Origin of the sequence: Sphingopyxis sp. NFH-91, from assembly GCF_021401285.1 — a bacterium.
In the GTDB taxonomy this organism is placed as follows: domain Bacteria; phylum Pseudomonadota; class Alphaproteobacteria; order Sphingomonadales; family Sphingomonadaceae; genus Sphingopyxis; species Sphingopyxis terrae_A.
This window is the reverse complement of record NZ_JACBGA010000011.1, coordinates 1-57,671: the sequence shown is the minus strand read 5'-3', so window position 1 is coordinate 57,671 and position 57,671 is coordinate 1. Positions and strand designations below refer to the sequence as shown.

46 protein-coding genes and 3 pseudogenes (1 of these 49 running past the window's edge) are annotated in these 57,671 nt (G+C 63.8%); 29 read left to right on the top strand and 20 right to left on the bottom strand.

All coding sequences use genetic code 11. From position 1 onward, the window contains the following. The 4 genes in view from L0963_RS17880 to L0963_RS17865 are tightly spaced (each overlapping or abutting the next) and all read left to right on the top strand, a layout consistent with a single transcriptional unit that may run on beyond the window. On the top strand, positions 1 to 582 hold the 3' portion of the coding sequence (locus tag L0963_RS17880) for an NAD(P)-dependent oxidoreductase (protein ID WP_040589033.1). 297 nt of this gene lie to the left of the window's left edge; the window shows 582 of its 879 coding nt (coding positions 298–879); its start codon lies off the left edge, out of view; its stop codon occupies positions 580 to 582. After that, positions 579 to 2,225, top strand: a complete 1,647-nt coding sequence (locus L0963_RS17875; protein WP_234180996.1) for an amidohydrolase — start codon at positions 579 to 581, stop codon at positions 2,223 to 2,225. Before L0963_RS17880 ends, L0963_RS17875 begins: the two co-directional genes overlap by 4 nt. Then, a complete protein-coding gene (locus tag L0963_RS17870; protein ID WP_234180994.1) occupies positions 2,225 to 3,463 on the top strand; it encodes an NAD(P)/FAD-dependent oxidoreductase in 1,239 nt (412 codons plus the stop codon). The genes L0963_RS17875 and L0963_RS17870 overlap by 1 nt, the downstream gene beginning before the upstream one ends. Continuing rightward, positions 3,460 to 4,614: an alpha-hydroxy acid oxidase gene (locus L0963_RS17865; protein ID WP_234180992.1), complete on the top strand. Its 1,155-nt coding sequence runs from the start codon at positions 3,460 to 3,462 to the stop codon at positions 4,612 to 4,614. The genes L0963_RS17870 and L0963_RS17865 overlap by 4 nt, the downstream gene beginning before the upstream one ends. Positions 4,615 to 4,663: 49 nt before the next feature. On the opposite strand, the gene L0963_RS17860 is transcribed toward L0963_RS17865, so the two are convergent. Both L0963_RS17860 and L0963_RS17855 read right to left on the bottom strand, forming a co-directional pair. Continuing rightward, positions 4,664 to 5,428, bottom strand: coding sequence for a TorF family putative porin (locus L0963_RS17860; protein ID WP_234180990.1), 765 nt, complete (start codon positions 5,426 to 5,428; stop codon positions 4,664 to 4,666). A gap of 277 nt (positions 5,429 to 5,705) precedes the next feature. Next, entirely contained in the window at positions 5,706 to 6,461 is a 756-nt protein-coding gene (locus L0963_RS17855) for a TorF family putative porin (RefSeq protein ID WP_234180988.1), read from the bottom strand. Between the two features lie 280 nt (positions 6,462 to 6,741). On the opposite strand from L0963_RS17855, the gene ispG reads away from it, so the two are divergent. The 3 genes from ispG to L0963_RS17840 all read left to right on the top strand — a co-directional run bounded on the left by ispG (position 6,742) and on the right by L0963_RS17840 (position 8,963). Beyond that, complete coding sequence (gene ispG / locus L0963_RS17850; protein WP_186401048.1) at positions 6,742 to 7,893, top strand: flavodoxin-dependent (E)-4-hydroxy-3-methylbut-2-enyl-diphosphate synthase; 1,152 nt, start codon at positions 6,742 to 6,744, stop codon at positions 7,891 to 7,893. A gap of 190 nt (positions 7,894 to 8,083) precedes the next feature. After that, entirely contained in the window at positions 8,084 to 8,350 is a 267-nt protein-coding gene (locus L0963_RS17845; protein ID WP_234180986.1) for a hypothetical protein, read from the top strand. 166 nt (positions 8,351 to 8,516) lie between these two features. Next, on the top strand, positions 8,517 to 8,963 hold the full coding sequence (locus tag L0963_RS17840; protein WP_186401049.1) for a hypothetical protein: 447 nt from the start codon (positions 8,517 to 8,519) through the stop codon (positions 8,961 to 8,963). 50 nt (positions 8,964 to 9,013) lie between these two features. On the opposite strand, the gene L0963_RS17835 is transcribed toward L0963_RS17840, so the two are convergent. Next, on the bottom strand, positions 9,014 to 9,805 hold the full coding sequence (locus L0963_RS17835) for an enoyl-CoA hydratase/isomerase family protein (RefSeq protein WP_186401050.1): 792 nt from the start codon (positions 9,803 to 9,805) through the stop codon (positions 9,014 to 9,016). Then, on the bottom strand, positions 9,802 to 10,578 hold the full coding sequence (locus tag L0963_RS17830) for an SDR family NAD(P)-dependent oxidoreductase (protein ID WP_234180983.1): 777 nt from the start codon (positions 10,576 to 10,578) through the stop codon (positions 9,802 to 9,804). Before L0963_RS17830 ends, L0963_RS17835 begins: the two co-directional genes overlap by 4 nt. 414 nt (positions 10,579 to 10,992) lie before the next feature. Here L0963_RS17830 and L0963_RS17825 point away from each other — a divergent pair. Continuing rightward, a pseudogene (locus L0963_RS17825) lies at positions 10,993 to 11,139 on the top strand (IS110 family transposase); the annotation flags it as partial. A gap of 294 nt (positions 11,140 to 11,433) precedes the next feature. Here L0963_RS17825 and L0963_RS17820 read toward each other — a convergent pair. After that, a complete protein-coding gene (locus L0963_RS17820; protein ID WP_234180980.1) occupies positions 11,434 to 14,091 on the bottom strand; it encodes a sensor histidine kinase in 2,658 nt (885 codons plus the stop codon). 255 nt (positions 14,092 to 14,346) lie between these two features. On the opposite strand from L0963_RS17820, the gene kdpF reads away from it, so the two are divergent. The 5 genes from kdpF to L0963_RS17795 are packed head-to-tail and all read left to right on the top strand — an operon-like array spanning position 14,347 to position 19,497. After that, the gene (gene kdpF, locus L0963_RS17815) at positions 14,347 to 14,436 is read left to right on the top strand and encodes a K(+)-transporting ATPase subunit F (RefSeq protein ID WP_234180978.1); all 90 of its coding nucleotides are present in this window, start codon (positions 14,347 to 14,349) and stop codon (positions 14,434 to 14,436) included. A 14-nt stretch (positions 14,437 to 14,450) separates the two neighbouring features. Beyond that, complete coding sequence (gene kdpA, locus L0963_RS17810) at positions 14,451 to 16,154, top strand: potassium-transporting ATPase subunit KdpA (protein ID WP_234180975.1); 1,704 nt, start codon at positions 14,451 to 14,453, stop codon at positions 16,152 to 16,154. 12 nt (positions 16,155 to 16,166) lie between these two features. Beyond that, on the top strand, positions 16,167 to 18,197 hold the full coding sequence (gene kdpB / locus L0963_RS17805; protein ID WP_186401053.1) for a potassium-transporting ATPase subunit KdpB: 2,031 nt from the start codon (positions 16,167 to 16,169) through the stop codon (positions 18,195 to 18,197). Positions 18,198 to 18,207: 10 nt separating this feature from the next. Beyond that, positions 18,208 to 18,795, top strand: coding sequence for a potassium-transporting ATPase subunit KdpC (gene kdpC, locus L0963_RS17800; protein ID WP_186401054.1), 588 nt, complete (start codon positions 18,208 to 18,210; stop codon positions 18,793 to 18,795). Between the two features lie 9 nt (positions 18,796 to 18,804). Then, on the top strand, positions 18,805 to 19,497 hold the full coding sequence (locus L0963_RS17795) for a response regulator (protein WP_186401055.1): 693 nt from the start codon (positions 18,805 to 18,807) through the stop codon (positions 19,495 to 19,497). A 49-nt stretch (positions 19,498 to 19,546) separates the two neighbouring features. Here the strand turns inward: L0963_RS17795 and L0963_RS17790 are convergent, their stop codons facing one another. The 6 genes from L0963_RS17790 to L0963_RS17765 all read right to left on the bottom strand — a co-directional run bounded on the left by L0963_RS17790 (position 19,547) and on the right by L0963_RS17765 (position 30,818). Further along, positions 19,547 to 20,827 (bottom strand): sugar MFS transporter, encoded by a 1,281-nt coding sequence (locus L0963_RS17790; protein WP_186401056.1) that lies wholly within the window; start codon positions 20,825 to 20,827, stop codon positions 19,547 to 19,549. Positions 20,828 to 20,909: 82 nt separating this feature from the next. Continuing rightward, positions 20,910 to 22,952, bottom strand: a complete 2,043-nt coding sequence (locus L0963_RS17785; RefSeq protein ID WP_186401057.1) for a glycoside hydrolase family 97 protein — start codon at positions 22,950 to 22,952, stop codon at positions 20,910 to 20,912. Further along, positions 22,952 to 24,592, bottom strand: coding sequence for an alpha-amylase family glycosyl hydrolase (locus L0963_RS17780; RefSeq protein WP_234180973.1), 1,641 nt, complete (start codon positions 24,590 to 24,592; stop codon positions 22,952 to 22,954). Before L0963_RS17780 ends, L0963_RS17785 begins: the two co-directional genes overlap by 1 nt. Before the next feature lie 15 nt (positions 24,593 to 24,607). Further along, complete coding sequence (locus tag L0963_RS17775; protein ID WP_234181000.1) at positions 24,608 to 26,386, bottom strand: alpha-amylase family glycosyl hydrolase; 1,779 nt, start codon at positions 26,384 to 26,386, stop codon at positions 24,608 to 24,610. Between the two features lie 26 nt (positions 26,387 to 26,412). Beyond that, positions 26,413 to 27,918, bottom strand: coding sequence for a tryptophan halogenase family protein (locus L0963_RS17770; RefSeq protein ID WP_186401059.1), 1,506 nt, complete (start codon positions 27,916 to 27,918; stop codon positions 26,413 to 26,415). Positions 27,919 to 27,992: 74 nt separating this feature from the next. After that, complete coding sequence (locus tag L0963_RS17765; protein WP_234180970.1) at positions 27,993 to 30,818, bottom strand: TonB-dependent receptor; 2,826 nt, start codon at positions 30,816 to 30,818, stop codon at positions 27,993 to 27,995. A 307-nt stretch (positions 30,819 to 31,125) separates the two neighbouring features. On the opposite strand from L0963_RS17765, the gene L0963_RS17760 reads away from it, so the two are divergent. The 3 genes and pseudogenes from L0963_RS17760 to L0963_RS17750 all read left to right on the top strand — a co-directional run. Then, positions 31,126 to 32,160, top strand: a complete 1,035-nt coding sequence (locus L0963_RS17760; RefSeq protein WP_062900909.1) for a LacI family DNA-binding transcriptional regulator — start codon at positions 31,126 to 31,128, stop codon at positions 32,158 to 32,160. Positions 32,161 to 32,262: 102 nt separating this feature from the next. Next, on the top strand, positions 32,263 to 33,756 hold the full coding sequence (locus tag L0963_RS17755) for an MFS transporter (protein ID WP_186401625.1): 1,494 nt from the start codon (positions 32,263 to 32,265) through the stop codon (positions 33,754 to 33,756). Positions 33,757 to 34,213: 457 nt separating this feature from the next. Beyond that, positions 34,214 to 35,653, top strand: a pseudogene (locus L0963_RS17750) (DUF1254 domain-containing protein); the annotation flags it as partial. A 202-nt stretch (positions 35,654 to 35,855) separates the two neighbouring features. Here the strand turns inward: L0963_RS17750 and L0963_RS17745 are convergent. The 3 genes from L0963_RS17745 to L0963_RS17735 all read right to left on the bottom strand — a co-directional run bounded on the left by L0963_RS17745 (position 35,856) and on the right by L0963_RS17735 (position 38,114). Beyond that, positions 35,856 to 36,857, bottom strand: a complete 1,002-nt coding sequence (locus L0963_RS17745; RefSeq protein WP_234180968.1) for a GSU2403 family nucleotidyltransferase fold protein — start codon at positions 36,855 to 36,857, stop codon at positions 35,856 to 35,858. A 497-nt stretch (positions 36,858 to 37,354) separates the two neighbouring features. Beyond that, positions 37,355 to 37,573: a hypothetical protein gene (locus tag L0963_RS17740; RefSeq protein WP_234180966.1), complete on the bottom strand. Its 219-nt coding sequence runs from the start codon at positions 37,571 to 37,573 to the stop codon at positions 37,355 to 37,357. A gap of 229 nt (positions 37,574 to 37,802) precedes the next feature. After that, on the bottom strand, positions 37,803 to 38,114 hold the full coding sequence (locus tag L0963_RS17735) for an ArsR/SmtB family transcription factor (RefSeq protein ID WP_062900914.1): 312 nt from the start codon (positions 38,112 to 38,114) through the stop codon (positions 37,803 to 37,805). A gap of 128 nt (positions 38,115 to 38,242) precedes the next feature. Here L0963_RS17735 and L0963_RS17730 point away from each other — a divergent pair, with 128 nt between their 5' ends. Beyond that, on the top strand, positions 38,243 to 38,977 hold the full coding sequence (locus L0963_RS17730; protein WP_234180964.1) for an SDR family oxidoreductase: 735 nt from the start codon (positions 38,243 to 38,245) through the stop codon (positions 38,975 to 38,977). 269 nt (positions 38,978 to 39,246) lie between these two features. Here L0963_RS17730 and L0963_RS17725 read toward each other — a convergent pair whose 3' ends face one another. Then, positions 39,247 to 41,562, bottom strand: coding sequence for a TonB-dependent receptor (locus L0963_RS17725; protein ID WP_234180962.1), 2,316 nt, complete (start codon positions 41,560 to 41,562; stop codon positions 39,247 to 39,249). Positions 41,563 to 41,780: 218 nt separating this feature from the next. On the opposite strand from L0963_RS17725, the gene L0963_RS17720 reads away from it, so the two are divergent. The 10 genes from L0963_RS17720 (at position 41,781) to L0963_RS17675 (ending at position 50,413) form a co-directional block, all read left to right on the top strand. After that, positions 41,781 to 42,437 carry a TetR/AcrR family transcriptional regulator gene (locus L0963_RS17720; protein ID WP_186401064.1) on the top strand — a complete coding sequence of 219 codons (657 nt, stop codon included), beginning with the start codon at positions 41,781 to 41,783 and terminating at the stop codon, positions 42,435 to 42,437. Between the two features lie 119 nt (positions 42,438 to 42,556). Then, on the top strand, positions 42,557 to 43,351 hold the full coding sequence (locus L0963_RS17715) for an enoyl-CoA hydratase/isomerase family protein (protein WP_186401065.1): 795 nt from the start codon (positions 42,557 to 42,559) through the stop codon (positions 43,349 to 43,351). After that, entirely contained in the window at positions 43,348 to 44,511 is a 1,164-nt protein-coding gene (locus L0963_RS17710) for an acyl-CoA dehydrogenase family protein (RefSeq protein WP_186401066.1), read from the top strand. Before L0963_RS17715 ends, L0963_RS17710 begins: the two co-directional genes overlap by 4 nt. A gap of 31 nt (positions 44,512 to 44,542) precedes the next feature. Then, positions 44,543 to 45,310, top strand: a complete 768-nt coding sequence (locus tag L0963_RS17705) for an enoyl-CoA hydratase/isomerase family protein (RefSeq protein ID WP_234180960.1) — start codon at positions 44,543 to 44,545, stop codon at positions 45,308 to 45,310. A 61-nt stretch (positions 45,311 to 45,371) separates the two neighbouring features. After that, entirely contained in the window at positions 45,372 to 46,178 is an 807-nt protein-coding gene (locus L0963_RS17700; RefSeq protein WP_234180958.1) for an SDR family NAD(P)-dependent oxidoreductase, read from the top strand. Then, entirely contained in the window at positions 46,179 to 47,993 is a 1,815-nt protein-coding gene (locus tag L0963_RS17695) for an AMP-binding protein (protein ID WP_186401068.1), read from the top strand. It begins immediately after the preceding gene. Next, positions 47,993 to 48,412, top strand: coding sequence for a hypothetical protein (locus tag L0963_RS17690; protein WP_234180955.1), 420 nt, complete (start codon positions 47,993 to 47,995; stop codon positions 48,410 to 48,412). The genes L0963_RS17695 and L0963_RS17690 overlap by 1 nt, the downstream gene beginning before the upstream one ends. A 2-nt stretch (positions 48,413 to 48,414) precedes the next feature. Next, on the top strand, positions 48,415 to 48,846 hold the full coding sequence (locus tag L0963_RS17685) for a PaaI family thioesterase (protein ID WP_234180998.1): 432 nt from the start codon (positions 48,415 to 48,417) through the stop codon (positions 48,844 to 48,846). A 19-nt stretch (positions 48,847 to 48,865) separates the two neighbouring features. Beyond that, entirely contained in the window at positions 48,866 to 49,414 is a 549-nt protein-coding gene (locus L0963_RS17680; RefSeq protein WP_234180953.1) for a nuclear transport factor 2 family protein, read from the top strand. 24 nt (positions 49,415 to 49,438) lie between these two features. Further along, a complete protein-coding gene (locus tag L0963_RS17675; RefSeq protein WP_234180951.1) occupies positions 49,439 to 50,413 on the top strand; it encodes an NAD(P)H-dependent flavin oxidoreductase in 975 nt (324 codons plus the stop codon). A 419-nt stretch (positions 50,414 to 50,832) separates the two neighbouring features. Here L0963_RS17675 and L0963_RS17670 read toward each other — a convergent pair whose 3' ends face one another. Next, positions 50,833 to 51,567 (bottom strand): SDR family oxidoreductase, encoded by a 735-nt coding sequence (locus tag L0963_RS17670; protein ID WP_186401626.1) that lies wholly within the window; start codon positions 51,565 to 51,567, stop codon positions 50,833 to 50,835. 40 nt (positions 51,568 to 51,607) lie between these two features. Here L0963_RS17670 and L0963_RS17665 point away from each other — a divergent pair, with 40 nt between their 5' ends. Beyond that, a complete protein-coding gene (locus tag L0963_RS17665; protein ID WP_234180949.1) occupies positions 51,608 to 52,564 on the top strand; it encodes an AraC family transcriptional regulator in 957 nt (318 codons plus the stop codon). A 185-nt stretch (positions 52,565 to 52,749) separates the two neighbouring features. On the opposite strand, the gene L0963_RS17660 is transcribed toward L0963_RS17665, so the two are convergent. The 3 genes from L0963_RS17660 to L0963_RS17650 all read right to left on the bottom strand — a co-directional run bounded on the left by L0963_RS17660 (position 52,750) and on the right by L0963_RS17650 (position 55,637). Beyond that, a complete protein-coding gene (locus tag L0963_RS17660) occupies positions 52,750 to 53,421 on the bottom strand; it encodes an alpha/beta hydrolase (RefSeq protein ID WP_234180946.1) in 672 nt (223 codons plus the stop codon). A gap of 72 nt (positions 53,422 to 53,493) precedes the next feature. Next, positions 53,494 to 54,492, bottom strand: coding sequence for a helix-turn-helix domain-containing protein (locus L0963_RS17655; RefSeq protein ID WP_186401074.1), 999 nt, complete (start codon positions 54,490 to 54,492; stop codon positions 53,494 to 53,496). Continuing rightward, the gene (locus L0963_RS17650; protein WP_260833912.1) at positions 54,489 to 55,637 is read right to left on the bottom strand and encodes a type II toxin-antitoxin system HipA family toxin; all 1,149 of its coding nucleotides are present in this window, start codon (positions 55,635 to 55,637) and stop codon (positions 54,489 to 54,491) included. The genes L0963_RS17655 and L0963_RS17650 overlap by 4 nt, the downstream gene beginning before the upstream one ends. A gap of 349 nt (positions 55,638 to 55,986) precedes the next feature. Here L0963_RS17650 and L0963_RS17645 point away from each other — a divergent pair. After that, a pseudogene (locus L0963_RS17645) lies at positions 55,987 to 56,082 on the top strand (SDR family oxidoreductase); the annotation flags it as partial. Positions 56,083 to 56,437: 355 nt separating this feature from the next. Here the strand turns inward: L0963_RS17645 and L0963_RS17640 are convergent. Next, complete coding sequence (locus L0963_RS17640; protein ID WP_186401628.1) at positions 56,438 to 57,349, bottom strand: LysR family transcriptional regulator; 912 nt, start codon at positions 57,347 to 57,349, stop codon at positions 56,438 to 56,440. Positions 57,350 to 57,671: the final 322 nt, after the last annotated feature.

Sequence of the window (57,671 nt, the reverse complement as noted above, 5' to 3'; positions counted from 1 at the left end):
ACGACCGTCTCCGCCCGAATCGCCCGGCGCCTGGCCGAAGAGGCCGATGCGCGCGGCCTGCTGTGCGTCGATGCGCCGGTCTCGGGCGGTCAGGCGGGTGCGCAAAATGGGGCGCTGTCGATCATGTGCGGCGCCAGCGACGCCGCCTTCGCCGCCGCCGAGCCCCTGATGCGCGCCTATGCCGCGCGCATCGTGCATATTGGCGGACCGGGCGCGGGCCAGACGACCAAGATGGTCAACCAGATCGCGATCGCCGGCGTTCTTCAGGGCCTCTCCGAAGCGCTGCGCTTCGCCCAGGCGTCGGACCTCGACACCGACAAGGTGTTCGAGGCAGTGTCGGGCGGTGCCGCGGCAAGCTGGCAGATGCTCAACCGCTGGGGCACGATGGCGAAGGACGAATATGATTTCGGCTTTGCGGTCGACTGGATGCGCAAGGATCTGGGCCTCGCGCTCGACGAAGCCCGCGTCAACGGGGCGACGCTTCCCGTCGCGGCGCTGGTCGATCAATTTTATGCCGAGGTGCAGGGCGCAGGCGGCGGCCGCCTGGACACCAGCTCGCTCGTGACGAGGTTGCCGAAATGAAGCGCCTAGCCCTAACCGTCATCGCCCTCCTGCTCGCTGCACCCGCGCAGGCCGATACGCTCGTCGACAATGTCAACGGTATCACGCTCGACAAGGACGGCAAGGTCGTGCGCTTCACCGGCATGGTGATCGGCACCGACGGCAAGGTGAAGCAGCTCCTCGACCGCAAGGACAAGCGCCCCGAACGCCCCGATTTCAAGGAAGACGGCAAGGGCCGGACGCTGATCCCGGGCATGATCGACGCACACGGCCATCTGATGGGCCTGGGCCTGTCGCTCATGCTGCTCGACCTCTCGGACACGCGCTCGCTGGCCGAGGCACAGGCGGCGATCAAGAAATATGCCGACGAAAACCCAGAACTGCCGTGGATCATCGGGCGCGGGTGGAATCAGGAAAAATGGGGATTGGGCCGCTTCCCGACCGCGGCCGATCTCAACGCGGTCGTGCCCGACCGGCCGGTCTGGCTCGAACGCGTCGACGGCCACGCCGGATGGGCCAACAGCGCTGCAATGGCGGCGGCAAAGATCACCGCCGCGACCAAGGCGCCCGAGGGCGGCCGGATCGAGATGGCGGATGGCAAGCCCGCTGGCGTCTTCGTCGATGCCGCGGTCGCGCTGATCGACAGTGCCAAGCCCAAGCCGCTCGCGCGCGACCTTGACCGCGCCTTCCTCGCCGCGCAGCAGCAGTTGCTCGCCCAGGGGATCACCGCGATCGCCGACATGGGCACGACGATCCAGGAATGGCAGGCCTATCGCCGCGCGGGCGACAAGCACCAGCTCGCGATCCGTATCCTCAGCTACGGCGGCGACATCGACAATATGGCGCTGATCGCGGGTCCGGGGCCCACGCCGTGGCTCTATGACGACAAGCTGCGCATGGTGGGGGTGAAGCTCTATCTCGACGGCGCGCTCGGGTCGCGCGGCGCGTGGCTCAAGGCGCCCTATGCCGACGCGCCGGGCCAGAAGGGCCTGCCGCTGCTGACCCCGGCGCAATTGCGCAACAAGATGGTCCGCGCCTCGATGGACAAGTTTCAGGTCGCGATCCACGCCATCGGCGATGCCGCAAATGCCGAGGCGCTCGACGCAATCACCGATCTCACTGCCGATCTGCCCGGCGAACGGCGCTGGCGGATCGAACATGCGCAGATCGTCGATCCCGCCGACATCCCGCGTTTCGCCAAGCTCGGCGTCATCGCGTCGATGCAGCCGATCCACCAGCCGTCGGACCGGCTGATGGCCGAAGCCCGCCTCGGGCCCGACCGGCTGAAGGGCGCCTATGCGTGGCGCAGCATGGAAAATGCCGGCGTCCGCCTCACCTTCGGGTCGGACGTGCCGGTCGAAAGCGCCAACCCCTTCCCCGGCATCGCCGCCGCCATCTCGCGCACCGATGCACAGGGTCAGCCGTTCGGCGGCTGGCATCCCGAAGAAGCGGTATCGCGCGAGACCGCGCTCGACGGCTTCACGCGCAGCGCCGCCTATGCCGCCTTCGCCGAGGACCGGCTCGGCACGCTGATGCCCGGCATGCGCGCCGACTTCCTGATTGTCGACACCGATCTGCTGCTCGCCAGCCCCGAGGACATCCGCAAGATGGTGCCGCTCGAAACCTGGATCGGCGGCTACCGCTACTACAAAAAGGGCGGCTGATGGATCGGCGGCGTCTGCTCGGCGCGCTCGCCGCGGCGCCCGCCGCGCTGGCGCTCGGCGCGGCGACGAAAGAACCGAAGCGCAAGGATCCGCCGCAGCCGCGCGCATCGAAACGGCGCAAGGGCGTCAAATCGCCCGACAAGCATGTCGATGTCGCGGTCGTCGGCGCCGGCGCGGTCGGGGCATGGACCGCGTGGCATCTCGTCCGTCAGGGCCTCGATGTCCGGCTGTTCGATGCCTATGGCGCCGGTAACGGCCGCGCTGCTTCGAACCTCCCGACCATGCTGTACGATCCCGCACAGGGAGGCGACGCGCTCTACGCCGACCTCGCGCACGACAGCCTGCCGCTGTGGCAGCGCCTGTCTGACAGCGCCAGCCTGCCGATCGTGACGCCGTGCGCCGCGATCACCACACTGCTGACGACCGACGGCGCCGACGAGCCGCCGGGGACCGACCGCGCGACCGGGCACAAGCTGCGCAGCCGCTTCGGCGCGATCGGCTGGCGCGACGAGGAAGCGGCTCTTGTCGCCGACAAGGCCGCGCTTATCGCCGGCCGCCGCGCCATTCTCGAAACCATCCTCGACGCACAGGTCGATGTCGAAGACGTCGTTATGCCCGCGCCGCTGTTCGACAAGAAGCGCGACCTTTATATCCTGCCCGACGGCGGTACCGCCCGCAGCATCGTCTATGCGACCGGCGCGTGGCTGACCGAGCTTTTTCCGCAGATATTGACGCCCGCACGGCTGTCGGCGGTGCGCTACCAGATTATTCACGTTGGCCCCGGTCAGGGCGATGTCCAGTATCGCCCGCCCGCGATGCCCGCGCTGGTCGACCGCGCCTACGGCTTCACCCTGCTCCCCGACATCGAGGGGCGCGGGGTGCGCGTGTGGAAAAGCGCCCCCGATGCAACGGTCGACCCCGACAGCTTCGACCGCCGCGCCGACGATGCCGCGCTGGTCGCGGTGCGCCAGTGGCTCGCGGGCCGCGTCCCGCATCTGGCCGAGGCTCCGGTCGTCGCGAGCGCCGCCGCGCACGACTGCCGCACGATCAGCGGCGAATTGCTGCTCGACCGCCTGCCCGGCCACGCACGCGCCTGGCTCGCCGGCGGCGCGACGGGGCGTGCCTTCGCGCTCGCCCCGGCCATCGGCGCGCGTATCGCGGCGCACATCGCCGACCCCGCGCGCGCGATCGAACCGCGCTGGGCGCTCGCCCGCCTGACTGGAGCGACCACGACATGAAGCTGACCGACTGCCACAATATCGACGATTTCCGCGCGCTGGCGAAGCGACGGCTGCCCTGGCCGGTATTCGACTATATCGACGGCGCCGCGGATGACGAGGTGACGCGCCGCCGCAACCGCGCCGCCTTCGACCGGTGCGACCTCATCCCGCGCGTGCTGGCCGGAGTCGAATCGATCGACATGAAAACGACGCTCTTCGGCCGCGAGATCGCGATGCCGCTTTTCCTGTCACCCACCGCGCTCCAGCGCCTGTTCCACTGGCAGGGCGAGCGCGCGGTGCTGCGCGCCGCTGCCGATGCGGGAACCGTCGCCGGCATTTCGAGCCTCGCGACGATCGGCCTCGCCGAAGCGGGCGCGCTGACCGACGGCCCCAAGCTGTTCCAGCTCTATGTCCACAAGGACGAAGGGCTCAACCATGCGATGCTCGAGGCCGCGCGCGCGGCGAAGTTCGATGCCGTCGCGCTCACCGTCGATACGATCGTCGGCGGCAACCGCGAACGCTGCCTGCGCTCGGGCTTTACCTCGCCGCCGCGCTTCACCGCATCGAACATGCTGAGCTATGCGATCAAGCCCGGCTGGGGCCTCAACTATGTCTTGCGCGAAAAATTCAGCCTGCCCAACCTTGCGACCCACGTGTCCGAAGGGTCGAGCGTGCCCAAGTCGGTCGCCGAATATTTCACCACCATGCTCGACCAGAGCCTCGACTGGAAACGCGCCGAGGCGATCCGCAAGGCGTGGGACGGTCCCTTCTGCCTGAAGGGCATCGTCGCGGTCGAGGATGCGCGGCGCGCCGCCGACATTGGCGCGACCGCGATCATGGTGTCGAACCATGGCGGGCGGCAGCTCGACGGCAGCATCGCGCCCTTCGACGCGCTGGCGGCGATCGTCGATGCGGTCGGCGACCGGGTGGAGGTCATCTGCGACGGCGGCATCACCCGCGGGACGCATGTGCTCAAGGCGCTGTCGGTCGGGGCGAAAGCCTGCTCGGGCGGCCGGCTCTATCTCTATGCGCTCGCCGCGGCGGGCGAAGTAGGAGTGGCGCGCGCGGTGGCGCTGCTCCGCGCCGAGATGGAGCGCGGCATGAAGCTGATGGGCGCGAAAAGCCTCGCCGACCTTGGGCGCGGCAATCTGCGCTGGCATTCCGAATAGAAGAAGAAGGAGGGGGCGGCCTCCCCCCGAAGGCCGCCCCTGCCCGGCATCAGAAAGACGCGCCGAGCGAAAAGACCACCGCGCCGTCGGCGCCGATCGCATCCTTGTAACCGCCGGCCTTGGGCTCGTCGGTATTCACATAGCTGACGCCGAAGGTCAGCATCTTGTACGAAGCCGTCGCACCGACCGACCAGTCGAATACCTTGCCGTCGAAACCGCCGGGGAAGGCGTCGCTCCATGCTTGGCCCGCATGGGCGTTCAGCGCCAGGGGCGTGCCCGGAATGTCGGCGGCGAGTTCGCCGTGCAGATAGAAGGCCGACGATTTGGCACCGGGCGCGCGGCTTGGGTCCTGCAGATTGCCGAGCGCCGACTGCTTCCACGCATAGTTGACGCCGACCTTCGCATTCACCGGCCCGACATCGGTCGACAGGTTCAGATAGGGTTCGAAGAAGTCGGCGCCCGATCCGCCGTGCTGCGGATAGAGATAGTAAAGCAGACCGCCGTCGATCGTCACGCCGCCGACATCCTTGCTGTACCCGGCGAACAGGTCGACCTCGGTGTTACCGGCAAAGCTGACGCTCGATCCCCAGGTGCCGACGTAAAAGCCGCTTTCGTGGGTCACGGTGATGCCGCCCTGGATGGCCGGGTCTTCGCTGTTCTGGGTGAAACCGCGGAAGCGATAGTCGGATACCAGCGTCACGCTGCCCGAAATGGTGATCGGATCGGAGGGTGCTTCGTTCTGGGCGAAAGCGGTGGCGGGAAGAGCGGAAGCCGCAAGGGCAAGGCCCAGGCACGCGCGGGAGAGAGTCTTCATGGGTTGATCCCCTTAACAAGGTAAAATGGATCGTCCCTGCCTGCCGCAAGACAGCCGAAGTCTTTGCTCCGGTCGGCCGTACGTGGCGCCTCTCTCCGACAATTTGCTGCGGCGCACAAACAAAAAAGCCGCATCGGGCACGATAAGGCGCGGATTGCGACTTTTATGCAACAGGTCGTTGCGCATATCCGGTTTCAACGGAAACAATATTACGCAAACGGGCGCCAACCCTCGGTCGGCGCCCGCGCTTTATCGTCGGCTCGATCTGGCCGCGCTATCAGAAGGCGACGCCGACCTTGAAGACGACGGTCGGGTCATACAGCGTATCGACTTCCTTGATCCCGATCTTCTTGATGTCGGTATCGACATAATGGACGCCCAGGTTGAAGATGCCCGCCGTAACCGTGGCGCCGACCGTCCAGTCGAGATAGTCGCCGCCGGGCGCCAACGCGCCGAGCGAACCGCTGGTGTAGCCGAGCGACGCGTCGACCGTGACCGGCGTATTCGGAATCCCCGACGACAGGCCGAAGTTCAGATAAATATTGTCATCGCTGCCGAGCGACTTCTGGCTGGGCGCATAGGCAACGGTCCCCGTAGCGGACACGGGTCCGATGTCGTGCGACAACTTGCCGATGATTTCGACATAGTCGACCGGACCGAAGGCATCCTTGCCATCGGGATACCAGTAATAGGTCGCGCCGATATCCACCGACGTGCCGGGCGCGACTTCGCCGCCCCAGCCCGCATAGAGGTCGACCTCGACCTTGCCATATTCATCGGTCTTCGGCAGGCCAGACCCCCAGACGCCTGCATAAAATCCGCTCTCGTGGGTCAGTGTGATCGTCGGCTGGACCTCGACCTTTTCGTTCGACAGCGAAATGCCGCGGAAACGATAGTCGGACACCAGATCGACCCCGCCCGACACGGTGATCGGACCGCTCGGCGCGTCGGTCGCGTCCTGCGCCATGGCTGGCGTCGCCATCGCCGATGTCGCGAGCAGCATGCAAAAGCACGCCTTGGTAAGAAATTTCATTGGGTGAGCCCCCCCCTCTCATCGATATTGAACCGAAACCGTCCATCCTGCGGTCCCCGCCCGATCCTCTCCCGATGCTCTTGCGGCCGGCGCGTGGTCAGGAACGCGCCGAAAATCGCGCAATATGCGGCAGCGCACAATTGAAAACTGCACAAATGTTACATTCGCCGCCACACTGTGTCTTTCCCGCCACAAGCGCGGCCACCGCCCACAGGCTTTGCCAAGGCGGGCGCGGGCGGCTAAAGGAGGCCATCCTCCCTCTCCTCACCGGACCCGTTTCATGAGCGATCACAATCCCGGCCTGCGCCCTTGGCGCGACATTGCGCGGCGCGACTGCCGTCAGATCATGGTCGGCAACGTCCCTGTCGGCGGCGGCGCCCCGATCACGGTGCAGACGATGACCAACACGCCAACGAGCGATCCCGTCGCGACCATCGACCAGATCCGCCGCTGCGAGGATGCAGGCGCCGACCTGATCCGCGTCTCCTGCCCCGATACCGACAGCACCGCCGCGCTCGGCAAGATCGTCCGCGCCGCGCGCGTGCCCGTAATCGCCGACATTCATTTCCACTATAAGCGTGCGCTTGAGGCCGCCGACGCGGGTGCCGCCTGCCTACGCATCAACCCCGGCAATATCGGTTCGTCGGAGCGCGTCGGCGAGGTCGTCCGCGCCGCCAAGGCGAACGGCTGCGCCATCCGCATCGGCGTCAACGCAGGCAGTCTCGAAAAGGATCTGCTCGAAAAATATGGCGAACCCTGCCCCGAGGCGCTGGTCGAAAGCGCGCTCGACCATATCAAGCTGCTTCAGGACCATGACTTCCACGAATATAAGGTCGCGGTAAAGGCGAGCGACGTCTTCCTCGCCGTAGCCTCCTATATGCAGCTCGCCGAAGCGGTCGACTGTCCGCTCCACCTTGGCATCACCGAAGCCGGCGGGCTGATCGGCGGCACCGTCAAATCGGCGCTTGGCATCGGCAACCTCCTCTGGGCGGGGATCGGCGACACGATCCGCGTCAGCCTGTCGGCCGAACCCGAAGAGGAAGTGCGCGTCGGCTATGAAATCCTGAAATCGCTCGGCCTACGAACCCGCGGCGTCCGCGTCGTCTCCTGCCCCAGCTGCGCGCGCCAGGGCTTCGACGTCATCCGCACGGTGCAGGCGCTCGAAGACGCGCTCCAGCACATCAAGACCCCGATGTCGCTCTCAGTATTGGGCTGCGTCGTCAACGGCCCCGGCGAGGCGCGCGAAACCGACATCGGCATCACCGGCGGCGGCAACGGCAAGCATATGGTCTATCTCTCGGGCGTCACCGACCACCATGTCGAAGACGCCGACATGATCGCGCACATCGTCAAGCTGGTCGAAGCCAAAGCCGCCGCGATCGACGCCGGCAGCGCGGTGAGCATGGACGTGACTCATGGCAAGGCGGCGTAACCTGGGCGACAAGCACGCAGTGGTTTCAGAATGAGAGAGGACCGGCGGCCTTTTCTTCTTTCGTCATCGACCAGGGACCGCTTTGGGGTGGGAGCGGACGTTAGTTTATGAGATACAGCACGATTGAAACGGGTACGCTAATTAGGACCGAAATGCTTAAAATTGCGACGATCCAAGCTGCCGCGCGGCCATGGCAGTCGTCCACATGCTCAATGGCCGTTTGCGCAAGATCTACGATCAAGATTTCCATATCGACATTACCGGGGCCAAACATGTCTGCAATCGGTCGTCAGGCGCCGCTCCGAAGCCAAGGCGTCGTTGCAGTAATCTCCGCCATCGCGGCGCCTTCTGTGCCGAACATCCCGGATTGATATCCGGACGACCAGTAGGTCCCGGCGATCTGATCGAACGCTTCAAAACCTCTTCATACTCGAAAAAGCCATCCGTCCGTTTGTAGACGCGCACCTTCCTCTCACTGTTCGGACTGATCATTTCGTGAATTAGGTCCATGCGGACCCTCTTCGCATTGGGGTGTAAGTTCCGCAATCGGTCGTTGGCAGTCATTCGATCCACACCGGCGGTGAACGATTGCCTCATCCGTCCGCTCGTGCGACTTGCTCGCGATGAACAGTTCGCCAGCCATCAGCGCCGCCAAACACTTCTTAAGTGTCGTATGGGATGGCGATCGGCCAGGCGACAAAACGCTCCTCGCTGCGCTGGACGGCTTAGTCGCAGCTTATCACGTAACCCCAGTTGGAGATGTGTCAGATGCTGACGTGGACGCGCCGATGCAAAACGGCGCATCTCTCTACGCCGAAGTAGCGGCACGTTTTCCAACTTATGGCGCTTATCCGGTAGTGGACCCGACTGGATCTTTAGACGACGCGCTGATGGTCGCTGACGCAATCGATGACTTGGCTGACCTTACGTTAGATATGCGCGAGGTCTTATGGCTTGCTGACCATGTCAGTCTCAATGACGCGCATTTCGCCTTCCGGCTTCAATTCTTCCATTGGGGACAGCATGCTCGCGAACTGTCGCTGTATCTGTGCGGCCGGTTGTTTGGCTGAACGCCCACAATCGGTCGTTAGCTGCCAACCTCCCGTCTACCCCGACACCCTCACCGCTCGCGATACGCCGGGGGCCGCTTGCCGAGGAAGGCGGCGAGCGCTTCCTTATGGTCTTCGGTTGCGGAGAGGATGACCTGCTGACGATCCTCGATTGCCATGGCGGCGTCGAGGCTCTGGGCGTCGATGTTGAGGTTGAGTGCCTGCTTCGACAGGCGCAGTCCCCAGGGGCTGGTCGCGAGCATTTCTTCGGCGAGCGCCAGGCCGCGGTCCAGCAATTCGTCCTCGGCGACGATCTCGCTCACCAGTCCCGCCGACAGCGCGCGCTCGGCTTCGATGAAGCGGCCGGTCAGGATCATCTCCGACGCCAGGCTGGCGCCGATGAGACGCGGCAGGAAATAGCTCGATGCCATGTCGCAGCCGCCGAGCCCGATGCGGATGTAGGCGGCGTTGCACCGGAAGCCGGGCGCCGCATAGCGCACGTCGGCGGCAAGCATCAGCGACAGCCCGCCTCCCGCCGCGGCGCCGTGCCCCAGCGCGATGATCGGCTGCGGACAGGCGCGCATCTTGCGATAGATATTGCCGATGCTCGTCTGGGTGCGCAGTGTGCGCAGCACCGGCGTCTCGTCGCTCGACCGGTCCTCCTGAATATCGAGCCCGGCGCAAAATCCGCGCCCCGCCCCGCGCAGGATGACGACGCGTACGTCGGGCCGCGCCGCCAGCCCGCCGAAATAATCGTTCAGCTCCTCGACGAGCCCCTCGCTCAGCGCGTTGAGCCGCGCGGGCCGGTTGAGCGTTGCGATCTCGATCTGGCCGCGCGCCTCGATCAGCAGTTCGCCGCTCACAGCGTCTGGCCGTCGTCGATGGTGATCACCGAACCGGTGATGCCGCGCGCCGCGTCGGAGCACAGCATCAGCAGCGGCGTGTGCAGGTCGCTCGGCGGACGCAGCCGCTGGCGCGGGAAGCTCGCGACGAATTTGGTACCCGCCTCGCTCGCGAACAGTTCGGCGGTCATTTCGGATTCGAAATAGCCCGGCTGGATGACATTGACGCTGATCCCGCGCCGCGCCCATTCGCGGGCAAGCGCCTTGCCCATGTGGCGAACCGCGGCCTTGGTGGCGCCATAGACCGAGGTCGCCGGAAAGATCTTTTCCGCCGTTATCGACCCGATGATGACGATGCGGCCATTTTCCTTGTCGCGACTGCCCGCCGCCTCGAGCCGGCGCGCGCCTTCGGTTGCGGTCAGGAAGACCCCGCGGACATTGGCGGCGAGGAGGAAATCGACATCCTCGACCGACAGGCCGAGCGCCACCTTCTCGGTCGCGACGCCGGCATTGGCGATGATCGTATCGACGGTGCCGAACGCAGCCTCGGCGGCGTCATAGGCGGCCTTGGTCGATGCTTCGTCAGTAACGTCCATACTGACCGCGACCGCTTCGCCTCCCGCTGCGCGGATCGTCTCGACCTGTTCGGCAAGCTTGTCGGCGCGGCGTGCCGCGAGCACCACCTTCGCGCCTGCTGCGGCGAGCGCTTTTGCAAAGCCCGCGCCCAGCCCCGACGACGCCCCGGTCACCAGTGCGACGCGCCCGCTGAGGTCGAATTTCGGTTCGCTAGCCATATTTCTCTCCCTTGTTCTGGCCGCCGGACGGGCGATGCGCGGGCGGCGGCAGGGCCGCACCGTCAGTTAAGTTGACGCTTACGTCAACGGCGAGCGATGGCAAGCCCTTCCGCCCCTGGCTGACGGAAAATCGCCGCACGGGGGGTTGACCGACCATATTTGTTCTCTTATTGTTCTTTTTGTGCACACACAACCTGTTCCCCCGTCGCGGCCGCCAAGCGTGGCGGACGGGGGAAAAAGGGCCTCTGCTCCCCACCCTTAATTAGCATACCAAATCCGCAACTTTACAATGAGGCGCCCCCCACCACTATCGCATCAGCTTTTGCGAATGGGGAACGGGAAATGACGCGCGCCTTGGCGGTGATGAAGGATCAGCATTGGGGCGAATATCCGGATGCGGCCATACCGGCGGACTGCAAAGGCGAATTGAAGCTGAAGAACTGGGCGTTCGCAATTGCCGCGCGCTCGACCATGCGCATGGCGCGGATCGCGCTCGCCCGGCGCCTCGCCATCATCATGCACGCCATGCTCCGAAATGGCACTGAGTTCCAGCCGGCCTGACCTTCGGCCCCAATACAAAGACAGGAGGCCGCACCGCGCTCCCGAGCGGGAGCGAACGCCCGAGGGAGGGAGCAGATGATGGCGCCTATGCTGTAGCATGCGGCCGACCCGTCGACCGACTGCGGTTTCAACCAAGCCACGCTCGCACCCAGCTGACCCCATCAAGTGCCGATATTGAGCACGCAGAGAACGCAGGCACCCAAAGGCATCATCCGCTCAGGACCGAGTAGCCAGACCTTGACCCATTAGAGAACAGCATAGGATGAGCGATGGCGACCGCGCGCCTTGATGCGATCATTCGGTATCGGAAATGGTCGCGATCAAGGCGGACGGGAAGGTCAGCGTAAATGCTGCGCCCCCGTCCGGATGATTGCTCGCCGAAACGGCGATGCCGAGCGCGTCGGCAAAGCCCTTGACGATCGCAAGCCCCAGCCCGCTGCCGCCGTGCCGGTCGCCGCCCTTCCCTTGCTCGAATGTGTCGAAGATTGTGCCTTCCGATCCCGGTTCCAGACCGCCGCCATGGTCGCGCACGGTCAGGGCTACGGCATCGGGCGTTCGGCGGCCAATGATGGCGATGGGCCCGGCGCTGCCGCCATGCTGGATCGCATTGGCGAGCAGATTGAGCAGAATGTGATGGAGCAGCCGCTCATCGACCCGGACAAGCGGAAGACCCGCGGGAACCTGGAAATCGACATGATGTCCGCGCAGCAGATCTTTCAGATCGTGGACCACAGCCGCCACGGCGTCGGTCAGATCGACCGGCGCCACATCCAGGTTGAGACCGCCTGAATCGAGGCGGACCAACTCGACGAGATTGTCGAGAAAACGCCGCAATCGCGACACCTCCGCGCGCGCGAGCGGCAGCGCGGACGCGCCGGGGTGCTCGCTCGCCAGCGCCTCGATCGCGGCGGTCACGCCGGTCAGCGGGGTGCGCAGGTCGTGCCCGATCGACGAGAGCAGCGCGGCGCGGAGGCGGTCGCGTTCCTCGAGGACCGACAGGCTGCGCATCTCGTCCTCCAGATGCAAGCGTTCGTGCGCGAGCGCCGCCTGGCCGACGAGCGTGGCGAGCAGCGCGGCGCGGTCGGGCGAAATCGGGTCGCGGCCGTCCTCGCTCGCGATGCCGAGGATCGCAAGAACCCCGAGCCCGGTCTTGAGCGGATGAAACTGCCAGTCGGACGCAACGAGCGTATTCGTCCCGCGTCCCGCAGGTTCGCCGCTCGTCCAGGCCCATTCGGCCGCCGCCTGATCGATCGGCGAGATCGCCGCATCGACGGGCCGCGCGACCAGCGGTCGCAACAGCCCGCCCTGCTCGGCCAGAATGATGCTGCGCACGCCCAGCAAGCGCGCCACTTCATCGCAGGTTGCCGCAGCGGTGGTTTCGCGATCGGAGGCGCGCGCAAGCATCTGCGCGAAGGCGGCAAGCGACGCATTTTCCTGCGCGCTGCGAACCCCGATCCGCGCGCGCGTCCGCAGCCGGCCGGCAAGATTGCTGACCACCGCGGCGACGCCGGTAAGGATCAACATGGTGAGGACGCTCTGCGGATCGGCGATCGTGAAGGTATGCCGCGGCTCGAGGAAGAAGAAGTTGAACGCCAGCGCCGCCACGAGGCTCGCGAACAGCCCCGGACGCAAGCCGTAAAGCGTCGCGGCGACAATCACCGGAACGAGATACAGCAGGTCGACGGCCCCGGTCCCGATCCATGGTTCGGCCAGACGCGCGGCGCCCGTCATCAACGCGATGAGCCCCAGTCCGACCGCATAGCTCGACGGGCGCCCCCAGCCGCGTGTCCAGTCGAGACCCCGGCGCGGGGCAGGAGATTCGCGGGGTGACGGGATGACGTGGATGGCAAGGTCGCCCGCGTCGTGGATCAGCGCCTCGACGACCGAACCGTGGCGAAGTTCGAACCACCAGCTACGCTGCGACCTGCCGATGATAAGCTGGGTCGCGCGCATCACCTCGATCTGGCCGCGCAGTCCGGCAATAACGCTCTCCGCAGGAACGGTAGCGATCGTCGCGCCGAGGGTAGCGGCCAGTGCGAGCGACGCGGCTATCCGCCGCCGGGCATCGTCGTCGAAGGCCGCGCTTCGTGCCGTCTCGATATGCACCGCCGTCCATGGGGCGTTCAGCCCGTCGGCAAGGCGCTTTGCGGTGCGCACGAGCATATCGCTGCCTGGCTGTTCGCTGATCGCGACGAGGATCCGCTCGCCGGCCGCGAAGGTGCCCGCTTCGCCCGTCGCATCGAGATCGTGCAACATTTGCCGGTCGACGCTCAAGGCAGCTCGCCGGAGCGCCATTTCGCGCAGCGCCGAAAGGTTCGCCTTCGAAAAGAAATGGCCGAGGGCACGGCTTGCCTCGTGCGGCACATAGACCTTGCCATCGCGCAGCCGGTCGATCAGTTCGTCGGGCGGCAGGTCGACGAGCTTGATTTCGGCTCCTTCGAACACGCTGTCGGGTACCGTCTCGCGAACGCGCACCCGGGTAAAGCTTGCGACGACGTCATTCAGGCTTTCGACATGCTGGACGTTGAGCGTCGTATAGACGTCGATCCCGGCGTTCAGCAGTTCCTCGACATCCTGCCAGCGTTTGGGATGCCGGCTGCCGTCGATATTGGTATGGGCATATTCGTCCACCAGCGCGAGTGTCGGGGCGCGGCGGAGCACGGCATCGATGTCCATCTCGGTCAGTTGGTGGCCGCGATAGGCGACTTCGCAGCGCGGCACGACCTCCATCCCGTCGAGCAGTGCTTCGGTCTCGGCCCGACCGTGCGTTTCCACCACGGCGACGACGACGTCCTGTCCGTCGCGCCGCAACGCGGCACCTTCGCTGAGCATCGCATAGGTTTTGCCCACGCCCGGCGCCGCACCGAGAAAAATCTTCAGCCGCCCGCGCGCCTCGCGCTTTGCCTGCCGCAACAGGGCTTCGGGTGAGGGTCTCTTGGTGGCCGATACCATGCGCCCGCTTACCTCGGTCGCGGACACAGGGCCAAGCGACAATCGGCGATCTTTATGGAATCCTTATGCGCCCGGCGAAAATCGACCGCGAAACTTTACGGCGAAGGGGCGTAGCGGCGTCGCATTCAGTCCGGCTCCCTCGGGAGTCGCCCTTTGCCGGAGACCTATGATGACCGATCTGATGTGGCTCGCCCTTACCGCGCTGCTGTTCGCAGCCACGCTCGGCTACGCGCGCATCTGCGACAAGGCCTGACCATGAACGCTTCGTCGATGCTCGCTGGCGCCGTCGCTGCGGCGCTGTTCGTCTATCTCGTGGTGGCGCTGCTGCGCCCCGAACGTTTCTGACCGGAGGCAATCCCATGACCTTGTCCGGATGGATGCTCATTTTCACCTTCGTCGCGATCCTTGCCGTCCTTGCCAAACCGATGGGCCTCTGGCTCTTTGCCCTTTACGAAGGGCGCACGACCCCGCTTCATCGCATCCTGGGGCCAGTCGAGCGGGGCTTCTACCGGATGGCCGGGATCGACCCGACCGAAGAGCAGGGCTGGCGGCGCTACGCGCTTCACATGCTGCTGTTCAACCTCGCGCTGCTGCTTTTCACCTATGCGGTGCTGCGATTGCAGGGGGTACTTCCCGTTAATCCGCAAGGCTTCGGCGCGGTCGGCGCCGACGGCGCTTTTAATACGGCGGTCAGCTTTACGACGAACACCAACTGGCAATGGTATTCGGGCGAGACGACGCTGTCGAACCTGTCGCAGATGCTCGGGCTTACGATCCAGAACTTCCTCTCCGCCGCCACCGGTATCGCGATTGCCTTCGCGCTGTTTCGCGGTTTCGCAAGGCGCGAAACGGGAACGATCGGTAATTTCTGGGCCGATACGACGCGCATCACGCTCTATCTGCTGCTTCCCATCTGCACGGTCTACGCGCTGTTCCTGATCGCGAGCGGCGTGCCGCAGACGCTGGCGGGATCGGTCCACGCAACGACGCTCGAAGGCGTGCGACAGACGATCGCGCTCGGTCCGGTCGCAAGCCAGGAAGCGATCAAGATGCTGGGGACCAATGGCGGCGGCTTCTTCAACGCCAACAGCGCGCACCCTTTCGAAAATCCGACCGCGCTCACCAATCTGATCCAGATGGTCTCGATCTTCCTGATTGGCGCCGGGTTGACGTGGTGCTTCGGCAAGGCGGTTGGCGACACGCGCCAAGGCTGGGCAATCCTCGCGGCGATGGGACTTATTTTCATCGCCGGCGCCAGCATTGCCTATTGGCAGGAGGCTGCCGGCAACCCCGCACTTCATTACCTCGGCGCTGGCGGCGGCAATATGGAGGGGAAGGAAGTTCGCTTCGGCATCGCCGCCTCTTCGCTCTTCGCCGTTGTCACCACGGCGGCGTCCTGCGGGGCCGTCAATGCCATGCACGACAGCTTCACCGCAATCGGCGGCCTGATCCCGCTACTCAACATCCAGCTCGGCGAGGTTGTGGTCGGCGGTGTCGGCGCGGGCATCTATGGCTTTTTGCTTTTTGCCATCCTCGCGGTGTTCGTCGCGGGCCTCATGGTGGGGCGCACACCCGAATATGTCGGCAAGAAGATCGAGGCGCGCGAGGTCAAGCTCGCGGTCCTAGCCATTGCGATCCTGCCGCTGGTCATCCTCGGCTTCACCGCCATTGCCAGCGTGCTCCCCGTGGGGCTTGCCGGGCCGCTCAACAAGGGGCCGCACGGCTTCTCGGAGATTCTCTACGCGTTCAGCTCGGGGGCCGGTAACAATGGCTCGGCCTTTGCGGGCCTGAGCGCGGGCACTCCCTTTTACAATGCTATGATCGGGATCGCGATGTGGCTTGGCCGGTTCTTCGTGATCGTGCCGGTGCTCGCCATCGGGGGCAGCCTTGCCGCAAAGCGCCACACCCCCGCTACCAGCGGCTCTTTCCCCACCACCGGGGGGCTGTGGATCGGCCTGCTGATCGGGATCATCCTGATCATGGGCGGCCTCACCTTCCTTCCCAGCCTCGCGCTAGGTCCCGTCGCCGATCATCTCTCGATGATGGCCGGCCAGCGCTTCTGAGGGATCAGCAACATGACGACTCCAACCTCGATGTTCAGCCCCGCACTGGTCGTTCCGGCGATGCGTGATGCGGTAAGGAAGCTCAATCCGCGCGAGCTGATGCGCAACCCGGTGATGTTCACCACCGCCTGCGTTGCCCTGCTCCTGACGGTGCTGCTCGCGCTCGGCGACCCCGGCCTGTCGCTGGGTTTCGAAATCCAGCTCGTCGCCTGGCTCTGGCTCACCGTGCTTTTCGGCACCTTTGCCGAAGCCCTGGCCGAGGGACGCGGGCGTGCCCAGGCGGCCTCGCTTCGCGCAACGAAAGCCGAGTTGCGCGCCAAGCTGATGCTCGGCGTCGGCGAGACTTATGAAATCGTCGCCGCAAGCCAGCTCGAAAAGGGCGAGATCGTGCTGGTCGAGACGGGCGACCTCATCCCCGCCGACGGCGAGGTGATCGAAGGCGTCGCATCGGTCAACGAAGCGGCGATCACCGGCGAAAGCGCCCCCGTGATCCGCGAGGCCGGCGGCGATCGTAGCGCCGTGACAGCCGGCACGCGCGTCATCTCCGACCGCGTCAAGGTGCGCGTCACTGCCGAGCCGGGCCAGGGTTTTCTCGACCGCATGATCGCACTCGTCGAAGGCGCCGAGCGGCGCAAGACGCCCAACGAGATTGCGCTGACGATCCTGCTCGTCGGGCTGACCATCATCTTCCTGATCGCCGTCGCGACCATTCCGGGCTTCGCGTCCTATGCCGACGGATCGATCCCGGTCGCGTTGCTCGCGGCCCTGCTCATCACGCTGATCCCGACGACCATTGCGGCACTGCTCTCCGCCATCGGGATTGCCGGAATGGACCGCCTTGTGCGCTTCAACGTGCTGGCCAAGTCGGGCCGGGCCGTCGAGGCCGCAGGCGATGTCGATGTTCTCCTGCTCGACAAGACCGGCACGATCACGATCGGCGACCGCCAGGCCAGCGAGTTCCGCGCGCTGGCGGGCGTCGATGACGAGACTCTGGCGGAGGCCGCACTACTCGCCAGCCTGGCCGACGAAACCCCCGAGGGCCGTTCGATCGTGACGCTTGCGCGCGAACGCTATGCGATCCGCGTGGTGGCGCTTCCGGTCGGGTCCGACGTCATCCCCTTCACCGCGCAAACGCGCCTTTCGGGGGTCACGGTCGCCGAGGTGACGATCCACAAGGGCGCGGTCGATTCGATCTTCAAGGCTCACCCCGACACCGTATCCTCGCCTGCCGCGCAGGAGTTGCGCCGCATAACGGACGAAGTTGCGCGCGCCGGCGGCACGCCGCTCGCGGTGGTCAGGGACGGACGTCTGCTCGGCGCCATCCACCTGAAGGACGTCGTGAAGGCGGGCGTTCGCGAACGCTTCGGCGAATTGCGCAAAATGGGAATCCGCACCGTCATGATTACGGGCGACAACCCGCTGACGGCCGCGGCGATCGCCGCCGAAGCCGGGGTGGACGATTTCCTGGCCGAAGCGACGCCCGAGGACAAGCTTGCCCTCATTCGCCGCGAGCAGGCCGAGGGACGGCTCGTTGCCATGTGCGGCGACGGCACCAACGACGCCCCCGCGCTGGCGCAGGCCGATGTCGGCGTCGCGATGAACACCGGCACGCAGGCGGCGCGCGAGGCGGGCAATATGGTCGATCTCGACAGTGATCCGACCAAGCTGATCGAGGTTGTGGGCCTGGGCAAGCAATTGCTGATGACGCGCGGCGCGCTGACGACCTTTTCGGTCGCTAACGATGTCGCCAAATATTTTGCGATCATCCCGGCGATCTTCGTCTTTCTCTATCCTGAGCTCGGCGTTCTCAACGTCATGCGCCTTGCCACGCCCGAAAGCGCGGTACTGTCGGCGATCATCTTCAACGCCTTGATCATTCCGTGCCTCGTCCCGCTTGCGCTCAAGGGCGTGCGCTACCGGCCGATGCCTGCCGGCCCGTTGCTCGCGCGCAATCTTTCGATCTTCGGCCTAGGCGGACTGGTCGCGCCATTCGTCGGCATCAAGCTGATCGACCTCGCCGTGTCCGGCCTCCAGCTTGCGTAAGGACAATTCCATGCTTTCCGAACTCAAATCCGCCCTTCGTCCCGCGCTCGTGTTGACCGCGCTTTTCGCTCTCCTCCTCGGGCTGGCCTATCCGCTTGCGCTGACGGCTATGGGCCAGCTCGTCTTTCCGGAGCAAGCCAATGGCAGCCTCGTCCGCGACGGTTCAAAGATCGTGGGGTCGAAGCTGATCGGCCAGCGATTCCTGGCCGACGCCTATTTCCACGGGCGCCCCTCGGCCGCCGGCGCCGTTGGTTATGATGCCGCCGCTTCCTCGGGGTCGAATCTCGGTCCGGCGAGCAAAGCGCTTGCGGATCGCGTCGCCGCCGACGTCAAGGCGCTCACTGCAACGGCACCGGGCCGCCCTGTCCCGCCCGACCTGGTGACGACCTCCGCCTCGGGGCTGGACCCCCACATCAGCCCCGAGGCGGCTTTTTTCCAGATTGCGCGCGTGGCGAAAGCGCGCGGCATCGACGACGCCAGCCTCCGGTCACTGGTCGAGGCATCTGTCGAACACCCGCTCGCAGGCATCCTTGGCGAAAGGCGCGTCAACGTGCTGATGCTCAATCGGGCACTCGACGCGCGCTTCCCGACGAAATAGGCTGGCCGGATGGTGCCCCCGGCAAAAATCCTGATCATCGAGGACGATGCCCATATCCGGCGGCTGCTGCAGGCCACGCTGCAGCGCGCCGGTCATCAGGTGATCGAAGCCGACAGCGCCAGGCAGGCGATCGCCCTGTTCGACATCGAACGGCCCGATGTCGTGCTGCTCGATCTCGGCCTGCCCGATCGTGACGGGCTGGAATTGATCGAGCCGCTGCGGCTGCGCTCGAACGCCACGCTGATCGTCGTATCGGCGCGCGAAAACAGTGTCGAGAAGGTGACGGCGCTGGATCTGGGCGCCGACGACTATGTCACCAAGCCCTTCGATACCGAGGAATTGCTCGCCCGGATCCGCACGGCGCTGCGCCACCAGCGCGCGTCCGCGTCCGGCGAGGAACCCACCGTTGTCGAGGCGGGCGCGCTGCGAATAGACCTTGCGCACCGCCGCGTCTTTCGCGGCGCCGAGGAGGTTCATCTGACCCCGAAGGAATATGGCGTCCTGGCCGAACTTGCGCGCCGCCCCGACCGCGTCCTGAGCCACACCCAATTGCTGACCTCGGTGTGGGGTCCGGCCCAGGCCGATCGCGTGGAATATCTGCGGATCGTCGTCCGCGGACTGCGCCAGAAACTGGAAGAAGATCCGTCGCAACCGAAGCGGATCGTCAACGAACTGGCCGTGGGGTACCGGCTGCGGACCTAGTTTGGCCGATTTCGGACAGTCAGCTTTTGCCCCGGCAAATGCGATGCCGTCATGCCGGCCGCCGAGCATAGTGGCCGAAGGCAGCGATGACGGCATAGCAAGCGGCGGGAAGGAGCAGCGCGAGCCCAAGATGCCCGGTGAGGTCCGCGATTGCACCGGTCGCGAGCGGGACCACGGCACCTCCAAAGATCGCGATATTGATGATCCCTGACCCGTCGGCAGCGCGGGGACCGAGCTTTTCGGAAGCGAGGCTGAAGATCGTCGGGAACATGATCGCGTTCATCAGGCCTATGGCAAGCAGGCTGTAGCCCGACAGAGCACCGGTCGTGCTGGTGGAGACAAGGATCAGCGCGATCGCGCCGACCGCGACCCAGGCGAGCAGCTTGCCCGGACTGATGACGCGCATCACTGCCGATCCGATGAAACGCCCAGCCATCGCGCCGCCCCAATAGAGTCCGATGAGCTTGCCCGCCGCCTGTTCCTGCAGGGCCAGGACGTGCCCCTGCATCAGGTAGCTGACTATCAACGACCCGATCGACACTTCAGCGCCAACATATAGGAAGATGCAGAGAGCGCCGAAGCCGAAACGCGGACGCCTTAGCAGGTCAAAACCCGCAAGCGCGGCACTCGCCTCATGCCGCTCGCCCTTCAGGCGCTTGCGGAACATCCACACGGTCGCCGCCACGACCGCAAGCGCGACCGCAATGCCGAGATAGCCATGCACAATCGCGAGGCTTTCGGAAGTGCGATAGGCGTCGAGCTCGGCGCCCGATAGCTGATCGGCGCTCACTTTTGCCAGACCGCCGAGGATAAGCGTCGACCCTGCGACCGGGAACAGCGTGGTACCCAGCGAGTTGAACGCCTGTGCGAAGGTCAGGCGGCTGTGCGCTGTCTCAGGCTTACCAAGCAGCGAGATCAGCGGATTGGCAACGACCTGCACGATAACCACCCCGCTCGCGAGGACAAACAGCGCAAGCAGGAACAGGCCATAGGTCGCATTCTGCGATGCCGGAATGAACAGGAGACAGCCTACCATCATCGTAAGCAGGCCCGCGACCGCACCGCGCATATAGCCGATCTTCTTGACAAGCTTCGCCCCCGGTATCCCGATGAGCAAATAGGCGGTGAAGAAGCAGAACTGTACGAGCATTGCCTGCGTGTAGTTGAGAGTGAATAGCTCCTTCAGCTTCGGAATGATCACGTCGTTCAGAGACGTGATCCCCCCGAAGATGAAGAACAGCCCCATCACGAACAGCCGCAGCTCCGGTGCGTCGACATAAGCTTCCGTTCCTGCATCCCCGGCGCTGGTCGGGGCGGGCGTATGGGCCATCCTGCTTCTCCAAAATAGTCCTATCGACGATAGGTGATGTCGTTATCGCGATCCGTAGGGTCGGCCATAATCAGGACGCGTATCATTTACCCGCGGCAAGGCGCATGGCGGCGCCGCCGCCGGGCGCGAGCCACAGGGTATAGCTATCACCCTTTTTCACCTTGATCCTGTCGTATGCGATGCTGTGCCGCGCATCGGTCAGATAAGTGGCGCCGTCGCCGTCCTTATAAATCGTCGCGACGTAGGTTCTGCCCGGTTCCAGAAAGTCGAAGCGCAGCGTCAACGTCCGCGCCGTCGCATCGTTGACGCCGCCAACATACCAGTCAGCACTGTTGCGGTCCTTGCGCGCGAAAATAGCATAATCCCCGACCTCGCCCGCGATCAGGTGGCTTTCCGACCAGTCGGCCGGCACTGTCGAGATGAAATCGAGCTCGCGCGGAAACTTCTCCAGCGTTTCGGGGAAATCGGCCGCCATCTGGATCGGCGAATAGATGGCGAGATAGAGGCCGAGCTGCTTCGCCAGCGTCGAAGCCAGCGGCGCATGGTTCGCACCCTCGAGACTGAGGACCCCTGGCGTGAAGTCCATCGGCCCCGACAGCATCCGCGTATAGACGAGCGTCGGTTCGTGATCGGGGCCGTTTGCGAAGGCGCCCCAGGCATTATATTCCATGCCCCGGGCGCCTTCGCGTGCGACCCAGTTGGGATAGGTGCGGCGAAGGCCGGTGTCCTTCACCGGCTCGTGCGGATCGACCGCCACATGATATTTGGCGGCGGTCTGGACGACCTTCAGATGATGCTGCACTTGGCGCTGGCCGTCGTGCCACTCCATCGCAACGCTGTCGGCGGTGTCGCCCGGCGCGATGATGCCGCCCGCGTCGGCGACATAGCCGGTCTTGACCGTCCCGACGCCGAGCCGGCCGTACAGCTTCATCGCATCGTCGAGCTGCGCCTCGTAAACCTTGATATTCCCGCCGGTTTCATGGTGTCCGATCAGCTGGACATGCTTAGCGCGGGCATAGTCGGTAACCGCCTTCAGGTCGAAATCGGGAGTCGCCTCGGTAAAGCTGAACTCGTCGCCGTGGCCGAACCAGTTGCCGTTCCAGCCCTTGTTCCAGCCCTCGACCAGCACGCCGCCGAAGCCGTGCTTGGCTGCGAAATCGATCGTCGCTTTCGTGCGCTCGGTTGTCGCGCCATGCTTCGGCCCCTCGGCCCAGGTCCAATCGCCGCGGATCATGCCCCACCAGATGCCGACATATTTCATCGGCTTGAACCAGCTGACATCGCCCAGCTTGTTCGGTTCGTTGAGATTGAGCTCGAGGTCGCTTTCGACCAGCCCCGCCGCGCTGTCCGCAATGCGGATCGTGCGCCATGGCGTCGCGAACGGCAGGTCGCGCACGACGCGCGGCCCCTTCGACGAGGGTGCCAGCGTGGCGCGGAATTTCTGCCCTTCGGCGCGCTTCAGCCACATCCCCGAATAGTCGACGAGCGCTGCCTCGTGGAACGACAGATGCGTCCCGTCGTCGAGCCGCACGGTCATCGGGGTGTGCGCGGTGGCGACGGCATCGACCGGCGTCTTTTGATAGATTTGCTCGTACCGGTTCCACTCGCCGGCGGTGATCCACCACGCAGTGCCCTTGGGCACCAGGTCGAACTCGGTGATTTCGTCGGCAATCTTCGCGGTCTTGAGCCCCGCCTGCTCGGGGAGCTCGTAGCGAAAGCCGATGCCGTCGTCGAACAGGCGGAAGCGGACGTTCATCGCATGGCCGCCCCAGCTTTCGTTCTGGCGCAGGCGAACGAGCAGTTCGTTGTGGTGGTCGCGCACGAAGCGGCGTTCGCCCCAAGGCTGTTCCCAGCGGCTGTCAGCGCTCGCGCGCTCGATGCCATCGATCGCGAAGCCGCGCTGGAGGCCGATCCCGTCGGTGAGCAGGAAGCCGAGCTTCGACGGCGCGAACAGCAATTGCCCCTTGCGCGACAGCGACCAGGTCGGCCGCTGATCGTTGTCGGTCGCGACGGTCAGCACCAGGCTACCGTCGGGCGAGGTTGCGGTGACCGACGCGGGCGCCTCCTGCGCGACGGCGGGTGACGCGGCGAGAAGCGCGAGCGGGGCAAGGCGAAGCATGGACATCAATGTTCGATCCGGATCCAGAGGGCACCGCAAGGCGGCAAGGTGTCGGCGTCGGCCCCATTGATCGCCACGATCGGCGTTCCGCCGCGATGCTGCGCGGCAATGTCAATGGACTCCCCGCCGAGGTTGAAGAGGCAGCGGATCGTTTCGCCTCCGGTCACGCGGTCGAAGACCAGCAGGTCGCCTTCGGCTACCCAGTCGCCGTCGCGGCCGTGACGGAGCGCGGGATGCGCTGCCCGCAGCGCGACGAGCCGCCGCGTCAGGTTGAGCAGCGACGCGGGGTCGCTATCCTGCCGGTCCACCGCGAGGCCGGCGTGCGCGTCACCCAGCGGCAGCCACGGACTGGCGGACGAAAATCCGGCATGCGCCGCATCCCCCGCCCACGGCAACGGCGTCCGCGCGCCGTCGCGCGACAGGGTCAGCGGCCAGTTCTTCAGCGCTTCGGGATCCTTGACCATCTCGAACGGGATATCGACCTGATCGAGCCCCAGTTCCTCGCCATTATAGATGATGATGTTGCCGCGCAGCGCACACAGCAGCGCCATCTTCATGCGCGAATAGGCGGCGGCATCGACGCCGGCGGGCGTCCAGCGCGACACCGCGCGCGGCGCGTCGTGGTTTTCAAAGGCCCAGCTCGGCCAGCCGATACCCGGCGCGTCGGGCCATTGCTCGGCAGCTTCGCGAACGAGCTTCGGCGTCAGCCGGTCGGCGTAGAGGAAGTCGAAACCATAGGCGCTGTTCAGGCGCCGGTCGCCCGCGGTGAACAGCTTCATCTCGCGCACCGCATCGTCGCCGCCAACCTCGGCGACGGTGAAGCTGCCGCCATATTCGTCGGTCAGCGCGCGAATGCGTTCGAGGAACAGCGGGATGTCGGGATGCGACTGGTTGTAGATTTTCAGCTGAAAATCGAACGGCCGGGTGCGGACCTTGTTCGACGGCGGCGCCGGCGGATTGTCGCGCAATTCGGGATCGTGCATCGCAAAATTGATCGCGTCGATGCGGAACCCGTCGACGCCGCGGTCGAGCCAGAAGCGGACCACGTTCAGCAACGCATCCTGCACCGCTCGGTTGTGGACGTTGAGCTGCGGCTGGGTCCCCAGGAAATTGTGCATATAATATTGGCCGCGCCGCGCGTCCCACGTCCATGCCGGACCGCCGAACACCGACTGCCAATTAGTCGGCGGCGAGCCGTCGGGCTTCGCATCGGCCCAGACATACCAGTCGGCCATCGCATTATCCCTGCTCGCGCGGCTGGTCGCGAACCAGTCGTGCCGGTCCGACGTGTGTGCAAAGACAAGGTCGGTCGTCACCTTCAGACCCAGCGCGTGCGCGCGCGCGACGAGCGCGTCGAAATCGTCGAGCGTCCCGAAGATCGGATCGACGCCGTAATAATCGGCAATGTCGTATCCGAAATCGTCCATTGGCGAGGGATAGAAGGGCGACAGCCAGATTGCGTCGACACCCAGCGAGGCAACATAATCGAGCCGCGCGGTGATGCCGGCCAGATCGCCGATCCCGTCGCCGTTTGAATCGGCAAAGCTGCGCGGATAAATCTGGTAGATCGCCGCGCCCTTCCACCACGGCAGCTCGGCGTCGGCGACGGCGTGCGGTTGTTTGGCAAGGCTATGGTTCGTCGTCACGCGTCGTTTTTCCGCTTATTCGTTGGCCTGGCATATGGCGGTGCCGAAGGCGGGGAGAGTGAGGGACAGGCTGCCCGGTGCGGCGGCGTGCGCCGGGCAGTCGCCAAGGAGCGACGTAAAGGCCGCGCTTTTCATGTCGATGGCAATATTGGCCGAGACGGGCGTTGCAGACGTATTGAACGCCAGTAGCACTTCGCGGCCGGAGTCGGGATCGAACCGCGAGACCGCGAGCAAGCCCGGCTTTTCCGAAATGGCGCGCAGCTTCGTCGTCCCGTGCAGCAGCGCGGGCGTCTTGCGGCGGATAGCCGAAAGCGCCGCGATCTCGCGGTAGAGCGGATGCGCCGGGTCGAAATTGGCCGACGCCGTGGTCGCATCGGTGCCGATCAGATCGTTGTCGTTATAGACGTCGACCGTCGAGGCGAACATGTCCTCGCGCGCGAGCTGGTCGCCCCCGTCGGACACGAAGCCCTGCTCGTCGCCATAATAGATCGTCGGGACACCGCGCAGCGTCAGCAGCATGGCATGGCCCAGCATCACGCGCTTCAGCAGGTCGTCGGCGCTCGCACCGGGGTTTGCCTGCTTCACGAACATCGCGAAGCGGCCCATGTCGTGGTTGCCGAGGAAGGTCGGGAGTTGCAGCGCCGCGGCCGGCCCGCCCTTGTACAGCACATCGCCATCGAACAGCCGTTCGAACACGGCGGTTCCGGTTGTTCCGCCGACCGCATCGATCACCGCGCGCGCAAAGCTGAAGTCGAGCACCGCTGGCAATCCGGCGACGCGCGTGTGGCGCGCCAGCGATCCGGGGTCGACCGCGTCGTTATAGACTTCCCCGAAGATGTGGAAATTCGGAATCCCCCGCGCTTTCGCCCGCGCCAGCATCGCGGGCACGAAGGCCTGCCAGAATTCGGGGTTCACATGCTTCGCGGTGTCGATGCGGAATCCGTCGATCCCGAACGCGTCGATCCAGCGGCCATAGATGTCGATGAAGCCCTGCACGACCTTCGGATCCTCGGTCGCGAGATCGTCTAGCCCTGCAAAATCGCCATAGAGCGCAGACTCGCCAACCCAGTCGCTGTTGCCGCGATTATGATAATAGATCGGGTCGTTCAGCCACGCCGGCACCTTGGCCTTTTCCTCGCCCTGCGGCACGACGGGCGTATAGGCGAACGATGGATCGGTCAGCTTTGCCCAGTTTTCGGGCGAGCGATCACCGTCGCCGACGAAACCCCGATTGATCGCCGCGCCGCCGGCACCGCCGCGCCGTGAAAAGGGATAATCGGCAAGGCTGCGATAGCGATACCCCGTCCCGTCGCCTTCGGTGTAGCGAATGACGTCGGCGGTGTGGTTGGTGATGATGTCCATATAGACCTTCATCCCGCGCGCGTGCGCCGCGTCGACGAAGGCCCGGAATTCGTCATTGGTCCCGAAGTGCGGATCGACGCGCGTGAAATCGGTCACCCAATAGCCGTGATAACCAGCGCTTTCGTCGCCCTTGGGTCCCTGCACCGGCTTGTTCTTGAAGATGGGGGCGAACCAGATCGCGGTCGCGCCCATCCCCTGGATATAGTCGAGCCGCTTCGTCAGCCCGGCAAGATCGCCACCGTGGTAGAAGCCCTTGGCCGACGGATCGTAACCGGTTGCGAGCCGGTCGCCCGTCAGTCCGCCGCGATCGTTGCGCGGGTCGCCATTCTCGAACCGGTCGGGCAGGACGAAATAGATCACTTCTTCGGTCGCGGGACGCGCGCGGACGTCGGCGAGGCCGGCCTGCGCCAGCACCGGAAGCGGCGCCAACATCAGCGCAAGCGCGGCGAGCCCGCGGATCACGCCGCCACCGCCGCGCGCGAGGTCGCCGCAAGGAAATCGTCATAGCTCGCCATTTGCGCGACCTCCGCTTCGACCATCGCCGCGACGCCGGCCATATAGCGCGCGAGGTCGTCGGCGCCGATCCCATCGGCGAGCGGATGCCACGCGCGCGGCGCAATCCCCTGCCCCACCAGCACTTGCAGCCAGCCCGATTCGGTGAACAGCTCCTCATGCTCGCGGAAGATGAGCCCCTGCGCGCGGAACAGCTCGATCTTCGCCGCAAGCGTGTCGGGAACCGGCATCTCTGCCCGGTCGCGCCAATAGGCCGTGTCGCGGCGTTCGGTCGCCTTGAAATGCAGGATGATGAAGTCGCGGATACGCTCCCACTCGAAGTCGCTCTGCCGGTTGAACTCGGCGGCGACGGCGGGGTCGGCAGCGCCCGATGGCAACATCTTGAGCAGCCGCGAAATGCCGGCCTGCACCAGATGGATGCTCGTCGATTCGAGCGGCTCCATGAAGCCGCTGGCCAGGCCAAGCGCGACGACATTGCGGTTCCACATCCGGCGCCGCTTGCCGCTGACGAAGCGCAGCCGGTTCGGTTCCGCCTGCGCGGGTCCGTCGAGATTGGCAAGCAGGGTCGCGACGGCCTCGTCGTCCGTTACATGGTCCGAAGAATAGACATAACCATTGCCGATCCGGTGCTGCAGCGGGATACGCCACTGCCAACCCGCGTCGCGCGTCGTCGCGCCGGTCCACGGCAGCTGCGGCGTGGCGCCGTGCGCGCACGGCACCGCCACCGCGCGATTGTTGAGAAGCCAGTGCGACCAGTCCTCATATCCGGTTTCGAGCGCGTCCTCGATCAGCAAGCCCCGGAAACCCGAACAGTCGATGAAGAAATCGCCCTCGACAGACCGCCCGTCATCGCACGCGACGCCGGTGACATCGCCGGTCTCGCCATTCAGACGGACATCGACAACTTTCCCCTCAATCCGCTCGACACCGCTCACTTCAGCGCGGCGGCGCAGAAAGGCAGCGTAGAGCGCGGCGTCGAAATGGAATGCATAGGGCATCTCGAGCAGATGCGGCGATGTGCGCGGCGCGCCGCGCTGCATTCGCCGCGCGTACGCGGCCCGCTCGTTGAGAGAATAATGGTCGAGCGTTTCGGCCACCCCGGCCGCCCGCGCGCGCAACCAATAGTGATGGAACTCAAGCAGGCCGAGCCCGCGCCCGACCGCGCCGAAGGCGTGCATGTAGCGATGACCGGGCCGCGTCCAGCCGTTGAATTCGATGCCGAGCTTGATCGTGCCCTGCGTCGCGGCAAGAAACTCATCCTCGTCGATGCCGAGTGCGGCGTTGAACAGACGGATCTGCGGGATCGTCGCCTCGCCGACGCCGACGGCGCCGATCGCGTCCGATTCGACGAGCGACACCGACCAGCCCGCCGGCAAAAAGCGGCGCAAGCAGGCGGCCGCCATCCAGCCTGCCGTGCCTCCGCCGATGATAACTAGCCGCATGGGGGACATAAGATCAGCCTCTGCCCTGTAGCGCAACAAGAGGACGGGGGCGGCGCGACCCGGCCGCCCCCGTCAGGGAGGGTTCAGAATTTGAACGAAGCGCCCGCGAGGTAGCGGCTGCCATAGACCTGATAGTCGATCACCGCCCGGCTATCGCGCGGATCGTCGGTGACGAAGGGCTCGTTCGTCAGATTCTGGCCCTGAATGAAGAGCGACAGCCCCTCGAGCGCGCTGCCCGGCTGGAAGTCATAGCCGATTTGGGCATCGACGATCGTCTCGGCGCGGGCGCGGCGACGGACACGATTGCCGCCGAAGCCCGACAGCTCGCCGATGAAGCTCGACCGGTAGCGCGCGCTGACGCGAGCGTTGAAGCCCCATTTCTCGAAATACGCTGTGCCGTTGGCGACCCATTTCGAATAGCCGGGAATATCCTGGGCCGGCGCACCCGGCGTCGGCTGGATCTTGGTCTTCGTATAGGACGCACCGCCCGTCACGCCGAAACCGTCGAGCGCCGATACCAGCTCACCAAGGGGCAAGGTACCCGCCAGTTCGACGCCGTAAAGCTTGCCGCCCTTGCCGTTGATCGGGACGTTCGCGGTGCCCAGATAGTTCACGATGATCGGATTGCCGTTCACGTCGAGGCCCGGATCCTGGATCGGATAGCCGGTGAAATCGAAAGCGACGTCCTGATTGTAGATATAGCTCTTCAGATCCTTGTAGAAGAGCTGCACCGCCAGATAACCCTTCGACCCGAAATATTTCTCGAACGTCAGGTCGGCGGCATTGGCGCGCCACGGACGCAGGTCCGGGTTGCCCGCGTCGCCGCGGACGACGGCGCACTGGCGGCCGACGGGGCAGACGCCGTTGCCGACGTCGCCGATCGTCGTGCCATATTTCAGCGACGCGCGCATGTCGTCGAGGCGCGGACGGATGATCTCGCGCGCCAGGCTGAAGCGGACCACGAAATCGCTGGCGGTGCGCAGCGACAGGTTCAGGCTGGGCAGCACATCGACATAGTCGGTGCTCGCACGCTGCGGGATGCCCTGGATGTTCGGCGAACCGTTCGCATTCTGGCCGATATAGGCGGCGCTCGCACCGTTCGAGTTCTGGTCGGTGAAAATCGCCTGCACGCCGACATTCCCGGTCAGCACCGACGAACCCATTTCCTGGTCGATGTTGGCCTGGAGATAGGTGGTCATCAACTTTTCGGACACGTCGTAGGATTTGACCACGACGTCGCCATAGGGATTGGCGACCAGCTGGTAGATGCCGGCCGCGAGCAGGTCGCGCGGGTCGTAGCTGACGACGGGGCCCAGCCCGAGGTAGGACAGGTTGGTCGTGCCGAGGCGATATTGTTCGGGGATCGACACGCTGGTCAGGCCGTCGGTGTTGGCGACGAGACCGACAAAGGCTTCGTCGGGAACCAGGCTCTTGCTGCGATCGGTATAGTTCACGCCGAACTGCACCGATTTCAGGAAGCCGTCGAGCTCGCGTTCGACTTCGACGCGATATTGCCAGAGTTCGTCCTTGATGATGCGGTTGTTGTAATAGCCGTCCTGGCCGCCGCGGATGCGCGTACCGTCGACACCGGTCTGGTCGCCGCCCCAGCCGAGCGGGCTGGTGAGCTGGATCAGATCATAGTCGCCATAGTTCAGGCCGGGGCTGAACACGGTGCCGTTGCGGTCGCTGCTGAAGCCGATCGTATCGGTCGCGCCGACGCCCGCGCCGCGCCCGGTGCCGGCATTGCTTTCGAGGATCAGTTCGTTGCGGTCGGTCTTCGACAGGCTGATATCGGCGGTGACGTTCCAGCCGTTGTCGCCTTCCCAGCGGTTGTTCCAGCCGAAGCTGTAGAGCTTTGCCTGCCGTTCGAAGACGTCGTTGCGCACGACCCCCTCGACATTGGTGAAGGTGCCCGACCGCGCGAAGACATATTGGCCGCTGCTGTCGACGTCGGTGACATTGACCCCGGCGCCGCCGAAGGCGAGGGGCAGCTCGATGCCGCGCTTGATCTGGTCGTCCTTGAAGTCCGAATAGAAGGCATCGATCGTCGAGGTGAAATTGGGGCTCGGCCGCCACTGCACCGTGCCCTGCAGGCCAAGCCGCGTCAGCTGGGTCGAGGTCGCGTAGCTTTTCGACCCGCCGATGACGACCGGGTTCGCCGCGGTACCGTCGCCGGCATAGCCCCAAGCGTTGAATTCCTGGATCTGATAGGGTTCGTCGACATAGCTCGCCGACAATGCGATCCCCAGCGTGTCGTTCGCGAACTGGTCGACGTACACCCCGTGGACGCGGTAGCCATATTTCTTCGACCCGGCGTTCAGCTTGCCGATTTCGGCCCAGCTGCCGCGCCCGCCGACCGAGATGACGCGCTTGCCATAGTCGAGCGGACGGATCGTGCGCAGGTCGACGGTACCCGAAAGCCCCTGCCCGACGATCGACGCCATCGGGGTCTTGTAGACGAGCACCTGATTGATGACTTCGCTCGGATACTGGTCATATTCGACCGCGCGGTTGTCGCCGGTCGAGGTCTGTTCGCGGCCGTTGAGCAGCGTGGTCGAGAAGTCGGGAGCGAAACCGCGGATCGAGATCGCGTTCGAGCGCCCCGATACGCGCTGCGATGTCAGGCCCGGCAAACGAGCGATCGATTCGGCGATCGAGGCGTCGGGCAGCTTGCCGATATCCTCGGCCGAAATCGATTCGACCACCTGGTCGCGGTTCTTCTTGGCATTGACGGCGCTTTGCAGGCTGGCGCTGAAGCCGGTGACCACGATCTCGCCCTCGCCGCTCGAATCGTCCGCAGACGAAGCGCCGGTATCCTGTGCCAAGGCGACGCCCGGCGCGAAGACAATCGAGGCGAGGCCAAGTGCGAGGGCACTGCCGCCGCGGCGAAGGCTTTTGTTGTTTGTCATCTATGCTCCCCTGGCTTCGACGGGTTCGCGCGCCCAGCATCAGGGGAAGCGGCTGCCAGCCGCGACTATCCTCTCCGATGCGTGGGATGATCCCATCTTTCGCCCTCGCAATTGAGGCCAATCGGCTGCGAGGGCCATAGGGTATACGTATACGCATAATATGCGCATTCCCGACGTGTCGCCCAAATGCCACAGCGGCTGTTCGAAGCGCGATGGGACTTGCAAAATCTTGGCAGGACCGCGGTCGCCGGTTACTTTGTACGCGCTGAGCGACCAACGATAAGGGCGCCGCGACCGGGAGAACAGCATGGGCCGACCACCCTCCGTCAAGCCGACGAGTTTCGACATCGCCTATCTTGCCGGCGTCTCGCAGCCGACGGTCTCGCGCGCACTGCGCGGCAGCAAATCGGTCAGCGCTGCGACCCGGGCCAATATCGAACGCATCGCACGCGAACTGAATTACATGGTCGACAAGAATGCGTCGAGCCTGCGCTCGCAACGCACCCACACGCTCGCGCTGCTCTTCTTTGAAGATCCGACGCCTGACGAATCGATGATCAACCCCTTCTTCCTGTCGATGCTGGGATCCATCACCCGCGAATGTGCGCTGCGCGGATATGACTTGCTCATCAGTTTTCAGCAGATGCACAACGACTGGCACGTCGCCTATCAGGACAGCCACCGGTCGGACGGGATCATCCTGCTCGGCTATGGCGACTATCAGCTGTATCTCAGCAAGCTCGAGCATCTGGTCGAGATGGGCACTAATTTCGTTCGCTGGGGCTCGGTGTCGAGCGATGGGATCGGGTTGACGGTCGGGTCGGACAATGTCGGCGCGGGCGAACAGGCGGGAGCACACTTGGTGGAAATAGGCCGCCGGGCGATCGCCTTCCTCGGCGATGCGTCGGACCATGCGCCCGAATTCCAGGACCGCTACACCGGTCTGTGCCGTGCGCTTCGTGCCGCCGACATCGTGCCAGATGCCGCGCTTCAACGCGACGCGATATCCTCGGAGGCATCGGGCTATGCCGCGGCGCAGTCGTTGCTCGCTGGCAGAAAGCGATTCGACGCGATCTTCGCGGCAAGCGACCTGATCGCGATCGGCGCAATGCGCGCACTCTCCGAAGCAGGGCTGAAACTCCCGCAGGATGTCGCGATCATCGGCTTCGACGACATTCCCGCCGCTGGCCTGACCTCACCGACGCTCACGACGGTCATGCAGGACATGAAGGGCGCAGGGACGCTCCTTGTCGATGCTCTTCTCGCCAGCATCGACGGGCGACCGGTCGAGCAACGCATGTTGCCCGCCCGGTTGATCAGGCGACAAAGCACAGCAGTTTAGTCAACGTATTCGTATACGTGGTTGCCGCGCGCTTGCCCCGCACGCCACCCGCTGCAACACGTCTTGCCGACAACAGCCGTCAGCGGCCATGGGAGAGAGATGATGGAAAAGCCGCGGCAGGGTTTCGCCGGCATGTGGAACGTCAGTTTCGGCTTTTTCGGCATCCAGATTGGTTTCGCGCTGCAAAATGCGAACATGAGTCGCATTTTCCAATCGTTGGGCGAGGATATCGAGAAATTGCCCGGACTGTGGGTCGCGGCACCGCTGACCGGGTTGCTCGTCCAGCCGATCATCGGCCACATGAGCGACCGTACCTGGCTCGGCCGCCTTGGTCGGCGGCGCCCCTATTTCCTTGCCGGCGCCATGCTCGCGACGATCGCGCTGTTCCTCATGCCCGAAAGCCCGTCCATCTGGTTTGCGGCAATGATGCTGTGGGTTCTCGACGCATCGCTCAACATTTCGATGGAGCCCTTCCGGGCGTTCGTCGGCGATATGCTGCGCAAGGATCAGCACAGCATCGGTTATGCGGTGCAGACCGCCTTCATCGGTGCCGGTGCGGTCGTCGGCTCGTTGTTCCCGGCGCTGATGGAGGCGGCAGGCGTCGCCAATGTCGCGCCACCGGGGCAGATTCCCGATACGGTTCGCTATGCTTTCTGGTTTGGCGGACTGGCCCTGTTCCTCGCTGTGTTGTGGACCGTCGTTTCGACCAGCGAATATACCCCTGCGCAGATGGCTGTGTTCGAACCCGCGAATGCAGACGATGCTCCGACCGGGCCCGCGCTGGCGTCGCGCAGCCACATCGGCAACGTTGGCTGGATTGCCGCCGGGCTGGCAGTCATCCTGATCCAGCTCGAATTTGCGCTGCTGCGCGAGGTGCTGCTGCTCGGCACGCTGTTGATCGGTTATGGCCTGGCCAGCATGATTGCCATCGCGCTCGCGCGCCGCGGCTATGAAAAGAACATGCTGTCAAGCATCGTCGGCGACTTTGCAGGAATGCCGCCGCTCATGAAGCGGCTCGCGGCGGTACAGTTCTTCAGCTGGTCTGCGCTGTTCATCATGTGGATCAATACCACGCCGATCGTCGCCCAATATCATTTCGGCACGACCGACGCGGCCAGTGCGGTTTATCAGGCGGCGGGCAACTGGGTAGGCGAGCTGTTCGCGATCTATAACGGTGTCGCGGCCGTTGCCGCTCTGACGCTGCTGCCGTGGTTGTCGCGCCATCTGGGACAGGCGCGGACGCACATGGTGGGGCTGGCCTGCGGCGCGATCGGTTTTGCGAGTTTCTTTTTGCTGCGAGATCCGACGCAGCTGATCTTCAGTGAAATTTTCATCGGTATCTTCTGGGCCTCGGTCCTTGCCATGCCCTATGCGATCCTTGCGTCGAGCCTGCCACAGGCAAAGCTCGGCATCTACATGGGTCTCTTCAACATATTCGTCGTCATCCCGCAGCTTCTGGTCGCCACAGTCATGGGGTCGATCATGCAAGCGCTTTTTCCTGGCGAGCCAATCTATACGATGGCCTTTGCGGCGCTCGCCCTGATGATGGCGCTCGCCGCCATGGCGCGTGTCGACACGGCATCGATCACCCAATAACCGCCGCCCTGCTGCGGGTCGCGGCCGAATGTTCCGGCCCGCATCAGGCTTTTTGGGAAGGCAGGTGGTGGTCGTTACGTGATGACGTGGACAGCCTCTGCACTAGCGTATCCGTGCAACGATGCGGCCGTTGTCCTCTATGTTTCTCGAACTGCCCCGCGGCGACTTCCGGACAAGCCGGGCTGCCGACGAACTGCCCGATTTCAGATGCAACTGCGAGGGTCGGCCTTGATCAGCTTAGTGAGAAAACTGGGGTTTTCCGTCCCTTGGCTGAGGCACAGCACCGGCTGGCTGGGGCGGCAGGCCCAACTGGGAATTCACAAAGCATTGATGAAATCGTTTTCAGGTAAGCCTCTTAAAGAATACCCGCCTTTAGCCCGGAGTTTGAGTGAGCTTGTGCGAGCTATTTTGGCACGCCGCGCGTAAAATCGATGAAGCGTTCATCTCCTGCGGCAGGATGAGTCGACAGCATTTCGCGCAATGCAGCGGGCAAGATCCTGCGCCGGACGCTGCGCGAACCCTTGGAACCGGCACGAAAGAAGAGCCGGCTGAGCCGGCAGCGCCGCGATTTGAGGAGAGAGAGATGACGATCCAGACCTATCGCCAGCCGATGGCGCGGCGGCATTTGCTGCGCCTTGCCGCGACGCTGGCGGTCGCCGCCGCGGCTTTCGCGCCTGCCGTTCGCGCGATGACGCAGCCCGGAACCGGCGATGCCGCCATGCAAGCAGCCTTCAACTATGCCTTTCCCTTGTTCGAATTTGCGCGGATGGAACAGACGCTAACCGAATCCGTCGGCGGCCCGGGAACGCTCAACCGCATCAAGCAGCGCTCGCAGCTCTCCGATTATCGCTCGCGCAACGTCACCGCCCCCAACAACGACACCATTTATTCCTCCCTGTTTCTCGAGCTTTCGGGTGGGCCGGTCGACGTGTCGATCCCGACGATGCGCGATCGCTATTTCTCGGTCGCGTTCATGGACGCGTTCACCGACAATTTCGCCTATCTGGAAACGCGTACGACGGGCGGCGAAGGCGGGCGGGTCTGGGTCGTCAGCCCCGATTGGAATGGCAAGGTGCCCGATGGCGTTCGGCTTGTGCAATCGACCACCAACGATGCCTGGATGCTCGCGCGCATTCTCGTCGATGGACCGGACGACCTTCCTGCCGCGGAAGCGTTGCAGCAACAGATCAGCGCGACTGTTGCCGCCGACCGGCCGCCGGCGCGGGGCTTCAACGTGCGCGCGGAACGCGAAGCGAGCGATGCCGCCAATTTCCTCGCGGTGGTCAATGAAATGCTCAAACGGTCGAAAGGCGGCGCGGGACAGCTGGTGCGCGCCGAACGCTTCGCGGCGCTCGGCATCGGCGCCGAAGCGCCGCCGCCCTCGCCCGCCCTCCTCGCCGCTTGGGCGGCCTATCTGCCATCGGGTATCGCTGACCTGCGGCAGGGCTTTCTGTTCCGCGACCTGGTCGTCAACGGCTGGAGCTATCAGCCGCGGGGCGTCGGCGATTTCGGCACCAACGACCATCTGCGCGCGATGATCGCGCTCGGAGGCATCGCCGCGCTGGGCGAGCAGGAGGCGATGTATTTCCATGCGAACTTCGATGCCAGCGGCGAGCGGCTGAACGGCGCCAACAACTACCGCTGGCGCTTGCCGCCCGGCGGCGTTCCGGCCGACGCCTTCTGGTCGCTGACCATGTATGATGCACAGGCGGACGGGCGCTATTATCTCGTCGAAAATCCCCTCGCTCGCTATTCGATCGGGGACCGGACACCAGGGCTGGTACGCGAAGCCGACGGCAGTATCGTCATCTTGATCCAACGCGATCGACCCGAAGGCGCAATGGCTGCCAACTGGCTGCCCGCCCCTGGCGGAACGATGCGCCTCGCGCTGCGCGCCTATATGCCGCGAGCCGAACTCATCGAACGCAATTGGCGCGTTCCGCCGCTGGAAAAGGTCGTCGCCAAACCAGCGCCGGTTCCTGACGCGATGCGCGAGGCGCATCGTTCTGCTCAATGCTTCGGCCATGGTCACTTTCTCATCAACGCCGCACTGGAAGCAAGCGTTTCGATCACGCGGACCGAATATGCCCGCCGCAATCCTACCATCGCGGCGCCTCGCCCTTCGAACGTTGATCGGCCCATTCGCAATAATGGGGCGCGAGCTCTGCGGGCAGGCCAGCCTCGAACCGGTCATCGAGGGGATAATGCGGCATGGCCTCGGCGATGGCATCGAGAAGGAGCAACCCCTGTTTGCGGTCCTTGCCGCGCTTCAGCGGGTTGCGCTTCGCCTGTCTCGACATCCACAGCTTCTGAAGCGCGAACCAGCGCGGATCGGGAGCGACAATGCGCGCGGGGCTACCGTCGCGGCAGATAAGAACCTGGTCGACGGGTCGTCCCTCAAGCAGCCATTCCTGTTCGGGAAGTGGTATGGGTTGCGGCCTGTCGATCCGCGCCATGGTTCTCGCTCGCGAGGGCGCTGCCAATATTTCCACCTCATAGGCTTTGGCGTTGCGCGCCTGAAAGCTGCGCTCGGTATTGACCGTGAAGGTCGGGTCGACCGCTTTCAACAGGTCCCAGACGACCTGCGCATTGTGCTGTGGATCGGTCTCGGCCCACGCAAGATCGAAATCGGCGGTCTCGTCCGGAAGTTCGGGAATGAAGCCACCGGCCTCGAGCGCATAGGCGGCGACCGCATTGGTGCCGACGACGAGCAGGGCGCCGCCGAGAAGACCGCGCCGGTCGGCCTCGCGCAAAATCGGCCCGGCCTCGTTGGCGATCATTGGCACCCGCACCGCGCGGGCGATCGCGGCGCTCTCGCCAAGCGCAGTCCGGCTTGTCGCGCTGCGCGCCTTCAGCGTCTCCTTCTCATATTTATAAGCGTCAAGGCGCGCGGCCTGCTCATCGGACCAGGGACCAAGGCTCTTCGCATTGCCCCGGCGGTCGAGCAACTCGTACAGATAGGCGCGCCCTGCCACCTCCTTGCGCGCAAGATTATAGGGGAGCTTCGCGAGCCCGCGTTCGGCTTCGACCCAGACCTCGTACTTTTGACGCAAATTGACTAGTGCGCGCGCTTGCTCGTCGGAGAAGATCCTAATTGCCATCGCAAAATTATCCTGCAATTTTTGGATTGTGTCAATCGCAGGATAACTGTCCTATTTTCAACTGTTTAAATGACGTATCCATAGTGTGAACTCGCCATTTGTCCTGCATAATACCCCCCGTATCGCAGGACAAGCAGCGCGCGAAAGATAGCCGCGCAGGTGCAGCGGGCCTTGATACCAACGAGGCACCGGCAGCTCCGCGAAGGACGCACTCACTCGCGTTCGGTGCGCTCCGGCAATATGGCAGTTTCGTCAACGGCGCGTGCAAACGCACCACCGTCCCGGGCGCGGATCTCGCGGCGTTCGTCCGGCAAAGAGCGCTCGGCGAAACGGGTGAGACGAGCGTCGTGAATCTCTCGGGCGTCGAGCGCGGAATCTCCAACGCAACACGGGCGAATAATAGTCGACAGCAATCCAGGGGGAGAAAGTAGGGCACGGCTCTTGCTGTCAGGGCCGACGTAACCAGCCCACGCGGGCCGATATGGATGGAGCTTAATTCAGGAAATGGGGGCACGGTGCTGGTCGCAGAGCATAATGCGGCCATGTTCGGCTTGCAGGCGGATGCAGAAGGGCCGCAGTCGGGAGATTTCCAAGTTACCCCAAGGCGTTGACATCCAGTCGACCATCTGTTCACCGCGGACATGATTATGGACGGTGATCTCGGAATGCTTTTTTTTCACGACTGGCTCATCGCGCTCGACTTTCGCAACGGTCACGGCTGGATCGTGCGAAATCCAGATGCCGGCCTCGCGCCGAGAGCGGCTCTGTCGACCAAGGGTTCAGCATAAATCAGCATGCCAAGCTTTACGGGAGAATTTCGATGCTGGCCAGCCGCTGAATGGTCGCTTCCGTCTCGCGCATGAAGCGAACGTACAAGTGAGACTGGCAACCCCGAGCGAGCGGTCCGACAGCGTCCGACGACGATCACCGGCGCCTTGCTTTGCGCTAGGCGGGGCGGTTGGCGAGGATTGCATCCAAAAGGCCGGGAAAGCGTTGCTCGAATTCTTTGCGGCGCAGCCTGTTGATCATCTCGCGGCCGACCTGCGTCGTCTCAATCAGTCCTGCGGCCCGCAGCAACTTGAGGTGGTTTGACAGCGTGCTCTTGGGAATCGAGTCGCACGGCGCTGCGTTGGTGCAGCTCAGCTGCTCGGTGCCGGCCAGGCGCGCGACCATGGCCAGACGGTTGGGATCGGCGAGCGCATGGAGCGCCAGCTCGAGCGGCACGTCTTCCAGCCTAGGATGGGTGAAGCGGGGCATAGATGCAATATAGGCCCGCGACGCAATTTTAATAGTTCGGGAATATTGAACTATAGAATTGGCGATCCATCTTGTGCCTTGCCGGCAGCGCACGACGCCGTGATCGCGGGCAAAATTGGAGAATTCACATGTCACTTCTGGGCAAAAAAGCGCTCGTCACCGGCGGATCGCGCGGTATCGGTTCGGCGATCGCCAGGCGCCTCGCGGCCGATGGCGCGGCGGTCGCGATCACCTATTCGGGCAACAAGGCGGCGGCCGACGAGACCGTAGCGGCGATCGAGCGCGCGGGCGGCACCGCCTTTGCCGTTCAGGCCGATGCCTCCCAGCCCGGGCCGCAGCGGGCGGGCGTCGAACAAGCAGCGGCCGCGCTAGGCGGGATCGATATCCTTGTCCACAATGCCGGCGTCGCCGAATTCTCTACCATCGCCGATGACACTGACGAAAGCTATGACCGTCAATTCGGGGTCAATGTGAAGGGCCTGCACGTCGGCACGCGCGCGGCGCTGCCGCACCTGCGCGACGGGGGGCGGATCATCCTCATCGGCAGCATCTCGGGCGAGATGGCGTTCCCCGCGACCGCGATCTACAGCGCGACCAAAGCGGCAGTGGCGGCGCTGGCGCGCGGCTGGGCAAAGGATCTCGCCTCGCGCAATATCCTCGTCAACACCGTGCAGCCGGGCCCCATCGACACCGATATGAACCCTGCTGAGGGCGAGTTCGCGAAGCAGATGATCGGTGCCATTCCGCTCGGTCGCTACGGCCGGGTCGAGGAGATCGCAGGAGCGGTGTCGTTTCTGGCCGGCCCAGATGCGACCTACATCACCGGAACAACGCTGAACATCGATGGCGGTGCGTCGGCCTAGTCGCGGGAGCGGCCCCTCCGCCCGGCGGAGGGGTCGTCGCCTAGCTTTACCGCACGCGGCCGCGAACCATTGCCGGCCCGCTTCCATCCGGTCCGGTACCAGGCCGGCTCCGGCAACTGTCGCTTACATGCTCAGGTGGCCGGCCATAGCTGCCCACCCGCTTTCAGAGGCAGAAATTCGGAAACGGTCAGACTTGGCTGGAATGGTCCCGCCCGGAAGCGGAAAAGCCGCTTCTCGGGCATCGGATCAGGAAAGCGGTCGTTCGACGACTACCGGAACTTGAAGCCGACGTTAACGCCGTAGGTGACAGGCATTCCGGTAAAGCGGATCACGGCATCGCCGCGCCGCGCCGCGGTATTCCAGTAATATTCGTTTGTGACATTCTGCGCATAGAGACTTGCCGTCCACGCGCCGTCGGCGTCGCCGATTCCGGCGCGCAGGTCGAGCAAGCCATAGTCGTCGATGAACAGCCGAGCGTCGGGTTTGAAATCGCCATAGGTCGAGCTGCGGTAGGTATAGTTGGCGCCGATGAACGCTTCCTTCGATCCGCCTACATCCCAGCGATATTCCAAGTCGGCGTTGACCTGCCACTTTGGCGTGTAGGGGAAGCGGAAGCCGTTGAAGTCGGTGACCGCGCCGAATGCGGTGTAGTTGGAGAAGGATCGCGTGACCTTGCTGTCGATATAGGTCGCGCCCAGATTGGCACGCAGGCCCTCCACCGGTGAGACGACGAGCTGCAATTCCGCCCCCTTGATCCGCGACTTTGGTACGTTGACCAGCGCCTCGAGCGGGCCGAACACCGGCACGATCGTGCGGCCCTTCAACTGCTTGTCGAGATAATCATAGTAGAAGAGGGCGCCGTTGATCTGCACGCGGCGGTCGAGCAGCGCAGATTTGAACCCAAGCTCGTAGGCCGTTACCTGCTCCTGCCGCACCGGCTTGTATTGCGAGAAGCGATTGCCCGCGAGCGTAGCGAAGGAGCCGCTCTTGTAGCCGCGGCTGACGCTGGCATAGAAGAGCTGGCCCTCTGCGGGCTTCCATTGCAACACGCCGCGCCAGGACAGATTGTCTTCCGGCAGGCTGCCCGCAAATTTGCCCGGACGCCCCGCGTCGTCGAACGTCACGCAGCCGCCGAGCGGGATCGTTCCCGACGGAAGGCCGAAGATCAGCTCGAAGCCGCGCGCATAGGTGCCGTTGCCGGCATTGAGCGTGCAGCCCGAAAAATCGACCTTGGTATCGGTGTAGCGCACGCCGCCGATCAGGGTCAGCGTGTCGGCGATCGGCACGCTCACATCGGCGAAGGCCGCGATGCTGCGATATTTTGTGTCGCCGAGCTGCGGCACCAGCTCGATCGACGGGAAGCCGAAGCGATCGAACACATGCGCCGACGATTGGTCGTTGAGCCGCTGGGTGAGCAGCTCGTGCGTCTTGCCCCATTCATAATTGCCGCCGACGATCCATGAACCGTCACCCATCAACGAACCGGCAAGCCGCAATTCCTGACTGAAGGACTTGATGTCGCCTTCGAGGAAGACGTCGGTAAGCCGCAACGTGGTGCCGTCCGATTCCTGCCCATAGGCTTCCTTGAAGCGCGTATAGGCCGAGATCGAGGTGAGCGTGATGTCGTCGCTGACGTCGATCTCGCCGCGCAGCGCGGCCTGCACCTGCCAATTGTCCTTCTTCAGCGGGAAGCTGGTGCCCCAATCAGCCGCGCGATTGTCCTCGGGAGCGACCGGATAGGTCGGCAGGCGCGGATCGAAGAAGCCGGCGGATTGCTGGAAGGGCGCAGTAAACTGCGGCGCCTGCGTATCGCCATGATCCTGGTAGGCGTTGACCATCAGGTTGAGACGCACCGTGTCGACGGGCCGGAAAGCAAGCTGGACGCGCCCCTGCGTGAACGCACGCTGGCCGAGGCTGGCATCGCGCGTGTAGCTTTTCTGCCAGTCACCGCCACCTTCATGGCGCAACGAAATTCGGGCTGCCAGCGTGTCAGACAGCGGTCCGCTCGCATAGCCTTCGACGCTGAACCTATTGAAGCGTCCATAGGACAGCGCCAGCCCCGCCTCCGGCGTCCAGGTTGGCTTGGCCGAAATATAGTTGATCGCGCCGCCGGTTGCGTTCGATCCGAAAAGGGTGCCCTGCGGCCCCTTGAGCACTTCGACCCGCTCGAGATCGAAGGAGGCGCCCGCCGTCATCACCGAATAGGGAATGGGCACTTCGTCTGTATAGACCGTGACCGTCGGCTTTGCGGCAAGGCTGCTGTCGAAGAAGCCGATCCCGCGCAGAAAATAGACCGGTGTGCCAAAGCCGCTGTTGATCGCGTTGAAGCCCGGGGTCACTTTCACCAGTCCCGCGACATCGGTTACGCCCTGCGCCTGCAGATCGTCGCCCGACACCGCCGTGATCGACAGCGGCACACTGTTGATGTTCTCGCTGCGCTTTTGCGCGGTCACGATGATTTCGTTGGTACCGACCGCTTCCTCATCGCCAGCAGGCGCAGCCTCTTGCGCCGCTGCCTGATTCGCGAGCAACGCGAGCAGCAGGGCCGCGACCGACGACGAACTATGCATCTTTGAAAGCGCCATAATTTCCCTCCCGATGACCATCTGTAACGCTAGGTTCCGATCAGGAAAGAGCGCTCAGATCTTTGTTACCGTCCGGTCGGTAATATTGATTGCAATCATTGTCAAATCGGCAATGAAGGCGACACCTATTGACCAGCGGGTCGTGAACGACCTATGCCTCACGCGCAGGGGCAGGCAGGATAGCCGCAGCGAGCGGGCGTCCGGCAAATGGGAAAGCAATGGCGGAAGCATCCAAGAAGACAGGGGCGGCGTCGACGCCCACCCAGAAACGACCGGGTTCGACTGCGACCGCGAGGCCGGGGCGCAAGCGCGGCAGCGTCAACAAGGAAGTGATCATGGGGGTCGCCTCCACCATGTTCCGCGAGCGGGGCTATGATCGCACGAGCCTCGACGATATCGCCGCGGGTCTGTCGATCACCAAGCCGAGCCTTTATTATCATTTCGCGAGCAAGGAGGAGATCCTTCTCGAATGCATCGCACGCGGCTATATCCTGTTTCAGCAGAAAATAGCCGATCGAGACGATATCCGCCTCCCCGGCCGCGAACGCGTCCGCATCTTCATCGAATGCTATGTCGATCTGTTGCAGGATAATGTCCTGTCGATGATCGTCGCCGACGAACGCGTGATGAGCGACGCCGGCAAGGCCAAATCGCGCAACTACAAGCGGATGCTGAACCGCGACCTGCTCGATCGGCTCGAAGTCGGACGCAAGGACGGATCGCTAGCCTTCGACGACGCGCGCATCATTTCGTTCGGCATCTTCGGCATGGTCAACTGGATGACGCACTGGCAATCTGCGGCGCTGCTGATCGAGCCCCGCACGGTCTCCAACCAGTTCGTCGCCATGATTCTCGACGGCATCGGCAAGCCCTGAGCTGATCCAAAAATCTGCATTCCCGTGCACCTCGCGGCCATTCAAACCGCGAGTTGACAGCCCGTTTCGACGCGCTTATAACAATGTTACCGACTAGTAGGTAATAAAAGGGATAAGCGATGGCCGACTTCCGTTATCTGAATACCAGCGTCCAGGACGGCGTCGGCATTCTCCAACTCAATCATCCCGAGGTACGCAACGCGCTCGGCTGGGAGTTGCACGAGGACATCATCGCCGCGCTGCGCGCTTGGGAAGAGGATGACGCGGTGTCGTGCGTGCTGTTTATCGGCAATGAGGAATATTTCTGTGCCGGCTGGCGCGTCGACATCCTGAACACGGCGAGCGACGACGATCGCCGCCGTTTCAACGATCTCGCGCTCGCGCTGATGAAAGCGATTTACGACTTCGGCAAACCGTCGGTCGCGGCCGTCGCCGGCGTCGCGCCCGGCTACGGTATGGACGTCGCCAATATGTGCGACATCACCGTTGCGTCCGAAAATGCCCTCTTCGGATCGACGCAGGTCAAATATGCGATGAACGGCTTTTATCACGGCATTATGGCGCGCGTCGGCAAACAGCATGCCCGCCGCCTCTATTACACCGGCGACCCGATCGACGCGCACGAAGCGCTGCGGATCGGCCTCGTCAGCGAAGTCACGCCGGTTGGTGAACTTCGGTCGCGGTCGCTGACGCTCGCCAAGCAAATCGCCGAGATGGGCCCCGAACTGGCAAAGATCTTCAAGGGGGTCGCGCTGCGCGCGTCGAACATGGATCATCTCGGCGCGCTGCAATATGAGCTGACCGTAACCCATGACCTGCTCCAGCGCGGCATTTTCCGCGAGCGCATCGCGCGCGGCTTCGACCGGCTCAAGGCCGGTAACAGCGTCGCTATCGAACGCGCCGGAAAGCCATGACCCTCGACGTCATCGCCTCCGACATTTTTGCATCCGAGGAGTGCGAGCAGTTCGCGCGCTCGGTCGACGGTTTTCTCGCGGCGCACACCGCGCCCGAGGCGATCGACCGCTGGCGCGCCGGCAAATGCGTCGACCGCGCAACATGGACCGCCGCAGCCGAGGCCGGCCTGCTCGGCATTTCGGTCGACGAAGCCTATGGCGGCGCGGGTGCCGATTTCCGGTTCGAGGCGATCATCACCAAGGCGATAGGACATCGCGGCGCCGACGCGCTGACAATCAGCCTGCACAATGCGGTGATCCTCCCCTATTTTTCGAGCTTCGGGACCGAAGCTCAGAAGCACCGCTGGCTACCCAAATTCTGTTCGGGCGAATGCCTGACCGCGATCGCGATGACCGAACCGGCGGCAGGGTCGGACCTGCAGGGCATGAAGATGACCGCGCGCAAATGCGATGGGGGCTGGCGGTTAAGCGGTCAGAAGACCTTCATCTCGAACGGTCAGATCGCCGACGTCATCCTTGTTGCGGCCAAGACCGACCCTGCGGGCGGCAGCCGGTCGATCTCGCTGTTCATTGTCGATGTGCGCAGTGAGCCTGAGGGGTTCCGGCGCGGACGCAACCTAGACAAGGTAGGTCAGGAGGGGCAGGATACGTCCGAACTCTTCTTCGACGATCTGTTCGTGCCCGACGACGCCCTGCTCGGCGGCGCCGAGGGGCGCGGGCTGCCGCAGCTCATGGAAAAGCTGCCGCAGGAGCGGCTGATTATCGCCTGGCAGGCAATGGCTATGATCGAGCGCGCGCTCGACGAGACGATCCGCTACACACGCGAACGACCGATGTTCGGCCAGACGCTCGCCGATTTCCAGAACACCCAGTTCAAGCTCGCCGAATATAAGACGCAGGCGGTCGTTTGCCGGGTCTTCGTAGATCATTGCACCGACCTGCACGTGCGCGGCGAACTCACCGCCGAACTCGCCTCGATGGCCAAATATTGGGCGTCAGAGGAGCTGACGAAGATCGTGGACGGCTGCCTCCAGCTCTTCGGCGGCTATGGCTATATGCTCGAATATCCGATCGCGCGCATGTTCCGCGATAGCCGCATCCACCGCATCTACGGCGGCGCGAGCGAAGTGATGAAACTGCTCATCGCCCGAAATCTCTGATCCGAAATCCCGAAATCCAGGAGTGAAGAATATGGCAAAGCACGGTACGATGCGCAGCGAGGTGAAAGGCGGGGTCGCCACCATCTTCCTCGACCGCCCCGACAAAAAGAATGCGCTCAGCACCGAATTGTTCGAGGATCTTGTCGAAACGCTTCAACAATGGCGGCGTGACGACAGCGTCGCGGCGGTCGTCATCACGGGAACCGAGGAATATTTCTCCGCCGGACTCGATCTCGATACGATGAACTGGAAGAGCGAGGAAGAGCGGCTGCGCTGGTATGACGCCACTTATTATGGCTATCTCGAACTGCTCGAATACCCCAAGCCGACGATCGCGGCGGTCGCGGGACCGACCTTCGGCGGCGGTTGCGACATCGCGGTTTTCTGCGACATCCGCATTTCCAGCCCCAACGCCAAATTCGGCTTTCCGCAGATCCGCTTCGGCCTGACCCCCTTCGTCGATCCGCTGCAGCGCATCGTCGGTCAGAGCCAGGCGAAACTGCTCGTGCTGACGGGGCGCCGCATCGACGCGCAGGAAGCGCTGCGCATCGGCCTGATCGACGAGATCGCGCCCGAAGGAAAATTGCTCGACACGGCACAGGCGATGGCCGGCGAGATCGCCTCGACGACCGTGCCGACCGTCGTGCGCACCACCGAAATGCTGCGCCGCAGCTGGGCGATGGATCCGATGGGAGCTTATGTATACGGGCATGTCCAGTATCGCGATGTCCACTGGAATCCGGCGATTTCGGACCGCATGCTGGCCGCGCGCGCCAAGGTCGGGTCGGGAATGCGCTGACGGGCGAACGATGACCGGCTCTCCTCCCCTCCCCTCCGCCGCTTTAGAAGGATCGGCCATCGTGGTCGTCGGCGCGAGCCGCGGGCTCGGCCGGCAATATGCCGCCGACCTCGCGCGCGCCGGCGCCCGCCTTGTCCTCACAGGGCGCGGCAACGAAGTTGATGCTGTCGCGTCCGCCATCCGGCGAAGTCGCGGAAGCGCCATAGCGGCGCGATGCGACATCCGCGATCCTGCCCCTTTCGTCGAAGCGGCGCTCGCCGAATATGGCGCAATCGACGGCCTGGTGGTCAACGCGGGCGTGGTCCGCGACCGCAGCTTCGCAAAGATGACAGCAGAAGAATGGTCGGAGGTGATCGACGTCCATCTCGGCGGCAGCTTCGCCTGCGCCAAGGCGGTGTGGGAGCCAATGACGGCCCGGGGACGGGGTTCGATCATATTCACCACCTCGGGCGCGGGCATGCACGGCGCCTTCGGGCAGGCGAATTATTCGGCAGCCAAAGCCGGTATCATCGGCCTGATGAAGACGCTGGCAATCGAAGGCGAACGGGTCGGAATTCGCGCCAACGCCATCGCGCCAATGGCTCTGACCGAAATGACTGACGGCGTCTTTTCCGACCGCATGAAGCATGGCTTGCGTCCCGAACAGATTTCGCCCTTTCTGATCGCACTGCTCGATCCCCTGTCGACGCGCACCGGCGAAATCGTCGAATGTGGCGGCGGCTGGGGCGCGCAGGTGCGTTGGCAGCGAGCAGCGGGCGATCGGGTGGCAGCGGCACCGTTCGGTCCCGAATTCGATCTGCCGGAGACGACCGCCGATTCGCTGGGCGCCGCACTTGGCGACCCGCGGACGATGTACAGGATGGCCTGAATGGAGTTTGCGAGTCCCCCTGCCCCGAGCGTGACGCTCGACCGCCGCGACGATGGCAGCATCATCCTGCGCTCGGGCCTGCCGCTCGGCCCGGTCCCCAAGTCACTCGCGCATGTCTTCGACGAACAGGCCGTACGCACGCCAGATGCGATCTTCATGCGCCAGCGCGGCGCGAACGGCGCATGGCGCAGCATATCCTACGGCGACGCGCGCCGTGCCGCCGATGGCCTCGCCCAATGGCTGATTGATCGGGGGATCGGTGTCGGCGACATTATATCCTTTCTGTCCGAGCCTTCGATCGAACATGGCATTGCCGCCATCGGCGTCCAGCGGAGCGGCGCAGCGATCGCGCCCGTCAGCGTCGCCTATTCGCTGATGTCGAAGGACCATGCCCAGCTCCGCCAATGCGTCTCGGTGGTCGGCGCGAAGGTCGTCATCGTAGACGACGCGGTACGTTACGCCGCTGCGCTGCGCGCGCTCGCGCCGCTCGGGGTGACGATTGTCGCAGCGTCGGGTACGGTCGAGGGGCTCGCCATCACACCCTGGGCCGAAGCCGTCGCGACACCGCCAAGCCCCGATGTGGCCGAGCGCATGGACGCGATTCGGCCCGACCAGATCGCGCGCATCATCTATACGTCCGGTTCGACCGGATCCCCCAAGGCGACGCCGCAGCCGCACGCCAATCTCAACATCACGATCGCGCAGAATCGAGCGCTCGGCCTGCTCGACTTCGGCGACGATTCGCCACAGATCCTCGAAGCAATGCCGTTCAGCCACATCATGGCGGGCAACTTCAACTTCAACAACACGATCGCCGCCGGCGGCACGATATGGATCGACGATGGCAAGCCGACCCCCGAGCTGTTCGCCAGGACGCTGGCGAATCTGCGCGACGTCGCGCCATCCTATTTCATCACCGTGCCGCTGGGCTACACGATGCTGTGTCAAGCGCTCGAGGCAGATACCGACCTCAGCCGCCACTTCTTCTCGCGCCTCAAATTCCTGGGTTTCGGAGGGGCCGTGCTCGCCGAAGATGTCCGTGACCGGCTAACTGCGCTGTCGATCGCCGCGCGCGGGAAGGCGGTACCGATCTTCTCCTTCTACGGCGCGACCGAGTATCTGTTCGGGACGCTCAAATACTGGACCGAAGGCGGGACCGACGTGATCGGGCTTCCCCTTCCCGCCACGGACCTCAAGCTCGTTCCGTTCGACGGGCGGTACGAGATGCGCGTCAAGGGACCGACAATGATGCCGCAAAGCGGCTATATCGGCGCGCCCGAAGCCTCCGCATCGCTATTCGACGAGGAGGGCTATTTCCATACCGGCGACGCCGTCCGCTTCGCCGACCCCGACGAGCCGCGGGCCGGGCTGGTCTTCGCGGGCCGGCTATCGGAAGATTTCAAGCTTGATTCGGGCACCTATGTCACGGTCGAGGCGCTCCGGGTGGCCCTGCTGGCGGCTTGCGGCCCGCATGTTTCGGAGGCCGTAATCTGCGGCCTCAACCGCCCCTATCCGTCGGCGCTGCTGTGGCTCCGGGCGGGCGAGAATGACACCGAAACGCGTGCTGCGATCGCGTCAGCGATCGCCACCTTCAACGCGTCACAGAGCGGCGCCGCGCGCCGGATCGGCGCGGCCCTGATCCTCAACGAGCCGCCGTCGTTCGAAACCGGCGAAGTGACCGTGAAAGGAAATGTGGCGCAGCGTGTCGTACGCGAACGACGATCCGCCGATGTCGATCGGCTTTACGCAGCTCGCCCCGACGCGGACGTGATGATCTTCGCCGACAGGGCTCGCAAGCTGGTCGGGGCCGGCTGATGCTCTGGAGCCTACCCCCGTCGGTTGCGGCTTTTCAGGCCTTGTTCGAGCGGCTCGCGCCCGACGTCGACATCTGGCTGCGCGACGACGTCGAACTTCGTCCACCCACTTATGAAAAGTCGTGGACCGGCAAGGAGCTGGTCGGCCGCTTGCTCAGCTTTGCATCGCGGGAGTTCGGCGGGCTTGTTTACACTGATAGCTTGTGCAACGGCGACCGCTATGCGCTGCGCTTCGAGGGAGAAATCGAAGGCAGACATTTTTCGGGGGTCGACATCGTCAGCCTCGACCGCGAGGGGCTAATTGCGCGCATCGAAATTTTCGCGAGGCCGCCCGCTGCGATGCTGGCCCTACGCGACCGGATGGGAGCCCAGGTGCAGGCCGATCCGGTCGCTGCGCGCCTGATGGGTCTAGCCGCGTGACGATGGACCGCACGCAAGGCGAATGGCGTCCGCTCAATTTCGATGATCCATTTTGCGCGCATGTCGGCGGGATGCAGATGCTCCATACGGGCGACAGAGCCGAACCGGTCCGCTTCGGGCTCGAGGTGCAGCCGCATCAGTGCAACCGCTTGGGTTTCTGTCACGGCGGGCTGCTCTCGACCTTTCTCGATATCGCGCTCGGCGTTTGCGCGATCGAGATTTGCGGCCACGACTGGGGCGGACCCACAATTAATCTCAGCGTCGATTTCCTGCAAGGCGCCCCCATGGGCGACTGGATCGAGAGCCGCGTCATCCTGGAGCATACGACCCGCACTCTGATGTTCGTGACCGGATCGGTCGTCGGATCGCCCGGCAAGATCGCCAGGGCTACCGCTTTGTTTAAGCAGCCGCGGTCGGCGCCGATCACCGCCTGACCGTCACGGAGAAGATATTATGCATGCAAGCGATACCGCAGGTGCGAACCGCGAAACCTATGTCGGATTGCCTATGGCCGATGCAGTCACCCAAGACTTCGTCCGCGATTTCGGTAGCCGCTGGGAAGCGGCATGGAATTCGCACGACACCGACGAAGTGATGGCACTCATCCACCCGGACATCCGCTGGAACGACACGATATTCTGGCCCGATGTCATCCGCGGCCAAGATACGATGCGCGCGTATGTCGACAAGATCTGGGCCGTCATGCCCGACGTGCAATTCCGCGAAGTCCAGCTTTTCGTTGCAATCGATTCCGGGCGCGCACTCTATCTGTTCGAGCAGACGTCGAGCGCGCCGCCAGCTTCGGGCAAGGATACAAGGGCCACCACCTATGGCTGCGACATTTTCCTGGGATTCCGCGACGGGCTGCTGTCCGATTATATGGCGCAATATGAGATTACCGACATGATGCGCCAATTCGGCATGCTGCCGCCGCGCGGCCAGCGCATCGGCGGCGCATACTTGCTCTCGCTATTGGGCGCCGAGTCCGCCAAGCGAAGCTGAACGACATATTGGAGGACGGCCGACATGGGTATGAAGACGCGCATTACCGAGAAATTCGGCATCGACACCCCGATTATCATGGGCGGCATGACCGGCGTGGGCTATGGCCCGCTGGTCGCCGCGGTCGCCAATTCCGGCGCTCTGGGCTTCATCACTGCGCATATGTATCCGACCGGCCAAGCGCTGTTCGACGAGATAGAGGCGACGCGCAAGCTGACCGACAAGCCCTTTGGGGTTAACCTCACCCTGCTGCCGTCGATCAACCCCATCCCCTATGATGATTACCGCGAGGCGATCATTGCCAGCGGGATTAGGATCGTCGAGACCGCGGGCCGCGCGCCGACCGACCATCTTCCGCGCTTCAAGGACGCCGATGTCACGGTGATCCACAAATGCACATCAGTGCGCCATTCGGTTTCGGCGGTGAAGAAGGGTGTCGACATGATCAGCATCGACGGCTTCGAATGTGCGGGTCACCCCGGTGAGGACGATGTGGGGCTAGTCGTGCTGCTCCCTGCCACAGTCGACGCGTTGCCCGACACCCCGATCATCGCTTCGGGCGGGATGGCCGACGGCCGCAGCCTGATCGCCGCGCTCGCGCTTGGTGCCGATGCGGTGAACATGGGTACCCGCTTCTGCGCAACGGTCGAGGCCCAGATCCATAACAATGTGAAGCAGCGCATCGTTGACGCGAGCGAACTCGACACAGTGCTCGTCGGCCGCACCCTGCGCAACACCGCGCGCGTCGCAAAAAATGCCATTTCGCTCGAGGTCGCCGAGATCCAGCGCGATCCGACCAAGACCTTCGACGATGTCCGCCACCTGATGACGGGCGTACGGGGACGCGAGAATGTGCTGCGCGACGGCGACGTCGACGGCGGCATTTGGACGAGCGGTCAGAGCCAGGCGCTGATCCACGACATTCCGACCTGCGCCGAGCTGGTGCAGAATATCATGGCGCAGGCTGAAGCCGTGCGGGATCGACTTCGGCCGTCTTAGGCGCATGCAATTAGGTGGCTGCGAAGCAACTACTCGTGGCCGGACACCGCGCCGGAAGGCATCGACCGCTGCGGAATTGCCCAGCACGACGCGCAACGCGTCGAACGGCGCGTCCTCCAGCGCCCGGGCGATCAGCCCCAGCCATTATATCCCTCGGGTATTGCGATGCCATAGACGGGCTACAAGCCGCGCGATGCCGCCGGGGGGCGTCCACCCATCACTCCATTCTGGCCATCGGAAGCGTTGTCCCGCCAGCGGCCGAAAACGCCGACTCTGGCCGCCTTCTGCCTGTCCGGCAAAAAGGCGGAGGAATGTGGAAAGCCGTCATTCGGGAGAGCCAATCACTGGGGCTGCTTCCGACCAACTCACGCAGTTTCCGGAACTGGTCGCGAATGACAACTCCGGAAAGAATCGGCAGCTCATCCCTGCGCAGTTGGTCGGATGACGATGCTTCCCACATCGACTTCCGGCGGTTGCTCGATTGCATAGATTATACCGCGAGCGATAGCGTCCGGGGGGATCGCTATGTGCCCGAGACGTTCCTCGATCATCCTCTTCGTAGGTTGATCGGTGATGCCGTCGCCGAAGTTCGTCGCGATCATTCCTGGTGACACCTCCGTCACGCGAAGGTTGGGACCAGCTTCTTGCCTGAGCACTTCGGTAGCTGTACGCACCGCGTTCTTGGTGGCGGCATAGACACCCATCGTAGGGACGATCTGGATGCCCGCCGTCGAGACGACGTTGATCACATGGCCGCTGTTCTGTTTCGCGAACACTGGAAGGGCGGCGGCGATGCCGTAAAGGGTGCCGCGCAGATTTACATCGATCATGGCATCCCAGCCGTCCACGTCCAACGCGTCGAAGCGGGAGATCGGACCGATCCCCGCGCAATTGACAATGACATCGAGCCTTCCAAAGTGCTCGACTGCCAGCCTAACAAGAGCTTCGAGATCAACCCGGCGTCGGACATCGGTAGCCTCGGACACGGCATTCCCGCCCGCTTCGATGATCGTGTTCACGACTTCGACAAGAGCGTCTTCACGTCGCGCGCCCAACACGACAGACGCCCCCTGTCCGGCCAGCAGCTTCGCGGTAGCTCGGCCGATGCCACTGCTCGCACCTGTGATGGCCACAACTTTACCTTCGATACCCATCGTCAATCTCCTCAAAATGACGATAGGCAGGCAACGTGCGATGATCTATGCGACTTTATCTATGGTTTTGTCGCAATCGTCCAAGACTCAATCGGATCCACTGTCCGATGTTTTCGGCGTGCTTGGCGCACAGGTGACAAGGCGCACCCGAATGGAGGCGGCAGGACGGTGGGCCTTTGCATTTCCAGCGGTCGAGCGGCTGAAGTTCGTGGCAGTTCTGCGCGGCAGCCAGTGGATATTACTTCCGGGATGTCCGCCCCAGCCCCTGAACGAGGGAGATGTGTGCCTGCTCGGGCGTACTGCCTATGCCGTGGCAAGTCATCCCAACGAGAAACCCAGAGATGGGGGTGCGCTTTACGCGATCGGATCGGACGTCGCCCACGTCGGCGGGGATGATGTGATCGGGATAGGCGGAAGCGTCACATTCGGCGCCGGCAACGCAGACTTCCTGCTCGATATGTTTCCCACATGTATGATCGTTCCTCGATCCTCACCGGGGGCCGAAGCGGTTACGACGATCCTTGATCTTATTAACAGCGAGTTCGAGCGAGACAGGATGGGCAGTCAGATCGTGACCGCCCGGCTTGCCGACGTGCTGGTGGTCGAGGCTATCCGCGCCTATGCAAGCCAGATCGGAGGCGACAAGATGGGCTGGTTCCGGGCGCTGACCGACGCAAGGATTGGCCGGGCGCTTCGAGCCATGCATGGCGATGTTGCCCGCCACTGGACGGTTGCGAGCCTTGCCAAGGTGGCTGGCATGTCGCGCGCAGGCTTTTCGGCCGAATTCTCTCGTATTGTGGGGCAACCGCCGCTGACCTATCTGCGGCTGTGGCGTCTCACCTTGGCTCGCGCGGCGCTGTTGAACGGCGATGTGACGGTCGCCAGCATTGCAAACAGGATCGGCTACACGTCTCAAAGCGCCTTCGGAAATGCGTTCCGCCGCAGCTTCGGGGTTTCACCCAAGGCTGGTTCGCGCTTGAAAGAACAGCATAGCTAAGAATAAAGCTAGCAAGAATGGACGGAATATTTTCCGCCAATACTTCAGTCGCCCGGCTATGCAATTGCTTTGCTTGGCACCTCCGCCCCAGGCCGCCGGCAGTCGGGCAGCTTAGGAAATAGCAACCTCGAAAGACGACGTCTCGCGGCGCCTGAACCGTGGCGCGGTCAGCGACGGAAGAGCGGTCACGACGACGATCGAGCAAATCCCTCTGCCACGAAATCCCGACCGAGGCGCAGGCCCACCGGATCGACGTTGTGTGCGACGCCGTATGATAGATGTGTGGTGACGTTGACACCGAGATGCTTCAGCTGGCTCTCTGACATATGGAGCGCTGCGACTGGGACCACGGGATCCGCTGTTCCATGGATCAACAGCACCGGCGGCTTCGGGAGGCCGCCATGCTCAAGCCCGGCGGACCCGGCCAGCATGCCCGAATAGCCCACAACCGCAGCAACGGCGCGCGGCCGACGCAGTCCGATCTGAAGCGCCATCATTGTACCCTGGCTGAAGCCGACCAACGCCAGATCGGCCTCGGTCAGGCCATATTGGTCAAGCTTGCGATCGATGAAGGCGTCGACCGCGGGGGCCGCCGACGCAGCGCCCGCGGCGAGGGCCGATGGCGCAAAGCCCGACAAGCCCCACCATTGATAGCCCGCACCCATCATGCCGCAGCGCTGCGGCGCGTGCGGCGCCAGAAACAGTGTGTCGGGAAGCGCCTCCTGCCACGCTGGCGCGAGCGCGATCATGTCAGACCCGCTCGATCCGAAGCCATGCAGCAGCAGGACTATGTTCTCAGGCGGTTGTCCAGAGCGCGGCTTGAGGCTGCCTCCGTTAACGATTTTGGGAAAGTTCATGCCCCCAATATGGGCATCGATCGCAATTTGTCAGCCGCGGTGGCGCTTCCCCGGACCGCGTTCCAACCGAAATCAGCGCTTCACGCCAGATTTCAGCGCCGCTGCGCGGAACTCGTCGAGTTCGGATCCGACGAACTGAGGCGTTGCGTCGAACCCGTCGAACAGGTCGTAGAGCGGCACCAGCGTGCGGTGGATGACGTCCGCGAAATCCCTCTGCAACTCGTCGATGCTGGTGGTCGTTGCAAGCTTGGCCGCGCTCGTGCGGCTGCGCTGCGTGTCGACGAGCGGCCATTGGCGGAGCGGCGCCGCCCACGAGACGAGCTGGCGCCCTTCGAGCCCGGTGTAGCTGCTTTCGTAGCGCACGGGAGTGGCAGGATCGAGGTCGAGCGCGACGGCGAGATTGAGGATGTGGACGAAGACTTCGGCGGTCCGCCAGACGGGCAGTGTGAGATCGAAGATCGTTCCCGGCTCGAGATTGCTCGACCCGTCCTCTTGATAGCCGCGCCGCAAATAGCCCTTGAGGTCGCCGGTCACCTGCCAGAAGTCGCTGTGCGCCGCGTCGATGAACATGCGGTCGGCGGCCGGATTTCCGAGCCAGCATTCGATGACGCCATCGCGGATGATCGGACGAATGCTCTCCTTGGCAGGCACCCAGAAGGGGGACCATCCCGAGGTCGCCGGCAAGCGCGCCAATATGTTCCGAAGCTCGCCAAGTGTCTCGCCACGCTCGCCGTGCCCGATTTCATAGGCGTAAGTCACCGCCCCCAGCGGCTGACGCGACGGATGCGACGGATCGAGCGGCGCCACCAGCTCTTCCCAGCGCTGACGTGCAGCGCGGATGAAGGCGGCGAAGCTTCCCGGTGCGCTGGGCAGGATCACCAGTCCCAGCGCGTCGAGGATGTTGAAGACTTTCTCGAGGCGAAGCTTGATATCGCCCTGCTCGAACGCGTTGACGGTCGGCAGGCTCACGCCGGCCAGCGCAGCGAGCGACTTTTGCGTATGCCCTTCCGCCTTGCGGCGGCGTACCGCCTCGTCGACGAGGGCGGGCCAATCGAGCGGACCGCTGCTCATGCGAATATCCTCCGGCTGTTTTCTTCGACGCCCTGCTTGAAGCGCGCACGGAAATCGCTTTCGGCGACAGGTGTCCCGAAGCGCAGGGTCTTGGGATCGCCAAGGCGCTTCGCGAGGTCGGCGAGCGCGAGATCCACCGCCGCCTTGGGCAGGCCAATTTCTTGCCCGAACGTCTCGAGGACGGCGCGCGAGAGCGTGTCGAACTCGCGTTTCTTCCCGCCGATCGCGAGCGCGGTCTCGCGGCTGAACGGATAGAGAAGGCTGTTCAATAGATCGTAGGCGGGGCTAAGGCGCAGGCCCTCGGGCTTTTCGAGCAGCGAGAAGTTCTTGAGATGCGCATCGGCGTTGCCGAGCGCGAAGTTGAAGACGACGAGCCGGAAATAGCGATCGAGATCGAGCCGCGGGCGCGCCGAGTAGGCTGTGATCGCGCTTGCCGCTTCCTCATAGCTCGAATCATATTTGCCGCCGAACTCGGCGCCCCGGGGCTTACCCAGGATTTGTGCAAAATCCTCGAGCCGAAGTCGTTCCTCGCCGTCGCGATCGAAGCGCTCGACGAGGAGTGCGAGCCCCTCGATCCCCGCGATGACCGCGGGCCTCGCGCGCGTGATCTCGGCCTCGCCCAATATCTCGCGCGCGAGCGTCAGGCTCAGATTCTCGTTCTGGACGAGCGTCGGTTCGTCAATTTGGTTGAACTTCGCAATGTGCGTCGCCGGATCGCCGGCTTCTACCGAGGGGCGGTAACCCGACCCGTCGTGCCAGGCGAGCAGCTTGCGCTGAGCACCCGACACCGTACGCGAGGCGGTGACCGCGGCCTCCTCGGTGACGCTTCCCTCGACATTATGGACAGGAGCGATCCCGTCGGCAGGAAGTACCCCGACCGCGCCGATACAGTCGGCGCCATATTGTAGCAGGATACCGAAATCATCCTGGTCGGACGCGCCGCCCGCGCGCGCCTGCAATCCGCGAAGCCAGCCTTCGGGGCCGAGGTGCTGGAAAAAAGGTATCAGTCCGCCGCGATAGACATGATCGCGCCGTGTTGCCGGCAAGGCGCAGGCAATGTCGGCACTCCAGCCGCCCGCATAGGTGAACTGGCTGTCGCCGCCTATTTCGCTCAACAAGCCTGCCCGCTTGCCTTTGAATGTGATTATGGCGTGCCGATCGGGGATGGCGCGACTCCGACTTAAAATTACGTTGCAGGCCGCCTACTACACCGCATAATTTAAAGCAACCTTGATTTCTGATACCAATTTCACATCATTGCACCTTTAAATTTACTCACTGATAGGAATGACAGAGAAACTGGAAATGGCTATACCGCCACGCAACAGAATCAATTTAAAGCGAAATTTACGCCGCAACCACCTCCAAAGATACGCTACCTTTAAAGCATAGCGTATGTGCGGTTGAACAGAAGTAGGGGCCCGCCCGCCCATAAGGCGCGGGCACTTGCGACCAAGCGCCGCGCGCGCGACTTCAGCCACTCGCTCTCCCCGGGAGCAGATCGCCGGCGCGGTGTCGTTTCTGGCCGGCCCAGATGCGACCTACATCACCGGAACAACGCTGAACATCGATGGCGGTGCGTCGGCCTAGTCGCGGGAGCGGCCCCTCCGCCCGGCGGAGGGGTCGTCGCCTAGCTTTACCGCACGCGGCCGCGAACCATTGCCGGCCCGCTTCCATCCGGTCCGGTACCAGGCCGGCTCCGGCAACTGTCGCTTACATGCTCAGGTGGCCGGCCATAGCTGCCCGCCCGCTTTCAGAGGCAGAAATTCGGAAACGGTCAGACCTGGCTGGAATGGTCCCGCCCGACTTCGGACAGACTGCTTCTCGGTCGGAATGAAGAGGAGCAGACATTCCAATCCGGCCAAGGAGCAAGCGGGCGCATGACTGTTTTGAGGTCAACTGGGAAATCACCGCGTGAGACAGCTTGCCGAGCGCGCGACCATTCTTAAAGCTGTGCGAGCCGTCCGGCTGCAAAGTCGCGCGCGAGCGCGATAAAGGCCTGGAAGGCGGCAGAGGAATTGCGCCGATTGGAATAATAGAGGCACAGCGGCGCAAGTGGCGGCGTCCAGTCTTCGAGAATGCGGATGAGCCGGCCCGCGGCGATGTCTTCCCGCACATCGGCTTCCATGAAATAACCGATTCCCACGCCGTTTATTACTGCGATCCGGGCAAGCGATGCTTCGTCCAAGGTGATCGGCCCCTCGACATCGAGCTGTAATTCTTCGCCGCCCTTCTCGAACCTCCATCGGAACAACGCGCTATTGGGAAGCCGGATGCGAACGCAGGGATAAGCAAGCAGCTCCTGCGGCACATTGGGGATCGCCCTGCCTTCGAAAAATGCGGGGGACGCGGCAACCGCCATGCGTCGCATCTGGCCCAGTGGAATGGCGATCGCATCGCTGGGCACCAGATCTTTGCTGCGCACGCCCAGATCGAAACCCGCTGCTACGACGTCGACAAGCCGCCCCTCGGTGACGAGGTCGATATGAACGTGCGGATAGCGTTGCAGATAGGTCAATATCAGCGGCGCCATGATTTCGCGCGCTGCGGTCGCGAAGGCATTGATGCGCAGTGTGCCGGACGGCATTTCCTGCTGGGAGCGCGCCGTATCCATCGCTTTTTGTATGCCCTCGAACGCTGGCTTGATCTGTGCAACGAAGATCCGTCCTGCATAGGTAAGCGAGACGCTGCGCGTTGTGCGATTGAACAACCGCACCGCAAGCTCCCGTTCGAGTTTGGCTACCGCATTGCTGATGGCGGTGGTCGACATGCCAAGCTCGAGCGCCGCTGCCCGAAACGAGCCACATCGAGCGATCGCGAGAACAGCTTCGAGCTCGATGAGCGAATGGCGAGTCATTATCCCGATTTCCGTAACACGATATAGCGATTTGTCTCGATTATCAGGCGGTAAGTCCATCGCTAAATTACACTCGTAACAATCGAGGAGATGATCATGTCATTCGAACTACCCAAGCCGATCGCCGACTTTATCGAGGCAAATGCGCGCCTCGATCTTGACGGCATGATGAAGCACTTCCTGCCTGACGCCGTTTTCACGGACAACGTCCTATGTTGGGAAGCAGCGGCGGGAACAGGCCAGCAGATCTCGTTGCGCCGAATGTGATCGGCGCTGATGATTTTATGATCCAGATGGCTTCCATCGTCAAGGAAGGCGCTCT

Excerpts from the sequence above, each read along its gene's own strand:
- L0963_RS17875 (WP_234180996.1), top strand. The coding sequence starts at position 579 with ATGAAGCGCCTAGCCCTAACCGTCATCGCCCTCCTGCTCGCTGCACCC.
- L0963_RS17870 (WP_234180994.1), top strand. The coding sequence starts at position 2,225 with ATGGATCGGCGGCGTCTGCTCGGCGCGCTCGCCGCGGCGCCCGCCGCG.
- L0963_RS17865 (WP_234180992.1), top strand. The coding sequence starts at position 3,460 with ATGAAGCTGACCGACTGCCACAATATCGACGATTTCCGCGCGCTGGCG.
- L0963_RS17860 (WP_234180990.1), bottom strand. The coding sequence starts at position 5,428 with ATGAAGACTCTCTCCCGCGCGTGCCTGGGCCTTGCCCTTGCGGCTTCC.
- L0963_RS17855 (WP_234180988.1), bottom strand. The coding sequence starts at position 6,461 with ATGAAATTTCTTACCAAGGCGTGCTTTTGCATGCTGCTCGCGACATCG.
- ispG (WP_186401048.1), top strand. The coding sequence starts at position 6,742 with ATGAGCGATCACAATCCCGGCCTGCGCCCTTGGCGCGACATTGCGCGG.
- L0963_RS17845 (WP_234180986.1), top strand. The coding sequence starts at position 8,084 with ATGGCAGTCGTCCACATGCTCAATGGCCGTTTGCGCAAGATCTACGAT.
- L0963_RS17840 (WP_186401049.1), top strand. The coding sequence starts at position 8,517 with ATGAACAGTTCGCCAGCCATCAGCGCCGCCAAACACTTCTTAAGTGTC.
- L0963_RS17830 (WP_234180983.1), bottom strand. The coding sequence starts at position 10,578 with ATGGCTAGCGAACCGAAATTCGACCTCAGCGGGCGCGTCGCACTGGTG.
- L0963_RS17820 (WP_234180980.1), bottom strand. The coding sequence starts at position 14,091 with ATGGTATCGGCCACCAAGAGACCCTCACCCGAAGCCCTGTTGCGGCAG.
- kdpF (WP_234180978.1), top strand. The coding sequence starts at position 14,347 with ATGAACGCTTCGTCGATGCTCGCTGGCGCCGTCGCTGCGGCGCTGTTC.
- kdpA (WP_234180975.1), top strand. The coding sequence starts at position 14,451 with ATGACCTTGTCCGGATGGATGCTCATTTTCACCTTCGTCGCGATCCTT.
- kdpB (WP_186401053.1), top strand. The coding sequence starts at position 16,167 with ATGACGACTCCAACCTCGATGTTCAGCCCCGCACTGGTCGTTCCGGCG.
- kdpC (WP_186401054.1), top strand. The coding sequence starts at position 18,208 with ATGCTTTCCGAACTCAAATCCGCCCTTCGTCCCGCGCTCGTGTTGACC.
- L0963_RS17795 (WP_186401055.1), top strand. The coding sequence starts at position 18,805 with ATGGTGCCCCCGGCAAAAATCCTGATCATCGAGGACGATGCCCATATC.
- L0963_RS17790 (WP_186401056.1), bottom strand. The coding sequence starts at position 20,827 with ATGGCCCATACGCCCGCCCCGACCAGCGCCGGGGATGCAGGAACGGAA.
- L0963_RS17785 (WP_186401057.1), bottom strand. The coding sequence starts at position 22,952 with ATGTCCATGCTTCGCCTTGCCCCGCTCGCGCTTCTCGCCGCGTCACCC.
- L0963_RS17775 (WP_234181000.1), bottom strand. The coding sequence starts at position 26,386 with ATGTTGGCGCCGCTTCCGGTGCTGGCGCAGGCCGGCCTCGCCGACGTC.
- L0963_RS17770 (WP_186401059.1), bottom strand. The coding sequence starts at position 27,918 with ATGTCCCCCATGCGGCTAGTTATCATCGGCGGAGGCACGGCAGGCTGG.
- L0963_RS17765 (WP_234180970.1), bottom strand. The coding sequence starts at position 30,818 with ATGACAAACAACAAAAGCCTTCGCCGCGGCGGCAGTGCCCTCGCACTT.
- L0963_RS17760 (WP_062900909.1), top strand. The coding sequence starts at position 31,126 with ATGGGCCGACCACCCTCCGTCAAGCCGACGAGTTTCGACATCGCCTAT.
- L0963_RS17755 (WP_186401625.1), top strand. The coding sequence starts at position 32,263 with ATGGAAAAGCCGCGGCAGGGTTTCGCCGGCATGTGGAACGTCAGTTTC.
- L0963_RS17745 (WP_234180968.1), bottom strand. The coding sequence starts at position 36,857 with ATGGCAATTAGGATCTTCTCCGACGAGCAAGCGCGCGCACTAGTCAAT.
- L0963_RS17735 (WP_062900914.1), bottom strand. The coding sequence starts at position 38,114 with ATGCCCCGCTTCACCCATCCTAGGCTGGAAGACGTGCCGCTCGAGCTG.
- L0963_RS17730 (WP_234180964.1), top strand. The coding sequence starts at position 38,243 with ATGTCACTTCTGGGCAAAAAAGCGCTCGTCACCGGCGGATCGCGCGGT.
- L0963_RS17725 (WP_234180962.1), bottom strand. The coding sequence starts at position 41,562 with ATGGCGCTTTCAAAGATGCATAGTTCGTCGTCGGTCGCGGCCCTGCTG.
- L0963_RS17720 (WP_186401064.1), top strand. The coding sequence starts at position 41,781 with ATGGCGGAAGCATCCAAGAAGACAGGGGCGGCGTCGACGCCCACCCAG.
- L0963_RS17715 (WP_186401065.1), top strand. The coding sequence starts at position 42,557 with ATGGCCGACTTCCGTTATCTGAATACCAGCGTCCAGGACGGCGTCGGC.
- L0963_RS17710 (WP_186401066.1), top strand. The coding sequence starts at position 43,348 with ATGACCCTCGACGTCATCGCCTCCGACATTTTTGCATCCGAGGAGTGC.
- L0963_RS17705 (WP_234180960.1), top strand. The coding sequence starts at position 44,543 with ATGGCAAAGCACGGTACGATGCGCAGCGAGGTGAAAGGCGGGGTCGCC.
- L0963_RS17695 (WP_186401068.1), top strand. The coding sequence starts at position 46,179 with ATGGAGTTTGCGAGTCCCCCTGCCCCGAGCGTGACGCTCGACCGCCGC.
- L0963_RS17690 (WP_234180955.1), top strand. The coding sequence starts at position 47,993 with ATGCTCTGGAGCCTACCCCCGTCGGTTGCGGCTTTTCAGGCCTTGTTC.
- L0963_RS17685 (WP_234180998.1), top strand. The coding sequence starts at position 48,415 with ATGGACCGCACGCAAGGCGAATGGCGTCCGCTCAATTTCGATGATCCA.
- L0963_RS17680 (WP_234180953.1), top strand. The coding sequence starts at position 48,866 with ATGCATGCAAGCGATACCGCAGGTGCGAACCGCGAAACCTATGTCGGA.
- L0963_RS17675 (WP_234180951.1), top strand. The coding sequence starts at position 49,439 with ATGGGTATGAAGACGCGCATTACCGAGAAATTCGGCATCGACACCCCG.
- L0963_RS17670 (WP_186401626.1), bottom strand. The coding sequence starts at position 51,567 with ATGGGTATCGAAGGTAAAGTTGTGGCCATCACAGGTGCGAGCAGTGGC.
- L0963_RS17665 (WP_234180949.1), top strand. The coding sequence starts at position 51,608 with ATGATCTATGCGACTTTATCTATGGTTTTGTCGCAATCGTCCAAGACT.
- L0963_RS17660 (WP_234180946.1), bottom strand. The coding sequence starts at position 53,421 with ATGAACTTTCCCAAAATCGTTAACGGAGGCAGCCTCAAGCCGCGCTCT.
- L0963_RS17655 (WP_186401074.1), bottom strand. The coding sequence starts at position 54,492 with ATGAGCAGCGGTCCGCTCGATTGGCCCGCCCTCGTCGACGAGGCGGTA.
- L0963_RS17640 (WP_186401628.1), bottom strand. The coding sequence starts at position 57,349 with ATGACTCGCCATTCGCTCATCGAGCTCGAAGCTGTTCTCGCGATCGCT.